Below are 57671 nucleotides of genomic sequence, written 5' to 3'. Positions count from 1 at the left end.
ACGTCCGGAGTCGTTGGACCAATGCGTATCGCCCGCCCAAGTGCACTCTCGGCCTCATCAAACCTGCCAGCTTCCCGGGCCTTCCAGGCCTGGTGCAGTAATGTGCCCAGTGCATCCTGACGCTGTTCATAGGGTGACGATGGTACTCCGTGCTGCTCTTCCTGTATCAATACCGGTGTAGAGCAACCCGTCAGAACCACGGCTAACAGCAGCGCAACGAAACGTCCGGGTGGAAAAGATACCACTTTGCCACACCACTCACAGAGGGTGTCATACTTCATTCAAACCACTCTTTGATTTTGTCAAACAGAGCATCCTTCACATCAGCTTTACAACCGGCATAGGCCTTTGGCTCCGAACCCTTGATATAGGGCAATGGTATAGCGCCCTGACAATAGCGATGACTGCGTCCGTTTGCTGATGGATTTACCCAGACGCTGGTCACATTGCTGGCTCCCAGAGATTTTACCGACTGCACCGGCACATTCGACATAAAGTTACCCCAGATCTTCAAAGCACCACTACTGCCAGTGAGTTTTGTCGGGCTGTTGTCGTCGTGGCCAATCCAGGTCACTGCCACCAGATCACCGGAGTAACCGGCAAACCAGCTATCCCGGAGATCATTGGTGGTGCCTGTTTTACCGCCCAGGGCAATACCCGGCTCAACATACTGATATACGCCGCGTCCCGTACCGTCTGCCATTACCATACCCAACGCGGTACGCAGCAGTTCCATTGGCCCCGGCTGAAAAGCCCGCTCGACAGAAATACTGTACCGGCTGAGTGGCTTGCCCTGGCTGTCTACCACTGCATCGATCGCCCGCAACGGCATACGAAAGCCACCACTGGCAATGGTTTGGTACATTTTGGCAACCTCAATCGGAGCCATGGATGCAGAGCCAAGCAAGACTGAAGGATAAGGCGGTAACTCCTGCCCGATACCCAGCCTCTTAAGTGTATCCAGGACCGATGACAAACCAACCGCCATCCCGGTATTGGCTGCCGCCTGATTATAGGATTTCGCCAGCGCCAGATAGAGTGGCACCTGACCATGGGATTCACGGCTGTAATTCTGAGGTTCCCAGTAACCTCCACGACCATCACTGATTTTCACCGGCGTATCATGGACAGGCGTCGTTAATGTGTACTGACCGGGCCGTTCAAGCGCGGTTAGATAGATTGCCGGCTTCAACAGGGAACCAACCGGTCTGCGTGCCTCAAGGGCACGGTTAAATCCGGCATACCCGGGGTTTCGATCGCCCACAACGGCAAGCAGATCCCCGGTCTGGGCAGAGCTAACCACCATGGCACCCTGAAGCTGATTGTCCTTACCCAGAGTCGTTAACGTTCTGGTAACACTGTTCTGGGCCTCCCGCTGAATCACCGGGTCCAGGTTGGTGAAAATTCTCAGCCCCTCAGAGGTCAGGTCCTTTTCATCATAATCCTTGCGCAGCTGCTCTTTCACCATATCGATATAGGCAGGAAAATCGTTGGTACTGATCAGTTCCCGACTGACAACGCCCAATGGCAACTTTTTAGAGCGTTCAACTTCGGCAACAGGCACAATGGATCGCTCAGCCAGGACATCCAGCACCAGGTTTCGTCTCGCCAGGGCGCGTTCAGGGTATCGCCTCGGGTCGTACCAGGAGGGCCCTTTGACCATAGCCACCAGCAAGGCCGTGCGCGCCAGATTCAACTCCTTGAGAGGCTGGGCAAAGTAAAACTGGCTGGCCAGGCCAAAACCATGGATGGCCCGACGCCCGTGCTGCCCCAGATAAACCTCATTTAAATAGGTTTCAAGAATCTCCTCTTTGCCATAATGCAGCTCAAGCAGCAGTGCCATAATGGCCTCTTTACCTTTACGAACCAGAGTGCGCTCATTGGTCAGGAAGAAGTTTTTCACCAACTGCTGGGTAATGGTACTCCCTCCCTGAACAACCCCTCCGGCTTTCAGGTTGGCCACCATGGCCCGGGCAATGGAGGTGGGAGAGATCCCGACATGGTCGTAATAGTCCCGGTCTTCAATGGCCAGCAGGGCAGGAATCAGATACCGGGGAGCCTGGGCGGTCCGAATCAGCAGGCGGTCTTCATAACTGGCCGGATAAATACCCCCAATGGGCTGTGGATCAAGCCTTAACAGTGGCAGGTTTTGACCATCCCGGTCGGCGAGGCGACTCACCTCATTGCCTTGAAAGTCAACCTGCGCATAGCGCGGTGGCTCAGCTCCATCGGGAAAGTGAAACCCCCGGCTATAAATAATGAACTGACTGCCATTGCGGGCAAACGTACCTGGTCGTGCCACATAACGCACCGCCTGATAACCCTGACGCCTGAGCTGGGACTGGAGGTCACCGGGGGTTATCAGCTTGCCTTTATACAATTCAACAGGACGGGCAAATACCTTGGCCGGTATCGCCCACTTTTTCCCTTCAAACTGTTTAGTGACTACGGCATCCAGATAGACAGCGTAAGCACTGACCAGAACCACCAGCGTCAAGCCCAGCTTGAGCAGGATAGATTTCCACGGTACCGGATTGCCCTGCTTTTGCTTGGAAGATGACCGGGTCTTTTTGGCAGGCCTGCCTTTTTTAGTCGTCGATTTCTTTACCATGATGGCGATTATACGCTGGAGCCTGTGGTTGATCTTGTTCGGAAAACGAAAGTGATCGGGAAATGTCTATATTGTTTCCCTTCAGGAAGTATTTTGGTATCGAAAATAACGATTGATTGGCAAAGGCGCGACCCATGTCGCTTACCGTGGCTAAAAAATGGCTTTATCAGCCATCTGGTTGCCAGTACATGGTTTCAATGTGATTGATGGGTTCCTTCTATCAATGACTCGAAAGCTCCGTTCGTCCTGAGCGGAGATTGTACACATCACACTCATCGAAATGATGTACCGGAAAGTCCCAACAAGGCGTCAAAATACCATTGCGTCAGTAATAACTGATAACTCTATGGGAGGACTTCAAAAGTCTGGTCTATTCTTAAGGGAAAATGACTCCTGAGTTTTTAATAATCATGCTGTCTCTGGTACGGACGCTAGAGTTGAGTTAGGGATCCAGTACATGGCAACTGATCTGATCGAATTAAAAAACCTTGGCAAAACATCCGTACAATGGTTAAACGCTGTAGGCATCAGAACGCTCGAACAACTCCATGACGTAGGCTCTGTTGCAGCCTACTGCAAGGTTCGTGACCGTGGCTTTAAAGTTTCCAAGGTATTGCTTTACGCCCTTGAAGGAGCCCTTATTGGTGCGCACTGGAATGACCTGGACCCGGATTACAAGGCCCGTCTGTTAGAGGCAGTAGAAGACAGTCCTCCACCACCCTGACACCTCCCTCACAAAAGTTCTATTTACCCCCGGCTGCAGACAGGACACTCCGGATCTGCCTGCAGCCGCACGGTCTGCCATTCCATGGCCATCGCGTCAAAAATCATCAAACGACCGTTCAATGTTTTGCCAAATCCGGCAATCAGTTTGATGGCTTCCAATGCCTGCATTGTGCCTATCATTCCGACCACTGGCCCCAGAATTCCCGATTCAGAACAGCTGAGGTTTTCATTGCTCTGCTCATCGTATAGACACCGATAACAGGGTGCACCTGGCTGACGACGATCATAAACTGTCAGCTGGCCATTAAGCCTGATAGCGGCACCACTGACCAGGGGAACAGAGGCCCTGACACAGGCAGCATTGATGGCAAACCGACTGGTAAAGTTATCGGTACAATCCAGAACCACAGTCGCTTTTCTCACCTGCTCTGACAGGCCTTCACCTGCCAGACATCCATGGATGGTCTCAATCTGAATACTGTCATTGACTGCCAACAGCCGGGCCTGTGCAGCGGAGACTTTTGCAGCCCCCAGGTCATCGGCACAATAAAGGGACTGCCGCTGAAGGTTGCTGGTATCCACCGTATCCGGGTCAACCAGCACCATATGTCCCACGCCTGCTGCGGCCAGATACTGAGCTGCCGGACAGCCCAGCCCACCCAGGCCAAGAATTAAAACGCTTGATGACAGCAACCGTTCCTGCCCTTCGATATCAACCTGAGGAAGCATAATTTGTCGGCTATAGCGGAGTAACTGCTCATCATTCATGGATGGTTGCTGTCCTGATAAAAAATAGCTTGAAAGATAGGCTGCCTGTAACCATCAGGAAATCCGGCACTTAAGTGAAGTATAAGGAGAGCGTCAATCCGATAACACACCCACTGCTGTCTCTTGGCAGCAGGTGGTTGGTAACAGGTAATGACTTCAGATGCGGGGATCAGCTTGCCCGAAAGCAATCAGGACTCTGACTCAATAAACTCACCATAGGCTTCTGCATCCATCAGATCACCGAGTTCACCATCATCATCAAGTTTCATTTTGAAGAACCAGCCATCATTATAAGGATCACTGTTGACGGTTTCCGGAGCGTCTTCAAGAATGCCATTAACGTCAATCACTTCACCCGTCAATGGCACATAGATCTCTGAGGCAGCTTTTACAGACTCTACAGCACCGGCCTCATCACCTGCAGCGAGTAACGCACCCTGCTCAGGCAGTTCAACAAAAACCACGTCCCCCAGGGCTTCCTGGGCATGATCTGTAATACCAATAGTGACGGTACCGTCTTCCTCCAACCTGACCCATTCATGGGAACGCAGATACCGTAACTCAGAAGGTATATTGCTCATCTATTTTTCCTCGGTTGACTCTCAGTAAAGCTAGGGCCTCACCCTGTTATCCCCCTCCGGGAAGACAACGCGGTGAAATCAAACGCTGTTTATTGGCTCATGACTGTCAAAGAGCTCAGGGCTGTCGAAGAGCTCAGGACTGTCAAAGAGCTCATCGCTGACTGGCACGAGCATTCTAACTAGTTTAGTGGGAAGTTTACATAGCACCATCCCGGTTAACGACCTGAATGGAATATACCTTTGAATTTTTTCAGCTGACTACCCTGTATACAAAACTCGATAGCCTGTGCAACACTGAAAAGGTGTAAATAGTCAAGACAGAGCTAAGAAGCCCGAAGTGTGCCGTGGGCCTGATGTTGCGCCAACATGGCACGGATTAATGGTAAATCAGGTGATAAGGTTCAGGGTCCAATGTCACTATCCAATGCCTGCCGATGTAATGAACAGTTGCTGTCTGATTTGATTCAGGTTATTGAAAGACTTCCTGCCAATACTTGTCAGAAAGCTGTCGCTCCTGACAGTGCTCAAACCATAGGCGCTCATGTACGTCATATCATTGAGTTTTATCAGTGTTTTTTATCCGGTCTCGATAGTAGATGCATTAACTACGACAACAGGGACAGAGACCCGGAATGTGAGAGGAATGTTGCTTCAGCAGTAGGCGCTTTGCTGAGTATCAAGGAGCGGCTGGTGAGACTGACAGGAAATGCATCGGGTGAGATCCATCTCACACTCAATGCCTGCATTGATACCAATGGAACTGTCGTTAAGACGGAGACATCCATCGTCCGTGAGCTGTTATTTTTGCAATGTCATACCACGCACCATTTGGCCATCATCAACTTACTGCTGCAACAGTCAGGCCACAACCCCCCAAAAAACTTCGGCGTTGCCACCTCAACACTGATTTATCAAAAACAGCAGGAAACATCCTCTGAAAACTAAACTGCCGCTCTACGATACTTCAGACAATCGCGGCAACACTCAGTTCATTTCTGGCCAATTCTTATCCGCAGCTTTAATAAAGCCCGGAATATCCACCAGCCATTTTTCCTGCACACTGTTGTCGTAATTCAAATACAGTTTGTCATCGACAATTTTCCAGTACTTCGGGTCTCCCGGTGCCTTTTGTTTTGTTGCAGCAACAGCCCACGCACAGTAGCCGCCGTATTGAGGCATATATTGCTCAGGATGCTTCTTGAACAGGCTGAGATGTTTTTCTGAAGAGAAGTACCACTCCACGCCCAAGTGCTCAAATTTATACCTGGCACTCCCTTTTATGGGCTTTCCCTCGGTAAAGTAAGCAACGGCATCATAACCGTTGATGGCTTTACTGCTGAACCAGCCAGTATAAATATGTTGGTCAGCAAAGGCGTTGACGCTCAATGCCATCAACAGGACCGTAGCTATCCTTAACAAGGTATTCATAAAACATCACCCTCTTCAGTTGTTGACTTTATTTTGTCCAGGGGCTGACCAGGTTTCCCCTATTTCCATGCCCCAATAAATTCTACAGTAAAGGACCCCAAAAAAGCGCCAGAAAAGCCAGCAATGTTGCAATAAAACCATCAATACTGATCAGTGCTGTCGAAATAATGGCAGCGTTTTCCAGAAGACAAATCGACAGTAACATCACACCTGCCAATACCATTAGGTGATTTGTGACGTCCAATATCTGATCAGCCGTCAACCAGCCAAAATACTTTGAAGCCTCTATTTCCATCCACCATACTTTTTTCTTAAGTGGATTCCAAATTCCTACAAGTAACCAAATAGAATTGAATATTGCATTTGGTGAACTCTTTACCCCTGAGGTAAGCATCAATGAACTCACTGCTGACAAGGATTGTTTTAGCAGCAACACTGTTAACACCAACATTTATTTCACAGGCGGAAGTAGATAATTACCGACTTTTATTACAACGCACAGATAGAGTCATTGTTCACTTTAAAGAAAAGCCTACCGAAGCCAGAGCACTGGCTTTTATTAAACAGGGCGTAACCCATGGTGGTTATGGGGTTGCGGCCGGAAAAAGGCAGGAAGTCCTGTCAATAGGGGCCACCGTTAATCTTGACGATGCAAAGACGCTAGCAGCCGGATTAGAAGACGATCCCCAGGTAAAGTTTGCTGAGCCAGACCTGGTAATGCAGGCCATGAGAGTCCCCAACGACCCCCTTTATAATCAGCAATGGCACTATTTTGAAACCGGAGCGGGTATTAATCTCCCTGCTGCCTGGGAAATATCCATTGGCAGTTCTGACAATGTGATCGGTGTTATTGATACCGGAATTACTGACCACCAGGAGATTAATGACAGGCTGGTAGCAGGTTATGATTTTGTTTCTGATCCCTGGATGGCGAATGATGGCGATGGCTGGGATAGTAACCCCCGGGATCCGGGAGACGCTCTGCAGCCGGGAGCCTGCGGCTCCTCATTCGGTGACCCGGTTCCGGCTAATGCCCGAAAGAGCAGCTGGCACGGTACTCATGTTACGGGCACGATTGCGGCGAAAACCGATGATAGCGTCGGTGTTTCAGGAGTTACCTGGCTCTCCAGGGTGCAAACGCTCAGGGCACTTGGGCGATGTGGTGGTTATACCTCCGATATCGTATCAGCCATGCGTTGGGGAGCAGGCCTGAAAGTCTATGGACTCCCGATCAACCCCAATCCGGTCAACGTACTGAATCTAAGCCTTGGTGGTGAAGCGCTCTGGTGTCCGCAAACCTATCAAGACGCCATTGATGAAGTGGTTGCTGCGGGTGTCACGGTGGTGGTTGCAGCAGGCAATGAGCAACAAAATGTGGCCATGAGCACGCCGGCAAACTGCAAAAATGTCATTGTTGTTGGTGCGATCAATCGCACAGGAAACCTCAGCTGGTACTCAAATTATGGTACCGATATCGACATTATGGCTCCCGGTGGTGAAACACTGTTCCAGGGCAATGGCATCCTGTCATTGTACAATTCCGGGCTGAACGGTCCGACAAGTGGCTCCTACGCTGAGCTGCAGGGCACCAGCATGGCAGCACCACATATCGCTGGTTTGATTGACCTTAGCTATGCTGTCAATCCCACGCTGTCACCTTCTGAGCGCGAGCGCCTGTTGAAAGAAACAGCCAGACCCTTTGCCTCAGATAGCGATTGCTCAACCTTCAGGTGCGGTTCCGGGATTGCTGATGCAGCGGCCTTTCTGAGAGCAATCCAGAACGCTAAGTGAGAAATAGTCAGACGAGCCCTGAAATCAGGGCTAAGTTTTTAATAAGAGCTAATAAGAGCTAATAAGATCAACAGGTATTACAAGGCTTCAAAGATCAAGCAATGAAGCAGTCATACCCGGGATGAACAGAGAACGATTCAGCAGCACTTCTCTCTTCAATAAATCCAATGGAGTGGAACCTTGAAACCATCAAATCATGCGCTGCTGCTAGCTGGAATTTTTTCTTCTCTCATCGCTCCCATGAGTCTTCAGGCTGATTCTGATCCGGAAATAACCGATGATGGGCTTCTGGATCTCAGCCTGGAAGAGCTGATCGCACTGGATGTCCCCGACGTCACATCGGTCTCCAAAAGAAAACAGCGCCTGATGGACTCCCCTGCAGCTGTGTTTGTTATCACCAATGAGGATATTCAGCGTTCAGGAGTGACATCCATTCCAGAGGCACTGAGAATGGTGCCAGGCATGCAGGTAGCCCGGTTGAATAGCAATACCTGGTCCATCAGTACCCGGGGCTTTAATTACATTTTCGCCAATAAACTGCTGGTACTGATCGATGGGCGCACCGTTTACTCGCCTCTGTTCTCCGGTGTTAACTGGGATGTTCAGGACACCATGCTGGAAGATATTGCCCGTATTGAGGTGATTCGCGGCCCGGGGGCGGCGCTGTGGGGTGCCAATGCCGTGAATGGTGTGATCAATATTATTACCAAACATGCGGCAGATACCCAGGGTGGTCTGCTGTCTACCGGGTTTGGTTCGGAAGAGAAAGCCTTTGGGGCCTATCGCTACGGTGGGGAATTAGGGGATTCTGGCTACTACCGGGCGTTTTTCAAAACCTTCAACCGCGATGGATTAGCGAACAAAGACGGTACCGATGCCAATGATGACTGGGCATTAAAACGAGCAGGATTTAAAGCGAATTGGCGAACATCAAACGGGGCTGAAGCGTCACTTCAGAGTGAACTTTATGACGGCACAACCCGCCCCGACTTAAAAATCTTCAATGAAACCACACTGAGCCCAGACCGCATTGTCAATCAAAGCAGAGATCAAAAGGGTGGACACCTGATCGGCAGCTATAAAAAGTACCAGGCTGACGGCAGCCACTTTGCCCTCAAAGGCTACTATGACCGCTATGAAAATTATGATTACCGGTTCACGGAAAAGCGAGATACTGCCGACCTTGAGTTTCAGCACCAGATACTACCCGGCAACGATCATGACATCATCTGGGGTCTGGGTTATCGACTGACCCAATATAACCTCAACAGCGCCACGAACAACATCACCATGGCACCTGCCAGGCGAACGGACCGGCTATACAGCGCATTTGTTCAGGATCATATTACCCTTTCACCGCAATGGGCTCTGACGCTCAGCTCCCGCTTTGAGCATAACGACTTTACCGGTTATGAGATTCAGCCCAATGCCAGCCTGACCTGGAAGATATCGGACCAGCAAACCCTGTGGATGAAAGCGGCCAGTGCGTTAAAGACACCATCAATCAGTGAAACATCGGTAACCTCCCGTGGAATTGCATTCCTGCGAGAAGAGGACGCTCCTGTACCGGGAACCGCTACTCCAGACTTATTAGCGATCAGTGGCAATGATCAACTGGATTCGGAAAAATTATTTGCTTTGGAGGTGGGCTATAGAGAGCAATTTAATAACCAACTGCTGTTTGATATCACTGCCTTTTTCAATCAGTACAGAGATCTTTTGGCCTACGTTGATCAACCCGGTTGCCTGGATAGAACCACTTTTGCCAGTTCAGTCATGCTTTGCTCCTATGGCGACAATGGAAGCAAACCCGCCGTAGAATATTCAACCACATTTGCCAACGGGCTAACGGCTAACACTTATGGTCTGGAGGTAACAACAGACTGGCAGGCAACCCCCTGGTGGAAACTGCAATTTAACTACAGTTTTCTGGGTGTTGATGCATTCAGCAAGGATTCCGGTTCAGCGATAACCAACAGCTACCTTAGGGGAAATGAACACTTACTGGAAACCCTCAGTGCCAACAATACCGCTAATATCCGTTCTTATATGAACTTACCCCACCAGTGGTATCTGGATTTCTGGGTACGCTATATGGATAACCTCAGAGATGCAGAAGTTAGTGCCTACACGGCCCTGGACTTCAGGGTAGCCAAAAAATTCGGCAAAGACCTTGAACTGTCCCTGACCGGCAAGAACCTGTTCGACCAACAACGGCTGGAATTCGATGAAATATTCAGCGGGCTCGGCGAAACTGAGGTACAGGAATCCTGGTACCTGCAGTTACGCTGGCAACATTAATCGGATGGGGGAGATCACTTCATGCCGATCATAACCAACAAAATCTACGCAATCATTGCAATAGCTCTTCTCTGTTGCCTAAACGTAACTCAATCAGGAGCCAGTGAAGTTACCAAAGCGGACAAGGTTAAGGCCGCCATTGTCTATAAACTGTCCAAGTTTGTTGCCTGGCCCGGAAAAAAGCAGACCCTGGCACTGTGCATTATTGGCAGCGGAGCTATCAACAGTGAACTACAAAAAATCAATCATAAATTCAGCAGGGGGCGGCGTATATCAGTCACTCATAAAATACACAGCGCCCCATTGAAAAAGCTGTGCGACATTGTCTACATTCATAACTCAACGCCACATGTCGTATCCGGAATCTTACAGAAATTAAAAAATGAATCAGTACTGACCATCAGTGATAGCGAGAACTTCGCTTATCAAGGTGGCGTGATAGGACTGATCCGTACCGGTAGCCGGATTCAATTTGCCATCAGTCAAAGTGCCACCAGAAATGCGAGCCTGTCAATTAACGCCCAATTAATGGGGTTAGCCAAGGTTGTTAAATAGTCATTATGATCACATTTAAGAACCTGCCCATAAAAAAGAAGTTACGATACGCCATGCTGATAACGGCGTATTCCGTTCTGCTGGTGACCCTGAGTGTGCAAACCGTCAGTGAATATATGCACTCACGGTCTTTGCTGGTCAGTAAACTGGAAACCCTGGTTGAAGTGATTGGCGCCAATGCTCAGGCAGCTTTGATGTTTGAGGATACGGTAGCGGCTGAACAACTATTGAACGGTTTCTCCAGCACCAATGAAATAGAAGCGGCCTACTTATTAAATCCGGCCGGTGAGCGCGTTGCCGACTATCATCGGGAAAAGAAGCAACCCTGGGCCTTTACCCTGCAGGAACTCAACCAGCCCGTTACCTTATTCAGCAAAGCCAAGCTGCATTTATATCGTCCTATCAATTTGGATGGTCAGTTTATTGGTGCCATTTATATCCAGTCAAACCTGAGTGAACTCTACCTGCACCTCACTCATATCTTGTTTTTGGTCATGATTGCGGCATTAATTTCTATCGTACTGGCGGCAATGCTGAGTGCCAGGCTGCAAAAACTACTGGCACGACCCATTACAGAGCTGGCTGATACCATCAGCGAAATCACTAAATACCAGCAGTATGACCGCCAGGTGCAAAAATACGACAACGATGAGATTGGGCAACTGTATGACTGCTTCAATAACATGCTCATGCAGATCAAAGAACGAGATGACCGGCTGCAGCAACATCGTGAAAACCTGGAAGCCACCGTTACCAGTAGAACCAATGAACTGAAAATGGCCAATCGGGGGCTGAAAGAAAACCTGACGGAGCTTAATGAAGCCAAAGAAGCCGCATTGGATGCGGTCAAAGCCAAAAGTTCTTTCCTGGCCAATATGAGCCATGAAATCCGTACGCCGATGAATGGTGTTCTTGGCATGCTGGACCTGATGAAAGACACCCCGCTCACAAAAACACAAAATGATTTTTTGAATACCGCTTATTCCTCTGCTGATTCGCTACTTTCCATCATTAACGACATTCTCGACTTTTCAAAAATTGAAGCGGGCAAAATGACCATTGAGGCAGTGGATATTTCAGTCCGGGATGTTGTTGAAGATGTCTGCACATTACTGGCAGGCACCGCCCGAGAGAAGGGCCTGGAGCTTAGTTGCTATACCGATGTTGATCTGCCAGCCACACTGAAAGGTGACTCGGTAAGACTGAGGCAGGTGCTAACCAACCTGATTGGTAATGCCATAAAGTTCACCATCAAGGGAGAGGTCAGCGTTAAAGTAAACCTGATCAAACGATCACAGACGTCGGCGCAAATTGAATTTTCTGTGGAGGATACCGGCATTGGTATTGCTGAACATATCCTGCCAACCCTGTTCAATGAGTTTACCCAGGCCGACGGCAGTACTACCCGGAAGTTTGGGGGCACCGGTCTGGGTTTGACGATCTCCCGACAGTTGGTTGAGCTAATGGGAGGCAACATCCGTGTTATCAGTGCCGAAGGTCTCGGCTCCACATTCACCTTCACTCTGGAGATGGCGATATCCCAAAACCAATGCAGGCAAAAGTCTCAGACACTTCATGCACTGGACGGTATAAAAGCCCTGGTCGTTGATGATAACCACACCAACCGGGAGATACTGCGCCACTACCTAACAGCCTGGGGCCTGGATCACAACGAGGCATCAACCGCAAAAGACGCTCTGCTGCTATTGAGAAAAGCTCATAACAATAACCAGCCCTATGAGCTTGTCTTTCTGGATATGAATATGCCCGACATGGATGGGCTGGAATTGTCTAAGGTGATTGAAGACGATCCGGACTTGCAATCCATTCGCAGAATCATGCTCAGCTCCACCGGTTTTATCCCTCAGGAACAACAGCAAGCGACCGGGCTATCCGCTTGCCTGAGCAAACCATTCCGACAGTCCAGATTGCTGGATACCACCATGCAGGTGATGCATTGCCATCACGCCAGCCAACAACCGGATGCTCTGACAGACCAACATGAACCAGAAACGGCAGTATTCTCCGAAAGCATCCAGATACTTCTGGTAGAAGACAATATGGTCAACCAGAAAGTCGCTACCAGCATGCTGAAAAAAATTGGCTTGAGCCATATTCATATAGCAGAAGATGGTCGTGAAGCCCTCAACATGAGCCGACACCAAACCTACGACCTGGTGCTGATGGACTGCCAAATGCCGGAGATGAGCGGATATGAAGCCACAGGTCTGATCAGACAGAGAGAGCGTGAGCAGCAGTTACCCAGAATACCGATCATCGCGATGACTGCCAATGCAATGGCTGAAGACCGGGAAAAGTGCCTGGCCGCCGGCATGGATGACTATCTGAGCAAACCGGTCAAAATTGACCACCTCAGGGAGAGGCTGGCGCACTGGCTGATTCACGACACACCGCCACAAACAGCAACACCGAAAGCTGCAGAAACAACCCGGGCGATTGCCAGCAAACCGGATCAATCAAAACAGCATCCATTGATTGATCAGTCCGTATTCAGTGCACTTCAAGAACTGATGGAAGAAGAGTTCCCGGTACTGATTAACAGCTTTCTGGAAGACGCACCTAAATTAATGGCCGATATCAAGTTCTCTTCCAAAGATGCAGACCGAGAGGTGCTGGTAAGAGCAGCCCATACCCTGAAATCAAGCAGTAACAATCTTGGTGCCACACAGCTGGCAATGATTGCAGCCGACATCGAGAAGGAAGGGAAAGCCAGCCAACTGGCAGAAGCATCAGCGTTAATCGCTTCACTGGAATCAACACTTGATGAAACCCTTCAATCGCTAATAATAAAAACAAAACAATCAAAAAATTGACTGATCAAAATGCCCCATGATTCATCTGAATACGCATCTGTCTTTTTAAATATGTTGACTGATTATATCCCACATCAAACAACTACAATTACTGAATAAGTTCATGAACCGCATGTAAGCCGGACAACACCTTAGCGGAAGAGGTAAACTGATGAATTCTGACAACATCCCCGTCATAGGATATGTAACCGATGCCACTGCAGCCATTGAAGTCACTGACGCAAATGGAAACATTGTCACCAAAAAGGTCGGCGACCCCATTTTTCTTGATGAAGTCATTAATAATGAGTCCGGTTCAGAAGTTGTCGTCAAATTATTAAATGGTCAATCTCTAACGGTTCCGGTGGCGCAACAATTAGTGATGGGGGCAGAGATCGTTAATAGTCTTGATCCAACAGCTGCCGGCGAAGAAGGTGATCAAGATAAAGAAAGCGAAGAAAGTGATCAAACTGATGAAAGCGATGAAGCTGAGGAAAGTGATCAAGTTAAAGAAAGCGAACAGGTTAATGACTCACCAACAGAGCAATCAGATAATTCAGATTCAACACAAAGCACTTCAGATCAATCAGATACAGGCATTACCCAATCACGGTTACCTACTACGGTCGTCATTGAGCAGGAAAACAGTCAAAATACGGACCGCCAATCAACGGAAGAGCAATCAAAAGGTAACGAACTCAGTCAACTGGAGTTCAACTCAATTAGTCAGCTGAGTGACAATCAACCTTCTGCCCCTGAAAGCATTGCTCCAGTCATCAAAAGTCAAAACTTTAACGTTAATGAAAACGTCCCTGAAGACGGCTCTGCGGTCATAGGTCAAGTTATTGCCAGCCAATCTGACAATCTGACGTTTGCCATTATCGGAGGTAATGAAGACAACGCCTTTGTCATCAAGCCCACAACCGGTGAACTGCTCGTTACCGGCCCCCTGAATCATGAAATAAGAGATAGCTACAACTTAACCGTCGAAGTAACTAACCAGAGTGGTATCAGCAGAAATGCCTCCATAAGTATTTCAATTAATGATCTCAATGAAGCGCCTGAAGCTTATGACGATGTTGATGACAGCCATGAAAATCATGTACTGATCATCGATGTACTGGCAAATGATGTTGATGAGGATCTGGCTGATGGACCAGACAACTTCAACCTCCACAGCGCTGAGATTGTCGATAACCTGGGCAATGTTATGGCTGGTCAGGGCTCTGTCAGCATTGTCGATAACCGGCTGCAGTTTACTCCAGGGGCTGATTTTGATTATCTGGCAACCGGTGAGTCAGCTGTCATCACCATTCACTACATCATGAGTGACGATGGTGGTATGACCTCAAATGCCATCACCACCATTACCGTCACAGGAACCAACGACGCACCAGTAGCCACCGCCGATATCGACACAACCGGGGAAAACAACAGCGTTTTCGTCGATGTCATTGCCAACGACAGTGACCTGGATGGCAACAATATGCTCAGTGTCAGTGCTGCCAGCATTGCCACCATGACCAACAACAGCAACAGCCAGGCTATTGTGCCCGGCACCGCCAGTGTCAGCTTCAGTGGCAACAACGTCATCTTTTCCCCTGGCAACGACTTTGATTATCTGGCCACCGGTGAAACCGCTACCGTCGTGGTGAACTACACCGTTACCGATGATGATGGCACACCACTGACCGATAGCAGCACCCTCACCATCACGGTCACCGGCACCAACGATGCACCGGTGGCCACCGCAGATATCGGTAATACCGGGGAAAACAGCAGTGTTACTGTGGATGTGATCGCCAATGACAGTGATCTGGACACCAGCAATGGGCTCAGTGTCAATGCCGCCAGTATTGCCAGCATAACCAATGATGGCGACAACCAGACCATTCTCCACAATACCGCCAGTGTCACCTTCAGCGGCAATAATGTTACCTTCAATCCCGGCACCGACTTTGATTACCTGGCCAGTGGCGAAACCGCCACGGTGAAGGTGAACTACACAGTCACCGATGATGATGGAACACCACTGACGGATAACAGCATCCTGACCATCACGGTAACCGGCACTAATGATGTCCCGGTAGCCACCGCCGATACTGGCGCGACTCAGGAAAACAACAGTATCAGCGTGGATGTTATTGCCAATGACTCTGACCCGGATGCCAGCAACGGGCTCAGTCTCGGCGCAGCCAGTATTGCCACCATGACCAACAACAGTGACAGTCAGGCTATTGTTCTGAGCACCGCCAGTCTCAACGTCAGTGGCAATAACATCACCTTCAATCCCGGCAGTGACTTTGATTATCTGGCCACCGGCGAAACCGCTACCGTTCTGGTGAACTACACCGTTACCGATGATAACGGCACACCACAGACGGATAGCAGCACCCTGACCATCACCGTTACCGGCACCAACGATGCACCGGTGGCCACCGCAGATACCGATAACACCTGGGAAAACAGCGACGTCACCGTCAATGTAATCGCCAATGATAGTGACCCGGACACCAGCAATACGCTCAGTGTCAGTGCCGCCAGTATTGCCACCATGACCAATGATGGTGATCAACAGCCCGTCACTCACAACACGGCCAGTGTCATCTTCAACGGCAGCGATGTTACCTTCAATCCCGGTATCGATTTCGACTATCTGAACAAGGACGAAACGGCTACGGTGGTGCTCAACTACACAGTCACCGATGATGATGGTATGCCACTGACTGATAACAGCACACTGACCATCACCGTCACCGGCACCGACAACAAGCTTCCCACCGTTACGGCTGCGACAGATGTGACCGGAGCCATAACCGAAATTACCGATGGAGCCAATGGTGAAAGCATCAATACACTGTCTGACAACGGCAGCTTCACCATTGCTGATGCGGATCTGATCGATGTCCAGGCCGTCAGCGTCACTTCGGACACCACCGGATATCTCGGATCTTTCACACCCACGGTCAGCAATAACACCACCGGCGATGGCACCGGCCAGGTAGACTGGATCTTCAGCGTGCCCGATGCGGATATTGATTACCTGGCAGCAGGCCAGGTGCTGACCCAGTCTTACACCGTCACCGTGGACGATGGCCGGGGTGGTACCGTGGATCAGCAGGTGACCATCACGATAACCGGCACCAACGATGCGCCCGTGGCCGTCATTGATACCGGCACCACTCAGGAAAACAACAGTGTTACCGTCGATGTTCTTGCCAACGACATTAATACCGATAGCAGTGATGTGCTCAGTGTGAGCGCTGCCAGCATTGCTACCATAACCAACAACACTGACAGCCAGGCCATTGTACCCGGCACCGCCAGTGTCAGCTTCAGCGGCAATGACATCACCTTCAATCCCGGTACAGACTTTGATTATCTGGCCACCGGTGAAACCGCTACCGTCGTGGTGAACTACACCGTTACCGATGACAATGGTACGCCAATGACGGATAGCAGTACCCTGACCATTACCGTCACCGGCCACAACGACGGACCAGTACTGGACGCAGCGCTGGCAGACCAGAGTGCCGATCAGGACGACGCCTTCAGCTACCAGCTGCCAGTAAACAGCTTCAGCGACCTGGAGGGTGACACCCTGAGCTACAGCGCCACCCTGGCCGATGGCAGTGCCCTACCCGCCTGGCTCAGCTTTGATGCCGCCAGCACCACCTTCTCCGGCACACCTGCCAGTGGCGATATAGGCTCGCTGCTGGTAACGGTCACCGCCAGCGATGGCATGACCAGCACCTCGGATAACTTTACCCTGGAGATCACTGGCGATGCCCCAGCCGTGATTACGGGCGATGATAGTGCCACGGTGACCGAAGACAGCAGTGACGTTCTGAGCGCCAGCGGCACACTGACCATCAATGACAGCGATGATGGGGAAGCCCAGTTTATCGCCACCACCATCACCGGCAGCTACGGTGACCTGACCCTTAATGCCAATGGTCAGTGGAGCTACAGCGCCGATAACAGCCAGTCGGCCATTCAGCAGCTCGGGGATGGCGAAACCCTGACCGAGACACTGACCGTGACATCAGCGGATGGCACCACCCACACGCTGACCATCACCCTCAACGGCAGCAACGACGGACCAGTGCTGGGCGTTGCCCTGGCCGATCAGTACGCCGATCAGGACACCCCCTTCAGTTACCAGCTGCCAGCAAACAGCTTCAGTGACCTGGAGGGTGACGCCTTGAGCTACAGCGCCACTCTGGCCGATGGCAGTGCCCTACCCGCCTGGCTCAGCTTCGATGCCGCCAGCACTACCTTCTCCGGCACCCCTGGCAGTGGTGATGAGGGCTCGCTGTTGGTGACGGTCACCGCCAGCGATGGCATGGCCAGCACCTCGGATAACTTTACCCTTAACATCACAGGTGATGCCCCGGCCGTGATTGGCGGCGACGACAGCGCCACGGTGACCGAAGACAGCAGCGACGTCCTGAGCGCCAGCGGTACCCTGACCATCAGTGACAGTGATGCCGGTGAAGCCCGGTTTATCGCCACCACCATCACCGGCAGCTACGGTGAACTGACCCTGGATGCCAGTGGCCAGTGGACCTACAGCGCCGATAACAGCCAGTCGGCCATTCAGCAGCTCGGGGAGGGGGAAACCCTCACCGAGACCCTGACCGTGACCTCTGCGGATGGCACCAGCCACACCCTGACCATCACCCTCAACGGCAGCAACGACGGACCAGTGCTGGATGTCGCCCTGGTCGATCAGAGTGCCGATCAGGACACCCCTTTCAGCTACCAGCTGCCCGCAGACAGCTTCAGCGACCTGGAAGGTGATGCCCTGAGCTACAGCGCCACCCTGGCCGATGGCAGTGCTCTGCCCGCCTGGCTCAGCTTTGATGCCGCCAGCACCACCTTCTCCGGCACACCCGGCAGTGGTGATGTGGGATCGCTGTCGGTAACGGTCACGGCCAGCGACGGTATTGCCAGCGCCACAGACAACTTTACCCTGACCATCACCGGCGAACCGGCCCAGCATGACCCGGAGGTCTACCAGGATCTGCGACTGGACACCAACCTGGTGCGCAACGGCGATTTCACCACCGATGAACACTGGGCCCTGACCGGATCGGTGGAGTTCTATGGGAACCGTATGGCGTTTAATGGATTCGGCGCGGGTGGTGCGTCAGGCGGCTTCGTGGAACAGGTGATTCAGGGCCATCCGGACATTAATTACAGTCTGAGCCTGGATTACGGTGCCGCCTGGTCGGACGGACCTGTGTCCGGTCAGGTGGAGGTGGTTGATGAAGCGTCCGGTGAGGTGCTGGCTACACAGGCATTCAACAGCGACTCCATGATACTGCAGACCCTGAACCTGGCGTTCACCGCCTCGTCCGCGGGCAACCTGGTGTTGCGGATCTCGGACACCACCGTCGATGTCAATAATCGCGATATGGTAGTCGACAATGTCAGCCTGCAGGCCCGCAGCGTTGACAACCCCGACCGGGTAGCCAATAACCCGGCCGTGATCGCTGGCGATGACAGTGCGACAGTGACCGAAGACAGCAGCGACGTCCTGAGCGCCAGCGGTACCCTGACCATCAGTGACAGCGATGCCGGTGAAGCCCAGTTTATCGCCACCACCCTCACCGGCAGCTACGGTGAACTGACCCTGGATGCCAGTGGCCACTGGACCTACAGCGCCGATAACAGCCAGTCGGCCATTCAGCAGCTCGGGGAGGGTGAAACTCTCACCGAGACCCTGACCGTCACGTCAGCGGATGGCACCAGCCACACCCTGACCATCACCCTCAACGGCAGCAACGACGGGCCAGTACTGAATGTCGCCCTGGTCGATCAGAGTGCCGATCAGGACACCCCTTTCAGCTACCAGCTGCCCGCAGACAGCTTCAGCGACCTGGAAGGTGATGCCCTGAGCTACAGCGCCACCCTGGCCGATGGCAGTGCCCTGCCCGCCTGGCTCAGCTTTGATGCCGCCAGCACCACCTTCTCCGGCACACCCGGCAGTGGTGATGTGGGATCGCTGTCGGTAACGGTCACGGCCAGCGACGGTATTGCCAGCGCCACAGACAACTTTACCCTGACCATCACCGGCGAACCGGCCCAGCATGACCCGGAGGTCTACCAGGATCTGCGACTGGACACCAACCTGGTGCGCAACGGCGATTTCACCACCGATGAACACTGGGCCCTGACCGGATCGGTGGAGTTCTATGGGAACCGTATGGCGTTTAATGGATTCGGCGCGGGTGGTGCGTCAGGCGGCTTCGTGGAACAGGTGATTCAGGGCCATCCGGACATTAATTACAGTCTGAGCCTGGATTACGGTGCCGCCTGGTCGGACGGGCCGGTGTCCGGTCAGGTGGAGGTGGTTGATGAAGCGTCCGGTGAGGTGCTGGCCACACAGGCATTCAACAGCGACTCCATGACCCTGCAGACCCTGAACCTGGCGTTCACTGCCTCGTCCGCGGGCAACCTGGTGTTGCGGATCTCGGACACCACCGTCGATGTCAATAATCGCGATATGGTAGTCGACAATGTCAGCCTGCAGGCCCGCAGCGTTGACAACCCCGACCGGGTAGCCAATAACCCGGCCGTGATCGCTGGCGATGACAGTGCGACAGTGACCGAAGACAGCAGCGACGTCCTGAGCGCCAGCGGTACCCTGACCATCAGTGACAGCGATGCCGGTGAAGCCCAGTTTATCGCCACCACCCTCACCGGCAGCTACGGTGAACTGACCCTGGATGCCAGTGGCCACTGGACCTACAGCGCCGATAACAGCCAGTCGGCCATTCAGCAGCTCGGGGAGGGGGAAACCCTCACCGAGACCCTGACCGTGACCTCTGCGGATGGCACCAGCCACACCCTGACCATCACCCTCAACGGCAGCAACGACGGACCAGTGCTGGATGTCGCCCTGGTCGATCAGAGTGCCGATCAGGACACCCCTTTCAGCTACCAGCTGCCCGCAGACAGCTTCAGCGACCTGGAAGGTGATGCCCTGAGCTACAGCGCCACCCTGGCCGATGGCAGTGCCCTGCCCGCCTGGCTCAGCTTTGATGCCGCCAGCACCACCTTCTCCGGCACGCCCGGCAGTGGTGATGTGGGATCGCTGTCGGTAACGGTCACGGCCAGCGACGGTATTGCCAGCGCCACAGACAACTTTACCCTGACCATCACCGGCGAACCGGCCCAGCATGACCCGGAGGTCTACCAGGATCTGCGACTGGACACCAACCTGGTGCGCAACGGCGATTTCACCACCGATGAACACTGGGCCCTGACTGGATCGGTGGAGTTCTATGGGAACCGTATGGCGTTTAATGGATTCGGCGCGGGTGGTGCGTCAGGCGGCTTCGTGGAACAGGTGATTCAGGGCCATCCGGACATTAATTACAGTCTGAGCCTGGATTACGGTGCCGCCTGGTCGGACGGACCGGTGTCCGGTCAGGTGGAGGTGGTTGATGAAGCGTCCGGTGAGGTGCTGGCCACACAGGCATTCAACAGCGACTCCATGATCCTGCAGACCCTGAACCTGGCGTTCACCGCCTCGTCCGCGGGCAACCTGGTGTTGCGGATCTCTGACACTACCATCGATGTCAATAATCGCGACATGGTGGTTGATAACATCAACCTGCAGGCCCGCAGCGCCGACAACCCGGTTCTCTACCGAGACCTGCAGATGGACACTGAGCTGGTGAGCAACGGCGATTTCACCAGTGACGATGACTGGACCATGACCGGAACGGTGGAGTTGTACGATAATCGCCTGGCGTTCAATGGCGGTGGCGGTGCCACCGACGGCGTGGTGGAACAGGTGATTCAGGGCCACCCGAACATCAACTACAGCCTGAGTCTGGATTACGGTGCCGCCTGGTCCGCCGAGCAGGTATCCGGTCAGGTCGAGGTGATTGATCAGGCATCCGGTGAAGTGCTGGTTACACAGGCATTCGACAGCGACTCCCTGACCCTGCAGACCCTGAACCTGACGTTCACGGCACAGTCAACGGGCAACCTGGTGCTGCGAATCTCGGACACCTCCGCAAATGGCGATCTGCGGGACCTGGTGGTCGACAACGTCAGCCTGCAAGCCCGCAGCGCCGACAACCCGGACCAGCAGGCCAATGCCCCGGCAGTGATCGCTGGCGACGACAGCGCCACGGTGACCGAAGACAGCAGCGACGTCCTGAGCGCCAGCGGTACCCTGACCATCAGTGACAGCGATGCCGGTGAAGCCCAGTTTATCGCCACCACCCTCACCGGCAGCTACGGTGAACTGACCCTGGATGCCAGTGGCCACTGGACCTACAGCGCCGATAACAGCCAGTCGGCCATTCAGCAGCTCGGGGAGGGGGAAACCCTCACCGAGACCCTGACCGTGACCTCTGCGGATGGCACCAGCCACACCCTGACCATCACCCTCAACGGCAGCAACGACGGACCAGTGCTGGATGTCGCCCTGGTCGATCAGAGTGCCGATCAGGACACCCCTTTCAGCTACCAGCTGCCCGCAGACAGCTTCAGCGACCTGGAAGGTGATGCCCTGAGCTACAGCGCCACCCTGGCCGATGGCAGTGCCCTGCCCGCCTGGCTCAGCTTTGATGCCGCCAGCACCACCTTCTCCGGCACGCCCGGCAGTGGTGACGTCGGCTCGCTGTCCGTTACGGTCACTGCCAGTGATGGCCTGGCCAGTGCCTCGGACACCTTCACCCTGGCGGTAGCGGCCGACCCCGCAAACCCACCGGCGGACAATCAGGCACCCGAGTTGCAGGCCTTCCCCGGTGCCGATGCCCTGGCAGCCTTTGCCCTGGCAGGCAGCAGCGGTGATGTGGCTGCCGACCTGACCGACCACGGCCACCAACTGACCTTCAACAGCGGCGTCACCCACAGTGACTCAGGCGTGCAACTGAACAACGCCGGTGGTTCCATCGGGGCAATCACCCTTGACGGGACGATGACCATTGCCACCACCTTTACCTACCACAGCCACACTGCCTGGGCACGGATGGTTGACCTGGGCAATGGCGCTGGTACCGATAATATTCTGATCGCCAGCCCATCGGAAGGACGAATAGAGGCCCAGATTTTCCACGGTGACAGCATTGTCGGCTCGGTGGCGTTTGATAACTTCTTCTCTCTGGATGAAACCTTCCACCTGGCCCTGACAGTGGATGCTGATGGCCATTTGCACCTGTACAAGAACGGTGTTGAAGTGGCGGACAATCCCGGCCGGGGACCCGCCGGTGTCGAGTTGACCAGCAACCTGGTCGGTGCCAGTAACTGGTCGTTCGATGCCGCCACCGATGGCACCATCAAGGATCTGATGATCCTCGACAGTACCCTCTCAGCCAGCGACGTCAGTGAGCTTTACCAGCTCGCCCAGAGCGATGACCTGCAGTCCTTCGTGACTCCGCTGGGCATCAGTGAGAGCGCCCAGCCGGGCACGGTGGTGGGGCAGGTGTCGGCCAGGGACGCCGATGGTGATAGCCTGACCTTCAGCCTCACCGACGATGCCGGTGGCCTGTTTGCCATTGATGCCAATACCGGCGCAATCAGCGTCGCCGGTGTCCTGGATCATGACAGTGCCGACCGCCATCAGCTGACCGTGCGGGTGACCGATGCATTCGGTGCCTTCAGCGAACAGCCCTACACCGTGTCGGTGGCGCAGGATCTCTACCAGGATTTGCAGCTGGACACCAACCTGGTGCGCAACGGCGATTTCACCACCGATGAACACTGGGCCCTGACCGGATCGGTGGAGTTCTATGGGAACCGTATGGCGTTTAATGGATTCGGCGCGGGTGGTGCGTCAGGCGGCTTCGTGGAACAGGTGATTCAGGGCCATCCGGACATTAATTACAGTCTGAGCCTGGATTACGGTGCCGCCTGGTCGGACGGACCGGTGTCCGGTCAGGTGGAGGTGGTTGATGAAGCGTCCGGTGAGGTGCTGGCTACACAGGCATTCAACAGCGACTCCATGATCCTGCAGACCCTGAACCTGGCGTTCACCGCCTCGTCCGCGGGCAACCTGGTGTTGCGGATCTCGGACACCACCGTCGATGTCAATAATCGCGATATGGTAGTCGACAATGTCAGCCTGCAGGCCCGCAGCGTTGACAACCCCGACCGGGTAGCCAATAACCCGGCCGTGATCGCTGGCGATGACAGTGCGACAGTGACCGAAGACAGCAGCGACGTCCTGAGCGCCAGCGGTACCCTGACCATCAGTGACAGCGATGCCGGTGAAGCCCAGTTTATCGCCACCACCCTCACCGGCAGCTACGGTGAACTGACCCTGGATGCCAGTGGCCACTGGACCTACAGCGCCGATAACAGCCAGTCGGCCATTCAGCAGCTCGGGGAGGGGGGAGCCCTCACCGAGACCCTGACCGTGACCTCTGCGGATGGCACCAGCCACACCCTGACCATCACCCTCAACGGCAGCAACGACGGACCAGTGCTGGATGTCGCCCTGGTCGATCAGAGTGCCGATCAGGACACCCCTTTCAGCTACCAGCTGCCCGCAGACAGCTTCAGCGACCTGGAAGGTGATGCCCTGAGCTACAGCGCCACCCTGGCCGATGGCAGTGCCCTGCCCGCCTGGCTCAGCTTTGATGCCGCCAGCACCACCTTCTCCGGCACGCCCGGCAGTGGTGACGTCGGCTCGCTGTCCGTTACGGTCACTGCCAGTGATGGCCTGGCCAGTGCCTCGGACACCTTCACCCTGGCGGTAGCGGCCGACCCCGCAAACCCACCGGCGGACAATCAGGCACCCGAGTTGCAGGCCTTCCCCGGTGCCGATGCCCTGGCAGCCTTTGCCCTGGCAGGCAGCAGCGGTGATGTGGCTGCCGACCTGACCGACCACGGCCACCAACTGACCTTCAACAGCGGCGTCACCCACAGTGACTCAGGCGTGCAACTGAACAACGCCGGTGGTTCCATCGGGGCAATCACCCTTGACGGGACGATGACCATTGCCACCACCTTTACCTACCACAGCCACACTGCCTGGGCACGGATGGTTGACCTGGGCAATGGCGCTGGTACCGATAATATTCTGATCGCCAGCCCATCGGAAGGACGAATAGAGGCCCAGATTTTCCACGGTGACAGCATTGTCGGCTCGGTGGCGTTTGATAACTTCTTCTCTCTGGATGAAACCTTCCACCTGGCCCTGACAGTGGATGCTGATGGCCATTTGCACCTGTACAAGAACGGTGTTGAAGTGGCGGACAATCCCGGCCGGGGACCCGCCGGTGTCGAGTTGACCAGCAACCTGGTCGGTGCCAGTAACTGGTCGTTCGATGCCGCCACCGATGGCACCATCAAGGATCTGATGATCCTCGACAGTACCCTCTCAGCCAGCGACGTCAGTGAGCTTTACCAGCTCGCCCAGAGCGATGACCTGCAGTCCTTCGTGACTCCGCTGGGCATCAGTGAGAGCGCCCAGCCGGGCACGGTGGTGGGGCAGGTGTCGGCCAGGGACGCCGATGGTGATAGCCTGACCTTCAGCCTCACCGACGATGCCGGTGGCCTGTTTGCCATTGATGCCAATACCGGCGCAATCAGCGTCGCCGGTGTCCTGGATCATGACAGTGCCGACCGCCATCAGCTGACCGTGCGGGTGACCGATGCATTCGGTGCCTTCAGCGAACAGCCCTACACCGTGTCGGTGGCGCAGGATCTCTACCAGGATTTGCAGCTGGACACCAACCTGGTGCGCAACGGCGATTTCACCACCGATGAACACTGGGCCCTGACCGGATCGGTGGAGTTCTATGGGAACCGTATGGCGTTTAATGGATTCGGCGCGGGTGGTGCGTCAGGCGGCTTCGTGGAACAGGTGATTCAGGGCCATCCGGACATTAATTACAGTCTGAGCCTGGATTACGGTGCCGCCTGGTCGGACGGACCGGTGTCCGGTCAGGTGGAGGTGGTTGATGAAGCGTCCGGTGAGGTGCTGGCTACACAGGCATTCAACAGCGACTCCATGATCCTGCAGACCCTGAACCTGGCGTTCACCGCCTCGTCCGCGGGCAACCTGGTGTTGCGGATCTCGGACACCACCGTCGATGTCAATAATCGCGATATGGTAGTCGACAATGTCAGCCTGCAGGCCCGCAGCGTTGACAACCCCGACCGGGTAGCCAATAACCCGGCCGTGATCGCTGGCGATGACAGTGCGACAGTGACCGAAGACAGCAGCGACGTCCTGAGCGCCAGCGGTACCCTGACCATCAGTGACAGCGATGCCGGTGAAGCCCAGTTTATCGCCACCACCCTCACCGGCAGCTACGGTGAACTGACCCTGGATGCCAGTGGCCAGTGGACCTACAGCGCCGATAACAGCCAGTCGGCCATTCAGCAGCTCGGGGAGGGGGAAGCCCTCACCGAGACCCTGACCGTGACCTCTGCGGATGGCACCAGCCACACCCTGACCATCACCCTCAACGGCAGCAACGACGGACCAGTGCTGGATGTCGCCCTGGTCGATCAGAGTGCCGATCAGGACACCCCTTTCAGCTACCAGCTGCCCGCAGACAGCTTCAGCGACCTGGAAGGTGATGCCCTGAGCTACAGCGCCACCCTGGCCGATGGCAGTGCCCTGCCCGCCTGGCTCAGCTTTGATGCCGCCAGCACCACCTTCTCCGGCACGCCCGGCAGTGGTGACGTCGGCTCGCTGTCCGTTACGGTCACTGCCAGTGATGGCCTGGCCAGTGCCTCGGACACCTTCACCCTGGCGGTAGCGGCCGACCCCGCAAACCCACCGGCGGACAATCAGGCACCCGAGTTGCAGGCCTTCCCCGGTGCCGATGCCCTGGCAGCCTTTGCCCTGGCAGGCAGCAGCGGTGATGTGGCTGCCGACCTGACCGACCACGGCCACCAACTGACCTTCAACAGCGGCGTCACCCACAGTGACTCAGGCGTGCAACTGAACAACGCCGGTGGTTCCATCGGGGCAATCACCCTTGACGGGACGATGACCATTGCCACCACCTTTACCTACCACAGCCACACTGCCTGGGCACGGATGGTTGACTTGGGCAATGGCGCTGGTACCGATAATATTCTGATCGCCAGCCCATCGGAAGGACGAATAGAGGCCCAGATTTTCCACGGTGACAGCATTGTCGGCTCGGTGGCGTTTGATAACTTCTTCTCTCTGGATGAAACCTTCCACCTGGCCCTGACAGTGGATGCTGATGGCCATTTGCACCTGTACAAGAACGGTGTTGAAGTGGCGGACAATCCCGGCCGGGGACCCGCCGGTGTCGAGTTGACCAGCAACCTGGTCGGTGCCAGTAACTGGTCGTTCGATGCCGCCACCGATGGCACCATCAAGGATCTGATGATCCTCGACAGTACCCTCTCAGCCAGCGACGTCAGTGAGCTTTACCAGCTCGCCCAGAGCGATGACCTGCAGTCCTTCGTGACTCCGCTGGGCATCAGTGAGAGCGCCCAGCCGGGCACGGTGGTGGGGCAGGTGTCGGCCAGGGACGCCGATGGTGATAGCCTGACCTTCAGCCTCACCGACGATGCCGGTGGCCTGTTTGCCATTGATGCCAATACCGGCGCAATCAGCGTCGCCGGTGTCCTGGATCATGACAGTGCCGACCGCCATCAGCTGACCGTGCGGGTGACCGATGCATTCGGTGCCTTCAGCGAACAGCCCTACACCGTGTCGGTGGCGCAGGATCTCTACCAGGATTTGCAGCTGGACACCAACCTGGTGCGCAACGGCGATTTCACCACCGATGAACACTGGGCCCTGACCGGATCGGTGGAGTTCTATGGGAACCGTATGGCGTTTAATGGATTCGGCGCGGGTGGTGCGTCAGGCGGCTTCGTGGAACAGGTGATTCAGGGCCATCCGGACATTAATTACAGTCTGAGCCTGGATTACGGTGCCGCCTGGTCGGACGGACCGGTGTCCGGTCAGGTGGAGGTGGTTGATGAAGCGTCCGGTGAGGTGCTGGCTACACAGGCATTCAACAGCGACTCCATGATCCTGCAGACCCTGAACCTGGCGTTCACCGCCTCGTCCGCGGGCAACCTGGTGTTGCGGATCTCGGACACCACCGTCGATGTCAATAATCGCGATATGGTAGTCGACAATGTCAGCCTGCAGGCCCGCAGCGTTGACAACCCCGACCGGGTAGCCAATAACCCGGCCGTGATCGCTGGCGATGACAGTGCGACAGTGACCGAAGACAGCAGCGACGTCCTGAGCGCCAGCGGTACCCTGACCATCAGTGACAGCGATGCCGGTGAAGCCCAGTTTATCGCCACCACCCTCACCGGCAGCTACGGTGAACTGACCCTGGATGCCAGTGGCCAGTGGACCTACAGCGCCGATAACAGCCAGTCGGCCATTCAGCAGCTCGGGGAGGGGGAGACCCTCACCGAGACCCTGACCGTGACCTCTGCGGATGGCACCAGCCACACCCTGACCATCACCCTCAACGGCAGCAACGACGGACCAGTGCTGGATGTCGCCCTGGTCGATCAGAGTGCCGATCAGGACACCCCTTTCAGCTACCAGCTGCCCGCAGACAGCTTCAGCGACCTGGAAGGTGATGCCCTGAGCTACAGCGCCACCCTGGCCGATGGCAGTGCCCTGCCCGCCTGGCTCAGCTTTGATGCCGCCAGCACCACCTTCTCCGGCACGCCCGGCAGTGGTGACGTCGGCTCGCTGTCCGTTACGGTCACTGCCAGTGATGGCCTGGCCAGTGCCTCGGACACCTTCACCCTGGCGGTAGCGGCCGACCCCGCAAACCCACCGGCGGACAATCAGGCACCCGAGTTGCAGGCCTTCCCCGGTGCCGATGCCCTGGCAGCCTTTGCCCTGGCAGGCAGCAGCGGTGATGTGGCTGCCGACCTGACCGACCACGGCCACCAACTGACCTTCAACAGCGGCGTCACCCACAGTGACTCAGGCGTGCAACTGAACAACGCCGGTGGTTCCATCGGGGCAATCACCCTTGACGGGACGATGACCATTGCCACCACCTTTACCTACCACAGCCACACTGCCTGGGCACGGATGGTTGACTTGGGCAATGGCGCTGGTACCGATAATATTCTGATCGCCAGCCCATCGGAAGGACGAATAGAGGCCCAGATTTTCCACGGTGACAGCATTGTCGGCTCGGTGGCGTTTGATAACTTCTTCTCTCTGGATGAAACCTTCCACCTGGCCCTGACAGTGGATGCTGATGGCCATTTGCACCTGTACAAGAACGGTGTTGAAGTGGCGGACAATCCCGGCCGGGGACCCGCCGGTGTCGAGTTGACCAGCAACCTGGTCGGTGCCAGTAACTGGTCGTTCGATGCCGCCACCGATGGCACCATCAAGGATCTGATGATCCTCGACAGTACCCTCTCAGCCAGCGACGTCAGTGAGCTTTACCAGCTCGCCCAGAGCGATGACCTGCAGTCCTTCGTGACTCCGCTGGGCATCAGTGAGAGCGCCCAGCCGGGCACGGTGGTGGGGCAGGTGTCGGCCAGGGACGCCGATGGTGATAGCCTGACCTTCAGCCTCACCGACGATGCCGGTGGCCTGTTTGCCATTGATGCCAATACCGGCGCAATCAGCGTCGCCGGTGTCCTGGATCATGACAGTGCCGACCGCCATCAGCTGACCGTGCGGGTGACCGATGCATTCGGTGCCTTCAGCGAACAGCCCTACACCGTGTCGGTGGCGCAGGATCTCTACCAGGATTTGCAGCTGGACACCAACCTGGTGCGCAACGGCGATTTCACCACCGATGAACACTGGGCCCTGACCGGATCGGTGGAGTTCTATGGGAACCGTATGGCGTTTAATGGATTCGGCGCGGGTGGTGCGTCAGGCGGCTTCGTGGAACAGGTGATTCAGGGCCATCCGGACATTAATTACAGTCTGAGCCTGGATTACGGTGCCGCCTGGTCGGACGGACCGGTGTCCGGTCAGGTGGAGGTGGTTGATGAAGCGTCCGGTGAGGTGCTGGCTACACAGGCATTCAACAGCGACTCCATGATCCTGCAGACCCTGAACCTGGCGTTCACCGCCTCGTCCGCGGGCAACCTGGTGTTGCGGATCTCGGACACCACCGTCGATGTCAATAATCGCGATATGGTAGTCGACAATGTCAGCCTGCAGGCCCGCAGCGTTGACAACCCCGACCGGGTAGCCAATAACCCGGCCGTGATCGCTGGCGATGACAGTGCGACAGTGACCGAAGACAGCAGCGACGTCCTGAGCGCCAGCGGTACCCTGACCATCAGTGACAGCGATGCCGGTGAAGCCCAGTTTATCGCCACCACCCTCACCGGCAGCTACGGTGAACTGACCCTGGATGCCAGTGGCCACTGGACCTACAGCGCCGATAACAGCCAGTCGGCCATTCAGCAGCTCGGGGAGGGGGAAACCCTCACCGAGACCCTGACCGTGACCTCTGCGGATGGCACCAGCCACACCCTGACCATCACCCTCAACGGCAGCAACGACGGACCAGTGCTGGATGTCGCCCTGGTCGATCAGAGTGCCGATCAGGACACCCCTTTCAGCTACCAGCTGCCCGCAGACAGCTTCAGCGACCTGGAAGGTGATGCCCTGAGCTACAGCGCCACCCTGGCCGATGGCAGTGCCCTGCCCGCCTGGCTCAGCTTTGATGCCGCCAGCACCACCTTCTCCGGCACGCCCGGCAGTGGTGACGTCGGCTCGCTGTCCGTTACGGTCACTGCCAGTGATGGCCTGGCCAGTGCCTCGGACACCTTCACCCTGGCGGTAGCGGCCGACCCCGCAAACCCACCGGCGGACAATCAGGCACCCGAGTTGCAGGCCTTCCCCGGTGCCGATGCCCTGGCAGCCTTTGCCCTGGCAGGCAGCAGCGGTGATGTGGCTGCCGACCTGACCGACCACGGCCACCAACTGACCTTCAACAGCGGCGTCACCCACAGTGACTCAGGCGTGCAACTGAACAACGCCGGTGGTTCCATCGGGGCAATCACCCTTGACGGGACGATGACCATTGCCACCACCTTTACCTACCACAGCCACACTGCCTGGGCACGGATGGTTGACCTGGGCAATGGCGCTGGTACCGATAATATTCTGATCGCCAGCCCATCGGAAGGACGAATAGAGGCCCAGATTTTCCACGGTGACAGCATTGTCGGCTCGGTGGCGTTTGATAACTTCTTCTCTCTGGATGAAACCTTCCACCTGGCCCTGACAGTGGATGCTGATGGCCATTTGCACCTGTACAAGAACGGTGTTGAAGTGGCGGACAATCCCGGCCGGGGACCCGCCGGTGTCGAGTTGACCAGCAACCTGGTCGGTGCCAGTAACTGGTCGTTCGATGCCGCCACCGATGGCACCATCAAGGATCTGATGATCCTCGACAGTACCCTCTCAGCCAGCGACGTCAGTGAGCTTTACCAGCTCGCCCAGAGCGATGACCTGCAGTCCTTCGTGACTCCGCTGGGCATCAGTGAGAGCGCCCAGCCGGGCACGGTGGTGGGGCAGGTGTCGGCCAGGGACGCCGATGGTGATAGCCTGACCTTCAGCCTCACCGACGATGCCGGTGGCCTGTTTGCCATTGATGCCAATACCGGCGCAATCAGCGTCGCCGGTGTCCTGGATCATGACAGTGCCGACCGCCATCAGCTGACCGTGCGGGTGACCGATGCATTCGGTGCCTTCAGCGAACAGCCCTACACCGTGTCGGTGGCGCAGGATCTCTACCAGGATTTGCAGCTGGACACCAACCTGGTGCGCAACGGCGATTTCACCACCGATGAACACTGGGCCCTGACCGGATCGGTGGAGTTCTATGGGAACCGTATGGCGTTTAATGGATTCGGCGCGGGTGGTGCGTCAGGCGGCTTCGTGGAACAGGTGATTCAGGGCCATCCGGACATTAATTACAGTCTGAGCCTGGATTACGGTGCCGCCTGGTCGGACGGACCGGTGTCCGGTCAGGTGGAGGTGGTTGATGAAGCGTCCGGTGAGGTGCTGGCTACACAGGCATTCAACAGCGACTCCATGATCCTGCAGACCCTGAACCTGGCGTTCACCGCCTCGTCCGCGGGCAACCTGGTGTTGCGGATCTCGGACACCACCGTCGATGTCAATAATCGCGATATGGTAGTCGACAATGTCAGCCTGCAGGCCCGCAGCGTTGACAACCCCGACCGGGTAGCCAATAACCCGGCCGTGATCGCTGGCGATGACAGTGCGACAGTGACCGAAGACAGCAGCGACGTCCTGAGCGCCAGCGGTACCCTGACCATCAGTGACAGCGATGCCGGTGAAGCCCAGTTTATCGCCACCACCCTCACCGGCAGCTACGGTGAACTGACCCTGGATGCCAGTGGCCACTGGACCTACAGCGCCGATAACAGCCAGTCGGCCATTCAGCAGCTCGGGGAGGGGGAAACCCTCACCGAGACCCTGACCGTGACCTCTGCGGATGGCACCAGCCACACCCTGACCATCACCCTCAACGGCAGCAACGACGGACCAGTGCTGGATGTCGCCCTGGTCGATCAGAGTGCCGATCAGGACACCCCTTTCAGCTACCAGCTGCCCGCAGACAGCTTCAGCGACCTGGAAGGTGATGCCCTGAGCTACAGCGCCACCCTGGCCGATGGCAGTGCCCTGCCCGCCTGGCTCAGCTTTGATGCCGCCAGCACCACCTTCTCCGGCACGCCCGGCAGTGGTGACGTCGGCTCGCTGTCCGTTACGGTCACTGCCAGTGATGGCCTGGCCAGTGCCTCGGACACCTTCACCCTGGCGGTAGCGGCCGACCCCGCAAACCCACCGGCGGACAATCAGGCACCCGAGTTGCAGGCCTTCCCCGGTGCCGATGCCCTGGCAGCCTTTGCCCTGGCAGGCAGCAGCGGTGATGTGGCTGCCGACCTGACCGACCACGGCCACCAACTGACCTTCAACAGCGGCGTCACCCACAGTGACTCAGGCGTGCAACTGAACAACGCCGGTGGTTCCATCGGGGCAATCACCCTTGACGGGACGATGACCATTGCCACCACCTTTACCTACCACAGCCACACTGCCTGGGCACGGATGGTTGACCTGGGCAATGGCGCTGGTACCGATAATATTCTGATCGCCAGCCCATCGGAAGGACGAATAGAGGCCCAGATTTTCCACGGTGACAGCATTGTCGGCTCGGTGGCGTTTGATAACTTCTTCTCTCTGGATGAAACCTTCCACCTGGCCCTGACAGTGGATGCTGATGGCCATTTGCACCTGTACAAGAACGGTGTTGAAGTGGCGGACAATCCCGGCCGGGGACCCGCCGGTGTCGAGTTGACCAGCAACCTGGTCGGTGCCAGTAACTGGTCGTTCGATGCCGCCACCGATGGCACCATCAAGGATCTGATGATCCTCGACAGTACCCTCTCAGCCAGCGACGTCAGTGAGCTTTACCAGCTCGCCCAGAGCGATGACCTGCAGTCCTTCGTGACTCCGCTGGGCATCAGTGAGAGCGCCCAGCCGGGCACGGTGGTGGGGCAGGTGTCGGCCAGGGACGCCGATGGTGATAGCCTGACCTTCAGCCTCACCGACGATGCCGGTGGCCTGTTTGCCATTGATGCCAATACCGGCGCAATCAGCGTCGCCGGTGTCCTGGATCATGACAGTGCCGACCGCCATCAGCTGACCGTGCGGGTGACCGATGCATTCGGTGCCTTCAGCGAACAGCCCTACACCGTGTCGGTGGCGCAGGATCTCTACCAGGATTTGCAGCTGGACACCAACCTGGTGCGCAACGGCGATTTCACCACCGATGAACACTGGGCCCTGACCGGATCGGTGGAGTTCTATGGGAACCGTATGGCGTTTAATGGATTCGGCGCGGGTGGTGCGTCAGGCGGCTTCGTGGAACAGGTGATTCAGGGCCATCCGGACATTAATTACAGTCTGAGCCTGGATTACGGTGCCGCCTGGTCGGACGGACCGGTGTCCGGTCAGGTGGAGGTGGTTGATGAAGCGTCCGGTGAGGTGCTGGCTACACAGGCATTCAACAGCGACTCCATGATCCTGCAGACCCTGAACCTGGCGTTCACCGCCTCGTCCGCGGGCAACCTGGTGTTGCGGATCTCGGACACCACCGTCGATGTCAATAATCGCGATATGGTAGTCGACAATGTCAGCCTGCAGGCCCGCAGCGTTGACAACCCCGACCGGGTAGCCAATAACCCGGCCGTGATCGCTGGCGATGACAGTGCGACAGTGACCGAAGACAGCAGCGACGTCCTGAGCGCCAGCGGTACCCTGACCATCAGTGACAGCGATGCCGGTGAAGCCCAGTTTATCGCCACCACCCTCACCGGCAGCTACGGTGAACTGACCCTGGATGCCAGTGGCCACTGGACCTACAGCGCCGATAACAGCCAGTCGGCCATTCAGCAGCTCGGGGAGGGGGAAACCCTCACCGAGACCCTGACCGTGACCTCTGCGGATGGCACCAGCCACACCCTGACCATCACCCTCAACGGCAGCAACGACGGACCAGTGCTGGATGTCGCCCTGGTCGATCAGAGTGCCGATCAGGACACCCCTTTCAGCTACCAGCTGCCCGCAGACAGCTTCAGCGACCTGGAAGGTGATGCCCTGAGCTACAGCGCCACCCTGGCCGATGGCAGTGCCCTGCCCGCCTGGCTCAGCTTTGATGCCGCCAGCACCACCTTCTCCGGCACGCCCGGCAGTGGTGACGTCGGCTCGCTGTCCGTTACGGTCACTGCCAGTGATGGCCTGGCCAGTGCCTCGGACACCTTCACCCTGGCGGTAGCGGCCGACCCCGCAAACCCACCGGCGGACAATCAGGCACCCGAGTTGCAGGCCTTCCCCGGTGCCGATGCCCTGGCAGCCTTTGCCCTGGCAGGCAGCAGCGGTGATGTGGCTGCCGACCTGACCGACCACGGCCACCAACTGACCTTCAACAGCGGCGTCACCCACAGTGACTCAGGCGTGCAACTGAACAACGCCGGTGGTTCCATCGGGGCAATCACCCTTGACGGGACGATGACCATTGCCACCACCTTTACCTACCACAGCCACACTGCCTGGGCACGGATGGTTGACCTGGGCAATGGCGCTGGTACCGATAATATTCTGATCGCCAGCCCATCGGAAGGACGAATAGAGGCCCAGATTTTCCACGGTGACAGCATTGTCGGCTCGGTGGCGTTTGATAACTTCTTCTCTCTGGATGAAACCTTCCACCTGGCCCTGACAGTGGATGCTGATGGCCATTTGCACCTGTACAAGAACGGTGTTGAAGTGGCGGACAATCCCGGCCGGGGACCCGCCGGTGTCGAGTTGACCAGCAACCTGGTCGGTGCCAGTAACTGGTCGTTCGATGCCGCCACCGATGGCACCATCAAGGATCTGATGATCCTCGACAGTACCCTCTCAGCCAGCGACGTCAGTGAGCTTTACCAGCTCGCCCAGAGCGATGACCTGCAGTCCTTCGTGACTCCGCTGGGCATCAGTGAGAGCGCCCAGCCGGGCACGGTGGTGGGGCAGGTGTCGGCCAGGGACGCCGATGGTGATAGCCTGACCTTCAGCCTCACCGACGATGCCGGTGGCCTGTTTGCCATTGATGCCAATACCGGCGCAATCAGCGTCGCCGGTGTCCTGGATCATGACAGTGCCGACCGCCATCAGCTGACCGTGCGGGTGACCGATGCATTCGGTGCCTTCAGCGAACAGCCCTACACCGTGTCGGTGGCGCAGGATCTCTACCAGGATTTGCAGCTGGACACCAACCTGGTGCGCAACGGCGATTTCACCACCGATGAACACTGGGCCCTGACCGGATCGGTGGAGTTCTATGGGAACCGTATGGCGTTTAATGGATTCGGCGCGGGTGGTGCGTCAGGCGGCTTCGTGGAACAGGTGATTCAGGGCCATCCGGACATTAATTACAGTCTGAGCCTGGATTACGGTGCCGCCTGGTCGGACGGACCGGTGTCCGGTCAGGTGGAGGTGGTTGATGAAGCGTCCGGTGAGGTGCTGGCTACACAGGCATTCAACAGCGACTCCATGATCCTGCAGACCCTGAACCTGGCGTTCACCGCCTCGTCCGCGGGCAACCTGGTGTTGCGGATCTCGGACACCACCGTCGATGTCAATAATCGCGATATGGTAGTCGACAATGTCAGCCTGCAGGCCCGCAGCGTTGACAACCCCGACCGGGTAGCCAATAACCCGGCCGTGATCGCTGGCGATGACAGTGCGACAGTGACCGAAGACAGCAGCGACGTCCTGAGCGCCAGCGGTACCCTGACCATCAGTGACAGCGATGCCGGTGAAGCCCAGTTTATCGCCACCACCCTCACCGGCAGCTACGGTGAACTGACCCTGGATGCCAGTGGCCACTGGACCTACAGCGCCGATAACAGCCAGTCGGCCATTCAGCAGCTCGGGGAGGGGGAAACCCTCACCGAGACCCTGACCGTGACCTCTGCGGATGGCACCAGCCACACCCTGACCATCACCCTCAACGGCAGCAACGACGGACCAGTGCTGGATGTCGCCCTGGTCGATCAGAGTGCCGATCAGGACACCCCTTTCAGCTACCAGCTGCCCGCAGACAGCTTCAGCGACCTGGAAGGTGATGCCCTGAGCTACAGCGCCACCCTGGCCGATGGCAGTGCCCTGCCCGCCTGGCTCAGCTTTGATGCCGCCAGCACCACCTTCTCCGGCACGCCCGGCAGTGGTGACGTCGGCTCGCTGTCCGTTACGGTCACTGCCAGTGATGGCCTGGCCAGTACCTCGGACACCTTCACCCTGGCGGTAGCGGCCGACCCCGCAAACCCACCGGCGGACAATCAGGCACCCGAGTTGCAGGCCTTCCCCGGTGCCGATGCCCTGGCAGCCTTTGCCCTGGCAGGCAGCAGCGGTGATGTGGCTGCCGACCTGACCGACCACGGCCACCAACTGACCTTCAACAGCGGCGTCACCCACAGTGACTCAGGCGTGCAACTGAACAACGCCGGTGGTTCCATCGGGGCAATCACCCTTGACGGGACGATGACCATTGCCACCACCTTTACCTACCACAGCCACACTGCCTGGGCACGGATGGTTGACCTGGGCAATGGCGCTGGTACCGATAATATTCTGATCGCCAGCCCATCGGAAGGACGAATAGAGGCCCAGATTTTCCACGGTGACAGCATTGTCGGCTCGGTGGCGTTTGATAACTTCTTCTCTCTGGATGAAACCTTCCACCTGGCCCTGACAGTGGATGCTGATGGCCATTTGCACCTGTACAAGAACGGTGTTGAAGTGGCGGACAATCCCGGCCGGGGACCCGCCGGTGTCGAGTTGACCAGCAACCTGGTCGGTGCCAGTAACTGGTCGTTCGATGCCGCCACCGATGGCACCATCAAGGATCTGATGATCCTCGACAGTACCCTCTCAGCCAGCGACGTCAGTGAGCTTTACCAGCTCGCCCAGAGCGATGACCTGCAGTCCTTCGTGACTCCGCTGGGCATCAGTGAGAGCGCCCAGCCGGGCACGGTGGTGGGGCAGGTGTCGGCCAGGGACGCCGATGGTGATAGCCTGACCTTCAGCCTCACCGACGATGCCGGTGGCCTGTTTGCCATTGATGCCAATACCGGCGCAATCAGCGTCGCCGGTGTCCTGGATCATGACAGTGCCGACCGCCATCAGCTGACCGTGCGGGTGACCGATGCATTCGGTGCCTTCAGCGAACAGCCCTACACCGTGTCGGTGGCGCAGGATCTCTACCAGGATTTGCAGCTGGACACCAACCTGGTGCGCAACGGCGATTTCACCACCGATGAACACTGGGCCCTGACCGGATCGGTGGAGTTCTATGGGAACCGTATGGCGTTTAATGGATTCGGCGCGGGTGGTGCGTCAGGCGGCTTCGTGGAACAGGTGATTCAGGGCCATCCGGACATTAATTACAGTCTGAGCCTGGATTACGGTGCCGCCTGGTCGGACGGACCGGTGTCCGGTCAGGTGGAGGTGGTTGATGAAGCGTCCGGTGAGGTGCTGGCTACACAGGCATTCAACAGCGACTCCATGATCCTGCAGACCCTGAACCTGGCGTTCACCGCCTCGTCCGCGGGCAACCTGGTGTTGCGGATCTCGGACACCACCGTCGATGTCAATAATCGCGATATGGTAGTCGACAATGTCAGCCTGCAGGCCCGCAGCGTTGACAACCCCGACCGGGTAGCCAATAACCCGGCCGTGATCGCTGGCGATGACAGTGCGACAGTGACCGAAGACAGCAGCGACGTCCTGAGCGCCAGCGGTACCCTGACCATCAGTGACAGCGATGCCGGTGAAGCCCAGTTTATCGCCACCACCCTCACCGGCAGCTACGGTGAACTGACCCTGGATGCCAGTGGCCACTGGACCTACAGCGCCGATAACAGCCAGTCGGCCATTCAGCAGCTCGGGGAGGGGGAAACCCTCACCGAGACCCTGACCGTGACCTCTGCGGATGGCACCAGCCACACCCTGACCATCACCCTCAACGGCAGCAACGACGGACCAGTGCTGGATGTCGCCCTGGTCGATCAGAGTGCCGATCAGGACACCCCTTTCAGCTACCAGCTGCCCGCAGACAGCTTCAGCGACCTGGAAGGTGATGCCCTGAGCTACAGCGCCACCCTGGCCGATGGCAGTGCCCTGCCCGCCTGGCTCAGCTTTGATGCTGCCAGCACCACCTTCTCCGGCACGCCCGGCAGTGGTGATGTGGGATCGCTGTCGGTAACGGTCACGGCCAGCGACGGTATTGCCAGCGCCACAGACAACTTTACCCTGACCATCACCGGCGAACCGGCCCAGCATGACCCGGAGGTCTACCAGGATCTGCGACTGGACACCAACCTGGTGCGCAACGGCGATTTCACCACCGATGAACACTGGGCCCTGACCGGATCGGTGGAGTTCTATGGGAACCGTATGGCGTTTAATGGATTCGGCGCGGGTGGTGCGTCAGGCGGCTTCGTGGAACAGGTGATTCAGGGCCATCCGGACATTAATTACAGTCTGAGCCTGGATTACGGTGCCGCCTGGTCGGACGGACCGGTGTCCGGTCAGGTGGAGGTGGTTGATGAAGCGTCCGGTGAGGTGCTGGCCACACAGGCATTCAACAGCGACTCCATGACCCTGCAGACCCTGAACCTGACGTTCACCACCCCGTCAGCGGGCAACCTGGTGTTGCGGATCTCTGACACTACCATCGATGTCAATAATCGCGACATGGTGGTTGATAACATCAACCTGCAGGCCCGCAGCGCCGACAACCCGGTTCTCTACCGAGACCTGCAGATGGACACTGAGCTGGTGAGCAACGGCGCTTTCACCAGTGACGATGACTGGACCATGACCGGAACGGTGGAGTTGTACGATAATCGCCTGGCGTTCAATGGCGGTGGCGGTGCCACCGACGGCGTGGTGGAACAGGTGATTCAGGGCCACCCGAACATCAACTACAGCCTGAGTCTGGATTACGGTGCCGCCTGGTCCGCCGAGCAGGTATCCGGTCAGGTCGAGGTGATTGATCAGGCATCCGGTGAAGTGCTGGTTACACAGGCATTCGACAGCGACTCCCTGACCCTGCAGACCCTGAACCTGACGTTCACGGCACAGTCAACGGGCAACCTGGTGCTGCGAATCTCGGACACCTCCGCAAATGGCGATCTTCGGGACCTGGTGGTCGACAACGTCAGCCTGCAAGCCCGCAGCGCCGCCAACCCTGATCATGTGATCAATACCCCGGCAGTCGACTCTCTTGCACCTGAATTTATTCTCAATCTTGATACCTACAACGACCTGCAACTGGACAACAATCTGGTCAGCAACAGTGATTTCACCACCACCGATGACTGGACGCTGAACGGAACGGTAGAGTTCTATGATAATCGCCTGGCGTTTAATGGTGGCGGCGGTGCGGCAGACGGTGTCGTGGAGCAGGTGATTCAGGGCCATCCAAACATCAACTACAACCTTAGCCTGGATTACGGTGTCGCCTGGTCGGCTCAGCCGGTGTCCGGTCAGGTCGAGGTGATTGATGAAACGTCCGGTGCCGTACTGGCCATGCAAGCGTTCGATAGCGACTCCCTGACCCTGCAAACCCTGGACCTGGCGTTCACCGCCCGGTCAGCAGGCAACCTGGTGCTCCGGATCTCCGACACCACCGCCGATGGGAATGGCCGCGACCTGGTGGTCGACAACGTCACTCTGCAGGCCACCAGCGGTAATAACCCGGAGTTGGCTGCCGGTAACGTCGAACTCCTCCTGACCATCCTGAATGTCATGGAGGATGCCCAGACCGGTACCATCGTTGGTCAGGTACAGGCCAGCGATCCCGATGGCGATACATTGACCTTCAGTCTAACCGAAGACGCCGACGGTATGTTTGCCATTGATGCAGCTACTGGCGAGATCAGCGTTCTGGGTGAACTGGACTACAACACGGCCAATAGCTACCCGTTGACCGTGCACGTAGCCGATTCATACGGGGCATTCAGTGAACAGCAATACACAGTGAATGTTGCCAATGTGAATGAGCCACCGGAGTTGTCACAGCAGCCTGACCCCCGGGCACTGGCAATGTTTGACCTGACCCAGGGAGCAGGGGAGGTCGCTGAGAGTTTGGGTAGCCATAATCAGGACCTGAGCTTCAATAACGGAATTAACCGAACCAACAACGGTGTTGAGCTTAATGGTGCCGGTGGTTCACTGGGTGATATGACCATGGGTGGGGATATCACTATTGCCTCGACCTTTACTTACCACAGCCACAGTAACTGGGCGCGGATTGTTGATCTGGGTAATGGTGCAGGCGAGGATAATATCTTGATCGCCAGCCCATCAGAAGGACGGATAGAGGCTCAGATTTACCACGGCAACAATGTTGTTGGAGTCGTAGCTCTTGATGACTTCTATACGCTCGGTGAGACATTCCATTTAGCCCTGACGGTTGATAACGATGGCTATCTGCATCTGTACAAAAATGGCGTGCAAGTCGCGGCCAACCCCGATGGTCAGACGCCTGTTGAGATGGTACGTACCAGCAACCTGGTGGGCCAAAGTAACTTTGCCCAGGATGCTGCTACGAATGGTACGATCAAAGATCTGGTGATTCTTGAAAGATCAATGGATCCCCAGGGCATCAGTGATCTTTATGATCTCACACAGTCAGGCGCAATGACTGAGTTCCTGACGCTATGGAGCGTCAATGAAAAGGCTCAGGCCGGCACAGTGGTAGGGCATGTGCAGGCCAGTGATGTCGATGGCGATACACTGACCTTCAGTCTGACCGACGACGCCAACGGCCTGTTTGCCATTAATGCCAGTACCGGGGAGATCAGTGTTGCAGGTACTCTCGATTACGACACAGCCAGCAGCCATCAGTTGACTGTACGAGCCACTGATCCGGTGGGGGCATACAGTGAGCAGCAGTATACGGTTTCCGTTAACGGAGCTGCAGAACTGGTACCGCAACTTGCCTCAGAAACAGTGGCAGCTTTTGATTTCGTTGATGTTGCCGGTGATATTGTCAGAGACCTTGGCTACCATGGCCACGCCATGACCTTAAACGATGGGGCAACCCGGGTCGACAATGGCGTCAACCTCAACCAGGTGGGTACCTCCATTGAAGCAATGACGCTGGGTGGGGACATCACCATCGCCAGCACGTTTATCTACCACAGCCACGATTCCTGGGCCCGGGTGGTGGACCTGGGCAACGGTGCCGGTGCCGATAATATTTTGATCGCCAGTCCGTCCGAAGGACGCATTGAGGCCCATATTCTCCACGGTGGCACTAATGTTGGCACAGTGGCCTTTGATAATTTCTATACCTTGGGCGAAGAGTTCCATGTGGCATTGACTGTGGATGACAATGGCCATATGCGCCTGTACAAAAATGGTGTGGAAGTGGCCAATAATCCTGATGGACAGGCACCAACGGAGATGTCCCGCAGCAGTAATCTGGTAGGCTTGAGTAACTTTTCTCAGGATGCCGCCACGGATGGTACGGTGAAGGATCTGGTGATTCTTGATACCTCGCTGTCACCAGACGATATCGGTGATCTTTATCAATCGAGTCAGGCCGATGGTGGGCTGGAAACCTATCTGACTGCACTGAGTGTTGGTGATAACGCCAGCCCCGGGGATGTGGTTGGCCAGGTGCAGACCCATGACCCAGAGGGCAACGGGTTGACCTTCAGCCTGACCGATGATGCCGGCGGCCTGTTCACCATTGACGCCATCACTGGCGAAATCCAGGTGGCTGGCGTTCTGGATCACGGTGTTGCCAACAGCCATTCACTGACCGTCAGGGTCCAGGATTCACAGCACGGCTACAGCGAACAGCAGTATGTTGTTTCCGTCACCAACGCTCCGGAAATGGGTTCAGGAAGGGTTTCTTCGCAGTCTGTGGCGGCCTTTGAGTTTAATAGTGTCGATGGCGTTTATAACGATCTTACGGAACACAACCATCAAGTATCTTTTGTCAGTGGTGGTGCTGTCAGTGAGAGTCAGTCCGTCAGGCTCAGGGGCTTTGGCGGCTCGCTGGGGGCGATGACTCTGGGGGGAGATATCACCATTGCATCGACCTTTAGCTATGGCATAACCGAGAACTGGGCTCGGGTTATTGACCTCGGCAATGGCCCCGGTGCAGATAATATTCTGATTGCCAGTCCCTCGCCAAACCGTATTGAGGCTCAAGTTTACCGTGGCGGTAACCTGGTAGGCTCCGTTGGATTCGATAACTTCTTCACTATGCACGAAGTTTTCCATGTTGCCCTGACAATTGACGACAATGGCCATATGCGCCTCTATAAAAATGGTGTTGAAGTGGCTGATAACCCTCATGGCCAGACGCCGAATGAGGTATTACGCACCAGCAACAAGATTGGCTTGAGTAACTGGGCCAATGATCCGACAACGGATGGTCATATCTACGATCTGGTGGTACTCAATGAATCACTGACCGCGGATGGTATCGGTGAACTCTATCACCAGACTCAGGCAGGCCAGTTATCAGAGTTTATCGACAATAATCAGGTGCTGGATCCCGCGATGGAACATGAGCAGGCTCTCGCGGCGGGCCAATATGAACAGACCCAGGTAGATATTGCGGCCCATCCGGATGGAGGCTATATCACCACGTGGACGACAGGCCAAAGTGCCGTTAATAACGTAATGGCCCAGCGGTTTGACACAGCAGGCAATCCTGTGGGTGATGCCCATCAAGTGAATAACTGGGTGTGGTACGCTAGCTATCAGTATGAAAATCCTTCTGTTTCCGTACTTCCTTCAGGAGCCTATGCCGTATCTTTCTTTTATGAAGATTCAGGGCAAACCAAGAGTGCAACGCACTTTTTCAATGCGGACGGAAGCTGGATCAACAAACATGAGGTCAATTATCACGATGCAATGGAAGTTACGGCGCTGTCTGACAACCGTTATGCCGTTTCTACTGTGGATAGTGACTACCGGCTTAAAGTTTTCATCTATGACGAGAATGCCCATCATACAGGTGACATTTTTATTGCCAATGTGAATTCAGACCATTCCCATCCCAGTGTGGCCGCTCTGGACAATGGCAGATTCGCCGTTAACTGGCGCACATCCAATGGCTCGGATGACGCCATACACCTGCAAATTTTCAATGGCGACGGTAGCAGTGCCCATGGCCCGGTTGCTTTTGGCGGTCCCCCGGCTTCCTGGAGTAACGATACTCAAGTCATAGCACTGGACAATGGCAGCCTGGCCACCACTTACCAGAGTGGCGGCACCTGGTATATCCAGATGTGGCGCTCCAATGCTACAGCCGTGGGTTCCCCAGTTGCGGTCAGTGATTCTGGCGTGCTTGCCCTGAACAATATGCAGCTGACTGCCGTTGGCAATGATATCCTGGCTACTTTCCTGGCGGATGATGCGGATGGTTACGGTGTTTACAGCAGACTGTTCAGCAGCAATGGTGTGCCATTAACAGACCCCATTGCAATTAACGATACCAAAACGGGCAATCAGTATGAACCATCGGTAACCACCCTGGCAGATGGTACAGTGCAAATTGCCTGGATGAGCAACCAGAATGGTGATGCGGATATCTACACCAAGAATCTGTCGCTGGGCCAGCAGGTTGACGAAAATGCCCAGCCCGGCACAGTTGTCGGCCAGGTGCAGGCCAGTGACCCCGACGGTGATGCGTTCTTTTACAGCCTGACCGACAGTGCCGATGGCCGGTTTGCTATTGATGCCAATACCGGGGTCATCAGCATCGCCAGAGCCCTCGATTATGAGACCGCAGCCAGCCATCAGTTGACGGTACGGGTGACTGACCAGACCGGTGGGTTTGATGAGCAGTTGTTTGTGGTTTCGCTGGTGAATGACCAGAATATTGCACCATCATTACTGCAGGATACGGACTACACGGCAGTGGCTGCCTTTGATTTTGCCGATGGTTCAGGTTTGGTATCGGAAGACCTGACCGAGCATAATCTGGACCTGACCTTTAACAATGGCATTACCCGGACAGATGACGGCGTTAACCTTAACAGCGTCGGCGGTTCCATCGGGGCGATGACTCTGGGTGGCGACATGACTATCGCTACCACCTTTACCTTCCATAGCCATGGCAACTGGGCCAGGGTCGTCGACCTGGGTAACGGTGCCAGCGCTGATAACATCATCATCGCCAGCCCATCGGAAGGCCGCATTGAAGCCAACATTTACCACGGTGCCAATGTAGTTGGCTCGGTGGGTTTTGATAATTTTTACACACTGGGCGAAACCTTCCATGTTGCCCTGGCCATTGATGACGGTGGCCATATGCATCTTTACAAGAACGGTGCTGAAGTGGCTGACAGTTCCGACGCCGCAGCGCCCACTGTGATGTCACGTACCAGCAACCTTGTTGGCCTGAGTAACTTTTCTCAGGATGCCGCCACAGACGGTAGCGTCAAGGATCTGATCATTGTTGATCACTTTCTGGATGCCGACCACATCAGCGATCTTTACTCGCTGACAAACTCAGGGCAAGTAGAAGTATTTTTAAATCCTCTACACATTACTGAGGACGCTGCGATCGGTACTGAAGTAGGTCAGGTGCAGGCCGAAGATCCGGAAGGTAATACGCTGAGCTTCAGCCTGACCGATGATGCCGGAGGTCTGTTTGCCATTGATGCTGGTACCGGGGTTATTCGTCTGGCCGGTGACCTGAATCACAACTTAGCCAGCAGCCACCAGGTAACCGTTCGGGTTACCGATCACCCCGATGGCGCATTCCATGAGAAGCAGTATGAGATCTCAGTGGCAAACAGCAATTTTGCGCCGCAATTTGTGCCGGAGGGGGGCTCAGGTGCAATGGTTGCCTACGATTTTGCCCAGGGCTCTGGAGAGGTGGCTGAAGACCTCACTCCCCATAACCAGGATCTGACCTTTAACAGTGGCATCAGCCGCTCTGATGATGGTGTCGCGCTCAACAGCGTTGGCGGCTCCCTGGGGGCAATGACCTTGCGGGGCGATATCACTATTGCCTCCACCTTCACCTACCACAGCCACAGCAACTGGGCACGGCTGGTTGATTTCGGTAATGGTGCCGGTACCGACAATATTCTGATCGCCAGCCCGTCAGAAGGGCAAATACAGGCTCAGATCTTCCACGGCAACCAGATTGTTGGTTCCGTAGCTTTTGATAATTTCTACACGCTGGGGGAAGCTTTCCATCTGGCCCTGACAGTTGACGACGATGGCCATATACACCTCTATAAAAACGGTGTCCAGGTAGCGGATAACCCCAATGGCCAAGGGCCATCCGGAGTAGAACTGACCAGTAACCTGGTAGGTCAAAGTAACTGGTCCCAGGATGCCGCTACGGATGGCACGGTGAAGGATCTGGTTGTGTTCGACCGATCACTGGGCCCAGACAGTATCAGCGACTTATACCAGCAAACGCAGATCGGTGAAGTAGCAGCATTCCTGAACGTTCCCCTCGAATACCATTGCCGAAAATGCCCTGCCCGGCACGGTGGTCGGTCGGGCACTGGCCAGTGATGTGGACGGTGACAACCTGACCTTCAGCCTGACTGATGATGCCGGTGGTTTGTTTGCCATTGATGCCGCTACCGGAGAGATCACCGTGGCCAATACCCTGGACTACGATTCGGCCTCCAGCCATCAGTTGACCGTACGGGTTGCTGATCCATCCGGTGCCTTCAGCGAGCAGACCTATGTGGTCGCCTTGGCTGAGGTTGCTACACCGGAGCTGTTGCCGGAGCGGGGTTCTGATGCCCTGGTCGCTTTTGACTTTGCCAACGGTTCCGGCGAAGTTGCCGAAGACCTGACCAACCATAATCAGGATCTCACCTTCAACAGTGGCATTACCCGCTCTGACGATGGCGTCAGACTCAACAGTGTCGGTGGCTCATTGGGAGACATAACGCTCAGCGGTGATATGACCATTGCGTCCACCTTTACTTACCACAGCCACTCTCCCTGGGCACGGTTGGTTGATCTGGGTAATGGCGCTGGCAGCGATAACATTTTGATCGCCAGCCCATCGGAAGGACGAATAGAGGTTCAGATTTTTCACGGTAACAACATTGTCGGCTCAGTGGCTTATGATAATTTCTACACCCTGGATGAAACTTTCCATCTGGCCTTGACGGTGGATGCTGATGGCCATATGCATCTGTACAAGAATGGCGTTGAAGTGGCTGACAATCCCAATGGTCAGGGGCCTGCGGGAGTGACACTGAGCAGCAACCTGGTGGGTCAAAGCAACTGGCCTCAGGACACGGCTACCGACGGTACCGTGAAAGATCTGATTATCCTGGACCGGTCACTGGACCCGGGCAGCATCAGTGATCTCTTCGGTCAGACGCAATCCGGCCATATTGAAGCATTTCTGGCCTCTGCAGATATTGTTGAAAGTGCCCTGCCAGGAGACGTCGTTGGCCAGATGCAGGCCAGCGACCCAGCCGGTGAGGAGCTTACCTTCAGCCTGACCAATAATGCCGGTGGCCTATTCACCATTGATGCCGCTACCGGGGAGATCAGTCTCGCTGGAACTCTCGATTATGAGACGGCCACCAGTCACCGGTTGACCGTCAGGGCTACAAATTCATCCGGCGGATTCAGTGAACAGCCTTATGTTGTGTCCGTGACAGATGTAGCAGAATTACTACCGGTGCATGAAGCAAATGATGCATTGGCCGCCATTGACTTTACCACCGGTTCCGGTGACAAGGCGGAAAGCCTTACCAGCAATGGTCAGGTTGTGACCTTCTACAGTGCCATTACTCATTTCAACCATGATGGCGTCAGCTTCAACGGTGCCGGTGGCTACCTGGGAGCCATGACACTGTCCGATGATATAACCATTGCTTCGACCTTTACCTATGACAGTCACACTAACTGGGCCAGGATCATTGATTTTGGTAATGGCCCCGGCACCGATAATATCCTGATTGCCAGCCCTACAGAAGGTCGCATCGAGGCGCAAATTTTCCACGGCAACACCATAGTCGGGTCTGTGGCGTTTGATAACTTCTATACCCTTGGAGAAACTTTCCACATGGCCCTGACGGTTGATGCCGATGGCCACATGCACCTGTATAAAAATGGCGTTGAAGTGGCGGACAATCCAAATGGCCAGGGGCCTTCCGGGGTGTCTCTGACCAGTAACCTGGTGGGACAGAGTAACTGGGGGGCCGTGGATGCTAACACCGATGGTACAATGAAAGACTTGGTGGTTCTGGACAGGTCTCTGGACCCCAACAGTATCAGTGACCTCTACGGTCAGGCCCAGTCCGGCGATATTGAGTCATTTTTAACCTCCCTGGAGATGATCGGTACCGATAGTGCGGATATCATCAAAGCGGACAGTGACAGCAACACTCTGCTGGGTGAAGCGGGTGACGACATTCTCTTTGGTGGAGCCGGTAATGACACGCTAACCGGGGGTACGGGTTCTGATACCTTTACCTGGGAAGCACATGACCTTGGTACAGCTGCGGCACCCGCAGAAGATGTCATCACTGACTTCCATCTGGGGCAGGGAGGTGATGTTATTCACCTGGACGATATCCTGCCCAGTGATCACGGGGATCTGGATCAGTATCTGGCCCTGAATTTTGACAACGGCGATACCACGCTTGAAATAACACCACAGGTGGGCGGAGATATCACTCAGAAGATCAGGCTGGAAGGGGTTGACATGTCCGCGCTGGGCAACACCGATGCCGAGATTATCAACAATCTGATTAATAACGGTAATCTCAGCCTGGATTGAGTTTTGTCCTTTTGCTGATAGAAATATATTCAAAGGTCTCTGGCGTTTGCACAATCCCGGCTCAAGGAGGCTGACCGAGAATAGACTGCCCTACTGCGGTTACGATAAATTGGTCTAAAAATTCCTGCTTCTTCGTCAAATAGCCCCGCTATTCTCCTCAGAAGCAGAAATTTTTATCCTCAATTTCTCGCAATCCTCGCTACGGGCGCTATTCTCGGTCAGCCTCCCAGCCGGGTTCAAATCCACATACGCCAAGCAGGTCAGTAAAGCAGCTTCGTTTATTCTTGCCACTGGCTTAATTTGCTTATTAACCGCTGGATGCTGCCATCGGTACTAAAATATTTTAATCTTCAGGGGCTGTCAAAGCACTTTCAACATTACTAATAGCGATAACAAATAATGAGGCATGGTTAAAATAATTATTGAACAGAGTATTTATGGGTGAAACTTATATGATCAGAAAAAGTCTTAAGCTGGAATTCAATAGTTTAATAATTCAATGGAACGCTCTGTTAAATCAACTCAATTCAATGTTGCTTTTGCCGGGTTTTATTCAAGCTCACAAGAACAAAAGCACCAAACTATGAGAAATGAACAGCAGCCGACGTACCAAGGCATATCTGTTCAGGCACTGGACGATCCTTTTCATGTTTACCATAGTCAATCAGACAGACACAACAACAGCCCTGGTCCTTTTAGTTCATTGTATGAATACAATATTGCATCTCTGACCAGTAGCGATCAAGGAGCCCCTGATGAAATTAATATCTCTGGGATACTACTGCCAAGGCTGGATGAATATTCATCTTATTATTCTGACACTACCCTCTTGGATGATTCACTGTCATCAATACCAGACATACACTTTCTTCAGAATGAATGCTTAGTGGAGAACGAGCCTGAGGTCAACGAGCCAATACCAGAGTGGGACCCGGATGGTCTGTTGCCTAATCTTCATGCAATACTCTCTAATCAACAACATTCAATGCCAGTTAGGGTAGCTAGCTGGCAAAACCACAACCAAACGACAAGTGATCATCAAACGTGGCAGGCAGAAGAAGTACTTAATGGCAACACTTCAGCAGTTGAGTACCAAAATTGCTATCAGAATCATTCCGATCACCTAGAGCACCAAAGGATATACCAAAGGAAGCGTTACCGGAATGACCCCGATTACGCAGAGCGCCACAGGACATACCAAAGGAAGCGATACCAGAATGGTCCTGATTTGGCAAAGAAACGAAGGGAGCGCTATAAGAATGATCCCGCTTTCGCAGAGCGCGAGAGGGAGCGGCAAAGGGAGCGTCTCAAAGATCCTGCCAAGCGGGAGAGCAGAAAGATACGCCAAAGGGAACTTCGCAAAAATCCTGCTTACGTAGAGCGTGAAACACAGCGCCGACATGAGTTGCACAAAGATCCCGCACACGCTGAACGTAGAAGAAAGCGGCTCATCGAGCGCCGCAAAGATCCCGCTTACGTTCAGCGCCAGAGAGAGTACCATAGGGAATACCAGAAGAAGCGCCGTTTGAGAATTTTGCAAAGACAATTTCTCGGGCAAAAACTATGAGCATCGCAGGCAGTGGGTGGTTGATCGGTTGAAAGCGCTTTCTGGTATTTTTGTCCTGGAAGTCTGTGCTCATGTGGTTATGTCTAATCATTATCATGTGGTGCTTCATATCAATAATCAGCAAGCAAAAAAATGGGACACCAAAGAAGTCTTACAACGCTGAAAACCTCAGAACATACCTCTATTAAAGAGCGCATTGGGACATACGACAGCGCAAACGAAAAAAAAAGGCGCACTTGAAACCGTTAAAAGCTCAGGGTCAAAACCCCGAACAGGCGATTCCATACCCACTCAGCAGCTACTTTGAACTGGTTGACTGGTCTGGCCGAATTATCCGCAAAGACAAACGTGGTCGTATAACTGACGAAGCACCCCCCATCTTGGAGCGCTTGGGTATTGACCCAGATGAATGGCTGCAGACAATGCACTGGCATAATCGTTTTCACCGCGCAGTCGGCAAGCTGACTTCACTGAGGGCTTATGCAGAAAGCACCGGAAAATACTGGGTTCATGGGATGTCTGTGAGTGGTAATCTCTATCCTGCCTGATCAACACATTTTCATTTACTTTAATGTGGCCAGAATTTTCTGATTGCTCTTTCTTATATTTTCTCGATAGTGTCTTCTGTCTGCCGTTGCTGAGTACTTTTTATACTCTTCTTGCTTGGTATTAATGAGAATTTAATCATTTAAAAAATAAATAAATGATGTACTCTCTTCACTTTTTAAAAAGTGGGTGTCCTTTTTCTTTTATCTTTTTTTCTTTAAGTCTGTGCAGGACCCAAGATGATTCTGGATCTTGGGGTGACGGAAAAAGCCATTATACCCTGGCTACCTAAAAAGCTGCACGAAGCTACTGAAGGGCGTTCACTGGCAACCAATATTGAGTTATTGAAAAGCAATGTCCAGCTGGCGAGTCAAATTGCCTGTGATTATTGTTTATTAGAAAAAGAGTAGGTCTGTTGCCTACCCTTTTTCTTGATTACCAGATTTCAGGCTTATTCATCGCCTCAACACATTGTGGTTTACCATTCATTGGCTCAATCGTCTTGCTGATCAGCGCCTGGCCTAGCCAACCTTCCGGATGGGACAGTGGCAGTGGTGCCCTGATCACGGCTTCACTGACCGGCGCAAACCCTGTTCGCGAATAGTAGTTGGGGTCACCATAGGTGAATACCAATTGAGTACCATTGTCTTTTAGTATGCTCAGGCCAAAGTTAATCAGTGCCTGACCGGTACCTTTACCCTGGTAATCACTGCTGACAGCAACGGGAGACAGCAGAAAAGCATCGATACCGCTGTCAAAAGTTAACCGGGAAAAAATAATGCAGCCGGCAATCTGCGCGCCATGGTGTTGATGATGATCCCGGGCAACAAAAACAAAGAGATCATTGTTGTCCGTTGTATTCATTAACTCATAGGCCAGGTTGCCGACCATTGTTCCTTCCGCCTCACTTTCTGAGTCTGTAAATGTTCTGATAAAAAGATCTCTGATCTCGTCAATTTCGCCTGGATCGTAAACTGAAAACTCCACGTTTCCATAGCCTCCAAATCAATTACAATTTTTCTGAGCGTTGTAGCACAAACACCTGATAGCCAAACTGCCCAAGGTAGTTGTGGTAAATTTCCAGCTCGGCCTGTATATCTCTCAATGCGGCAGAGTCCGCCATTTCTGCTTTTAAATCATTTACCCGTATCTCAAGAGGTTCATAGTAGGCTTTCCAGGCCTGCTTGCTTAAAGCAAAGCTGTCAATTACCCGATATCCTGCGGCTTCTGCCTGTTGAAGACGTTCCTCTGTTGTTACCAGGCCGGGGTATTCTTTATCCCAGAAACTCCGGACCTCTTTGTCTGGCGTATGGGTTTTCCAGACCAGGTCACTGATGACCAGAACTCCATTTTTTCTCAGCAGGTTTTGCCACTGTTGCATCGCATGGGGGACGCCCATGATATAGGCGCTGGCTTCAGCCCAGATCAGGTCAAAGCTTTCCGGTTCAAAGGGCAGATCTGTCATACTGCCGCAATGAGTCGTGATGCGTTCTTCCACACCGGCTTCTCTGGCTCGCTCCATCAGGCGAATTAATGCCGGTTCATCATTATCAACGGCAGTGATCTGCGCACTACTGTTTTGCGCCAGTACTGCGGTGGCGATACCTTTTCCGCAGCCTAGCTCAAGAATGGTTTGCACAGATATGGGTACTTGAGCCAGGGCTTTCAGGGTTTCTTCTTCCGAGCCGGGCCCCCATCTGTCCAATATGTCAAAAACACGCGTGAAATCTGCCATATACTTCTGATGACTGTTCATATCTTTTGATAACCATTTTAATCGCAGGGCATTTTTCTCATCAAAACCCTGCTTTATTAACCAGTCCAAATGGACATCTGGTGCAATTTTATCCACTTGTTCATGCCATGCAGTGAGTTCACCTTCACCCAGCATGGCAGCCAGTAACTGACGCGACTTCTGCTTCCTGGCAATCTCTTCATCAAGCCGGTGGAGACGATTGGAAAGCAATTGTCGTTCAATTTTGGCATTCAGGCAGGCCTGGCACTCTTTCAGCGTCAATCCGCCAGCCTGTAAAAGTTGAATCATATGAAGTTGCTGGACATCCCGATCACTGTACCTGCGATAGCCATTAGCCTGTCGCTTGCCTTTGATCAGGCCGATCTTCTCGTAGTAGATGAGTGCGGCCCGAGACAGGCCAACCTGTGCTGCCAGTTCGGATATGCGATACATTAAAGATTTTTTATTAAACCAGTGAAGGTACTTTGACAGGCTTGCAAAGGTGTCTCTACGTCGGCCACCCTCACTTTGGTGCCACCACTGATTTTACGCCGTTTGACGTGTTCTCTTATCTGGCTTTCACTGAGGTTGTTATGAAGAGGCAGTACCGGGTTATCAAGAACCATCAACCTGCCTTTCACCATCCCGATTGATATTTTCCTGAATATCAATCGGGATGGTGAAAGGCAGTTATTACTCTCCTACAACATTTGTAGGAGAGTAATAAAGTATCACACTGAACGCCCCTGAAAGCCGCATTCTACGGTTTCAAAATCCGAAGTTTCAAAAATAAATTTTCATACTAGAATCAGGCAGCATGGCTAATTCTAGATAATTCCAAGTAATAAAGTTTCATACTGAGAAAAATTTTGTCCGCCTGTTTTGAGCAGAAGAAGCACATCTCAAACATAAAGCCGACTGGGTAGAACGATTTCTAACCAGTCTTAAGTTTATCCAGAATATAGATCAAAAACGCCCATGAATTACAAGTTCCAATGGCTAACACTAATATCGGCTAAAAGTAATCTCTCCGTATAACTATATAGATTATGGAGCTTTGACTTTATCCTTATGCTTCTGATCAAAGGCAATACGCGTTGCAATATCAAGGACTTTTCCACCTGGAAGCCTACTGATAGATGCATTTCTATGAGCAATTATCACAGGTACCAAGGAACCTTCATATAAATCAGACTCAAATATTTTAACCATCTTAAATACTCGGCCTAGATCTGGATAGAAATTTATATTCGCTTTATCCTGTTTAAAAGATGTGGCTCCAGGGCTGTCCGCGACAGATAACCATCATGCATGAACAGTGCCCTTGCCAGTTCAAACTGCGGCAGATATACCGTGAGCCCATTCTCAGTCTGGAAAACAAAGCACAATTGTTCTTGCTCTATAGGTTGCAGGTTCTCCAGAACAGGGCAGTTCTTTAAGGCCTCGACCCTCCAGCAGCTGGTATCCGTGATGGCAAACACTTGCCGATAACCAGCCTGCTTATAAGGATTGGTTGGGTTAAACACACGTCTTCTTGCCAAGATAGGCGCATGGGAAACAGTCAGGGATTTTTTGGGCTGAAAAGGGTAAAAGCCAAGATTAATCCCCCACTGGGAGCCAGTGGTTTTTCGGAACAGTGAGCCAATGGCCCTGACCTGAGTATCATCCGCAAGATGTTCAAATCGTATTCCCTGCATGATATTTCAGTACTTCCTGTAAAAAACGGTTTGTGATTGGAGTTATGCGTTCGTCACTCAATCCTGACATACGAAGCAGCTGCCAACGCTCTGGCCTGTCAGCCGGATACTGGCAGGACAGTAGGGAGCGGGTAATACGCCGTATTTGATAGTCTGTCGTCTGCTCGCAGTAGCGATGTAAGAATTGATGTACGAGTGGGTACTTGTCTGGATTTTTCTCAATGCTTGCAGCTGATTTTTGAAGCTTCGATAGATACCAGCTTTTTGACCATCTGGGGGAATCCAAAAGCAGTTCGTACTTATCACGGATTATGATCAGTTCCCTTACGGTGCTTTTGTCCCTTCTATGCCAGTCAATCTTCTGTGGAGCCGGAGGCCGTTTTTGCCTGTACTGATGATTTATATCGAGAAGCCAGATCTGATCATGTCGATACAACCAGGCATATAAAGCACCATTACCGTTCCTTGCTACTTTTAGCCCATGTTTATCCACCAAAGCATGCCATTCCCTGCGTTTAGGTTGTATCGCTTCTGCTTGCCCCTCAGGAGGCAACTGCTCACATTGCCCCATTGGTGGCTGAATCGCTTTGACTTGAGTGATAGCGTCGGTGATTCGCCAGTCATCAGGCAGGAAAGGTGCCAGGGCAACAATGTGCTCCAGGTAACTGAACGATTTTCGGTGTTTGCGAAAAATTCCTCTTAACCAGCATGACTGATCATCAGAAACGTGAAGCCCTTGTGCATTCAGCCACCCCATCGTCCAGTATTGACACACTCTCTCCCTGATGGATTCATACCGGATTTGCTGCCCTCGATTGCAACCTGCTTGCAAAGCCAGCCTTTTATAAAAGTGGCTCCACTGTTCAAAGCTTGCGGACTCAGCAGGCAGCGACGAGAGCAAAAGACCAGTTTGAATAGCGACTTTCCTATCCTGCTCTTTTCCCTTTTGCTTTTTCACTGCTGGACAAAGTTCTGGTGAAGCGGGGAAAAATTGGTGCCTGTGGTATTCATGCCGTAACGATTTGGCTGCATGAAGTTTCCCATGCTTGATACAGCAGTTCGCACCGGCCAGTTGCCATTGTCTGGCCCAATAATATTCCCCATAGGTTTTCTTCTGCTCATCAAGACATTCAGGACAATAACACATGCAGCGTTCTTGCTTGATTCTTGAGGCAGCAACACCCAACGCTAAATGAATGGCTCCCTGCGAGCTGGATGCCATCCAGTTCAGGCAATTCAGCCTTCGATTTTCCGTGGTAAAAGGGGCATAAACGGGAAACAGAGTGTGCTGGTAAGCTAATGACTCAGTGCTATAGCCCAGCGTTTCCGGGTATTGTCTGGCAATATTGGCCAAATGATTTGGGAGATCAACCGTAGCAATGATTTTCCGGTCATCAAAAACCTCATCTAACAGCATCTTTGGGCTGGTGATTCCATGGTGTATCCCCGCTCTGGCAATAACGCTGTAGATCAGCTCATCTGGATAGGGTCGAGGGAAATTCAGCATCAGCCAGCTTCCTTGAGCCAGGCTTCTGTGTTGAAGATCATGCCAGACTGCTTCAATCCATCGTACAGGGATGCATCATCATCCACCTGAGTGAATTTAAATCTCAGATCACTGGTTTCAAGCGTATGCCAGTCTTTACGGCTTATGCTCTTATTCTTTGTTTTTGTTGAGTTACCATCTGGCTTTTTCCCTGGTCGATCATACCAATCCAGGACGACCGGGATCAGTTCACGCACTGATAAACCGGGCTTTTGCTTGAAGGCTTTCTTGATCAGGGGAACCAGCAAATCTGACTTACAATCCATGGCAATCAACAGGTTATGGAGCCTCTCTGCCTGCTCATTACCACCATATTGTTCCAATTCTTCCTGATCTGAAGCGATTGACTCCTCAATCTTTGCACTCAGCTCCAGCAACTTCTCATCAATCTCCGGAAATGTCAGGTCAGAGTATTTGGCAATACGCTCTTCATCGCCTGAGCGAAGGGCGTCCAGCATAGGGTGAACAGGCTTAAACTCGTCCGTATAGACTTGCCTCATTAACTTCGAGGTCAGACGTTCCGTGCGAGTGGCTATTGCCCTGAGCTGAGCCAGCACAAACAGCTTGACCACAATATCCAGAACGCCTTGGGAAAGCTCATACCAGCAGTCCCGAATGTCATCGCTCAACAGCTCGTCACGCTTCTGCAACCACTGATATTTCCAAAGCTTGTCTGTGAAGGCGGTCCATTCACTTTTTTGTATCTGCCCGGTTTTCGGATTTTGGGTCGAAGGCTGTTGTTTCACGGGGTGCCATATCAAGGCACCAAACCCGGCACCACGGCGGCCTGACCGGAGATCTGTTTCAAAGATAGGTCTGGCTTTGGGTGTACCGACCATAACTACAGGCAGGCCAATGACGTTGACCAGAGTGACGAAGAAATTCAACATTTGTTCTACGCCACCTGAGCGCTGGCGACTAAGGTGCTGGATTTCATCAATCACCAGAACGCCAATAGCGTGCAGGTTGGCAATCTGGCTCATCAGCGCCAGCAGGGTATCAATGCTGTGCCGCTTCAGTGCGTATTTTTGCTCGTAATCCGTATGAATCAGATTATCGATGGCTCGAAAGAAGTGGATACACAGATTCTTTAGCGAACCATCATGGGGGCAATCAACCTTCAGATAAGTGATCTGGGTAAAATTATACACTTCGTGGTAAATCGCTTGAGGGTAAGTTGCCAGGATTCGGTTAAGTGTTGTGCTTTTGCCGCTACCAGAGCATCCGATTAGTGCCAGACTACGAGCTGTAGACTTGGCTTGCTCAAAGCGAAAAACGCCCAGTTCCCCTTTCATTAGCCGTTCGTAGCCATTTTGCATATGTGCATTCAGGGAGCCATCAGCCAGATTTCTACCGACATAGCCCCTGCGGATCATGATCGAAAGCTTTGTTTCCAGTTGAATATGATTGGCCAGGGGCTGAAAAAAATCATCAAGCAACCGGGCGATGATATGAACCCGTTTACTACCATCAACAAAGGCCTCCCGAGGGTCATAAGTGACATCTCCAATAAGCCCTTTTCTAATATCCTGCGTTGTTAGAATAGGCGGCAAGGCTTCAATCAACGGGTTGCCCCGGTATTGCGCCACTCCCGGATCGAGGTAAACGGCCTTGGTGATGTTGGTTGGTAATGCCATTCAGTCATCCTCATCAAAAAGCTCGTCTATATGATCAGGAAAGCTATAGTCTTCAGCTGATTCAGTCATCGGAATGACTTGAGCGGATTCCTTCTTTTTCGTTTCTGGTAAGTAACCTGTCCGTTGACGTTCAGCCTCTTTTTCTCTTCGGTGGTTTTCGCCTATAGCACTCAACTTTTCGGCGTTAGACCGGTGATCAGAGCCTGGAGCGAGGGAGATCGCTGACTTGATTTTCTTCTCAATCAGGTCCTCCAGCTCCCGCTTTTTCTTGTCAGCCTCAAGCTTGCTGTGAGCGAGCGTTTTTTTCTGCTGTTCTGTGACTTGCCATACATCCCAAAACGAACAACCGGCAAACTGCCGTGATCGCTGGGTTAAGTTGCAGATCCAGTACTTTGTCGTGTTTTGCTTTGGGAACAGGTAAATACAATCTGCAATCCTGGGGTCATAGGCAGCATCCATTGTTTCTGGACGGACAACCTCTGATGATCTGTGTAACCAGCCCTCTTTTAAAATTTCCCCGGATGTGTAGTAGACACCGAAAACACAGACTCCCAGTTCAGAAAAAGTGGCTTTGGTACGTGGCAGCAAGCTGACTCTTAAGGCATCTTCCGGGACCACTCTTAACCGACCAGTTCGATGTTGCACACCCCATTGCCATAATGACAACGGTGTCATTGGTAAGTCTGAAGGTATATCACTATCCCGATCATATTTTTCAAGGGCATGAAATTGGTTGTGGTAGAGAATTGAAGCAAGAATAATTTCTGTGAATTCCGTTATCGTTATTTTTCCGTCCAGACGGTAATTCTTTCCTCCACGCTTTTTGACCGTAGTACCTTGAACGACGCCGGGAGCATAGGGTTTGAAGTCGGCCTGTAAAGACCTGAAACTTCTCTCGACGATGCCCTTGGCGTCACCACGATAAGGAGGCGTATTCTCAATCCTGACAGAAAAGTTACGCTCCAGTGATTCGATCTGGTACCCTAAAAGTTCTCCCCGGTCAGCTAATATCGCATCAGGTACTCCAACCACTGGCCAGTCATCTGTCGTAATTTCAAAACCGAATTGCCT

Annotated in this window: 23 protein-coding genes (2 of these 23 only partly in view); 11 read left to right on the top strand and 12 right to left on the bottom strand. The window is 54.3% G+C overall.

The window, feature by feature from the left end; all coding sequences use genetic code 11:
- Both O3276_RS16300 and mrcB read right to left on the bottom strand, forming a co-directional pair.
- On the bottom strand, positions 1 to 281 hold the 5' portion of the coding sequence (locus O3276_RS16300; RefSeq protein WP_269672275.1) for a tetratricopeptide repeat protein. Its footprint begins 142 nt before the window's first position; only the first 281 of its 423 coding nucleotides appear in the window; its start codon is at positions 279 to 281; its stop codon lies off the left edge, out of view.
- Positions 278 to 2611, bottom strand: coding sequence for a penicillin-binding protein 1B (mrcB, locus tag O3276_RS16295; RefSeq protein ID WP_269672274.1), 2334 nt, complete (start codon positions 2609 to 2611; stop codon positions 278 to 280). Before mrcB ends, O3276_RS16300 begins: the two co-directional genes overlap by 4 nt.
- Before the next feature lie 457 nt (positions 2612 to 3068).
- Between mrcB and O3276_RS16290 the strand changes: the two genes are divergently transcribed.
- Positions 3069 to 3335 (top strand): TfoX/Sxy family protein, encoded by a 267-nt coding sequence (locus O3276_RS16290; RefSeq protein ID WP_066014644.1) that lies wholly within the window; start codon positions 3069 to 3071, stop codon positions 3333 to 3335.
- Positions 3336 to 3358: 23 nt separating this feature from the next.
- Here the strand turns inward: O3276_RS16290 and O3276_RS16285 are convergent, their stop codons facing one another.
- Entirely contained in the window at positions 3359 to 4105 is a 747-nt protein-coding gene (locus tag O3276_RS16285) for a HesA/MoeB/ThiF family protein (protein WP_269672273.1), read from the bottom strand.
- A 188-nt stretch (positions 4106 to 4293) separates the two neighbouring features.
- Complete coding sequence (gene gcvH, locus O3276_RS16280; protein ID WP_101748033.1) at positions 4294 to 4686, bottom strand: glycine cleavage system protein GcvH; 393 nt, start codon at positions 4684 to 4686, stop codon at positions 4294 to 4296.
- 411 nt (positions 4687 to 5097) lie between these two features.
- Here gcvH and O3276_RS16275 point away from each other — a divergent pair, with 411 nt between their 5' ends.
- Positions 5098 to 5631, top strand: coding sequence for a DinB family protein (locus O3276_RS16275; RefSeq protein WP_269672272.1), 534 nt, complete (start codon positions 5098 to 5100; stop codon positions 5629 to 5631).
- Between the two features lie 39 nt (positions 5632 to 5670).
- Here the strand turns inward: O3276_RS16275 and O3276_RS16270 are convergent, their stop codons facing one another.
- Both O3276_RS16270 and O3276_RS16265 read right to left on the bottom strand, forming a co-directional pair.
- Positions 5671 to 6114, bottom strand: coding sequence for a YHS domain-containing (seleno)protein (locus O3276_RS16270; protein WP_269672271.1), 444 nt, complete (start codon positions 6112 to 6114; stop codon positions 5671 to 5673).
- Between the two features lie 82 nt (positions 6115 to 6196).
- On the bottom strand, positions 6197 to 6508 hold the full coding sequence (locus tag O3276_RS16265; RefSeq protein WP_269672270.1) for a hypothetical protein: 312 nt from the start codon (positions 6506 to 6508) through the stop codon (positions 6197 to 6199).
- A gap of 2 nt (positions 6509 to 6510) precedes the next feature.
- Between O3276_RS16265 and O3276_RS16260 the strand changes: the two genes are divergently transcribed.
- The 9 genes from O3276_RS16260 (at position 6511) to O3276_RS16220 (ending at position 50395) form a co-directional block, all read left to right on the top strand.
- Positions 6511 to 7905: a S8 family peptidase gene (locus tag O3276_RS16260; RefSeq protein ID WP_269672269.1), complete on the top strand. Its 1395-nt coding sequence runs from the start codon at positions 6511 to 6513 to the stop codon at positions 7903 to 7905.
- Between the two features lie 180 nt (positions 7906 to 8085).
- Positions 8086 to 10206, top strand: a complete 2121-nt coding sequence (locus tag O3276_RS16255) for a TonB-dependent receptor plug domain-containing protein (RefSeq protein WP_269672268.1) — start codon at positions 8086 to 8088, stop codon at positions 10204 to 10206.
- Positions 10207 to 10227: 21 nt separating this feature from the next.
- On the top strand, positions 10228 to 10761 hold the full coding sequence (locus tag O3276_RS16250) for a YfiR family protein (RefSeq protein WP_269672267.1): 534 nt from the start codon (positions 10228 to 10230) through the stop codon (positions 10759 to 10761).
- Positions 10762 to 10766: 5 nt separating this feature from the next.
- Positions 10767 to 13595, top strand: a complete 2829-nt coding sequence (locus O3276_RS16245) for a response regulator (RefSeq protein WP_269672266.1) — start codon at positions 10767 to 10769, stop codon at positions 13593 to 13595.
- Between the two features lie 151 nt (positions 13596 to 13746).
- Positions 13747 to 45633, top strand: a complete 31887-nt coding sequence (locus O3276_RS16240; protein WP_269672265.1) for a VCBS domain-containing protein — start codon at positions 13747 to 13749, stop codon at positions 45631 to 45633.
- Positions 45608 to 47872, top strand: coding sequence for a LamG-like jellyroll fold domain-containing protein (locus tag O3276_RS16235; RefSeq protein WP_269672264.1), 2265 nt, complete (start codon positions 45608 to 45610; stop codon positions 47870 to 47872). The genes O3276_RS16240 and O3276_RS16235 overlap by 26 nt, the downstream gene beginning before the upstream one ends.
- A gap of 499 nt (positions 47873 to 48371) precedes the next feature.
- Entirely contained in the window at positions 48372 to 49439 is a 1068-nt protein-coding gene (locus tag O3276_RS16230; protein WP_269672263.1) for a hypothetical protein, read from the top strand.
- A gap of 236 nt (positions 49440 to 49675) precedes the next feature.
- Entirely contained in the window at positions 49676 to 49987 is a 312-nt protein-coding gene (locus O3276_RS16225) for a hypothetical protein (RefSeq protein WP_269672262.1), read from the top strand.
- A gap of 237 nt (positions 49988 to 50224) precedes the next feature.
- The gene (locus O3276_RS16220; RefSeq protein WP_269672261.1) at positions 50225 to 50395 is read left to right on the top strand and encodes a pseudouridine-5'-phosphate glycosidase; all 171 of its coding nucleotides are present in this window, start codon (positions 50225 to 50227) and stop codon (positions 50393 to 50395) included.
- A 25-nt stretch (positions 50396 to 50420) separates the two neighbouring features.
- Here the strand turns inward: O3276_RS16220 and O3276_RS16215 are convergent, their stop codons facing one another.
- The 6 genes from O3276_RS16215 to O3276_RS16190 form a co-directional block, all read right to left on the bottom strand.
- The gene (locus O3276_RS16215) at positions 50421 to 50972 is read right to left on the bottom strand and encodes a GNAT family N-acetyltransferase (RefSeq protein ID WP_269672260.1); all 552 of its coding nucleotides are present in this window, start codon (positions 50970 to 50972) and stop codon (positions 50421 to 50423) included.
- Between the two features lie 22 nt (positions 50973 to 50994).
- A complete protein-coding gene (locus O3276_RS16210) occupies positions 50995 to 52173 on the bottom strand; it encodes a MerR family transcriptional regulator (RefSeq protein ID WP_269672259.1) in 1179 nt (392 codons plus the stop codon).
- A 791-nt stretch (positions 52174 to 52964) separates the two neighbouring features.
- Positions 52965 to 53417, bottom strand: coding sequence for a hypothetical protein (locus O3276_RS16205; protein ID WP_269672258.1), 453 nt, complete (start codon positions 53415 to 53417; stop codon positions 52965 to 52967).
- Positions 53398 to 54924 (bottom strand): TnsD family Tn7-like transposition protein, encoded by a 1527-nt coding sequence (locus tag O3276_RS16200; RefSeq protein ID WP_269672257.1) that lies wholly within the window; start codon positions 54922 to 54924, stop codon positions 53398 to 53400. The genes O3276_RS16205 and O3276_RS16200 overlap by 20 nt, the downstream gene beginning before the upstream one ends.
- Positions 54924 to 56600 (bottom strand): AAA family ATPase, encoded by a 1677-nt coding sequence (locus tag O3276_RS16195; RefSeq protein ID WP_269672256.1) that lies wholly within the window; start codon positions 56598 to 56600, stop codon positions 54924 to 54926. Before O3276_RS16195 ends, O3276_RS16200 begins: the two co-directional genes overlap by 1 nt.
- Positions 56601 to 57671 carry the 3' portion of a TnsB C-terminal domain-containing protein gene (locus tag O3276_RS16190; RefSeq protein ID WP_269672255.1) on the bottom strand. The gene runs 1014 nt beyond the window's last position, so the window shows 1071 of its 2085 coding nt (coding positions 1015–2085); the start codon falls outside the window, past its right edge; its stop codon occupies positions 56601 to 56603.

Source organism: Endozoicomonas sp. GU-1, from assembly GCF_027366395.1.
Taxonomy (GTDB): domain Bacteria; phylum Pseudomonadota; class Gammaproteobacteria; order Pseudomonadales; family Endozoicomonadaceae; genus Endozoicomonas.
The sequence above is the reverse complement of the archived record's forward strand: the minus strand, read 5'-3'. Positions and strand labels throughout refer to the sequence as shown.

What these genes read in the sequence shown, in the direction of transcription:
- mrcB (WP_269672274.1), bottom strand. Translation starts at nt 2,611, where the DNA reads ATGGTAAAGAAATCGACGACTAAAAAAGGCAGGCCTGCCAAAAAGACC.
- O3276_RS16290 (WP_066014644.1), top strand. Translation starts at nt 3,069, where the DNA reads ATGGCAACTGATCTGATCGAATTAAAAAACCTTGGCAAAACATCCGTA.
- O3276_RS16285 (WP_269672273.1), bottom strand. Translation starts at nt 4,105, where the DNA reads ATGAATGATGAGCAGTTACTCCGCTATAGCCGACAAATTATGCTTCCT.
- gcvH (WP_101748033.1), bottom strand. Translation starts at nt 4,686, where the DNA reads ATGAGCAATATACCTTCTGAGTTACGGTATCTGCGTTCCCATGAATGG.
- O3276_RS16275 (WP_269672272.1), top strand. Translation starts at nt 5,098, where the DNA reads ATGTCACTATCCAATGCCTGCCGATGTAATGAACAGTTGCTGTCTGAT.
- O3276_RS16270 (WP_269672271.1), bottom strand. Translation starts at nt 6,114, where the DNA reads ATGAATACCTTGTTAAGGATAGCTACGGTCCTGTTGATGGCATTGAGC.
- O3276_RS16265 (WP_269672270.1), bottom strand. Translation starts at nt 6,508, where the DNA reads ATGCTTACCTCAGGGGTAAAGAGTTCACCAAATGCAATATTCAATTCT.
- O3276_RS16260 (WP_269672269.1), top strand. Translation starts at nt 6,511, where the DNA reads ATGAACTCACTGCTGACAAGGATTGTTTTAGCAGCAACACTGTTAACA.
- O3276_RS16250 (WP_269672267.1), top strand. Translation starts at nt 10,228, where the DNA reads ATGCCGATCATAACCAACAAAATCTACGCAATCATTGCAATAGCTCTT.
- O3276_RS16245 (WP_269672266.1), top strand. Translation starts at nt 10,767, where the DNA reads ATGATCACATTTAAGAACCTGCCCATAAAAAAGAAGTTACGATACGCC.
- O3276_RS16240 (WP_269672265.1), top strand. Translation starts at nt 13,747, where the DNA reads ATGAATTCTGACAACATCCCCGTCATAGGATATGTAACCGATGCCACT.
- O3276_RS16230 (WP_269672263.1), top strand. Translation starts at nt 48,372, where the DNA reads ATGGAACGCTCTGTTAAATCAACTCAATTCAATGTTGCTTTTGCCGGG.
- O3276_RS16220 (WP_269672261.1), top strand. Translation starts at nt 50,225, where the DNA reads ATGATTCTGGATCTTGGGGTGACGGAAAAAGCCATTATACCCTGGCTA.
- O3276_RS16210 (WP_269672259.1), bottom strand. Translation starts at nt 52,173, where the DNA reads ATGTATCGCATATCCGAACTGGCAGCACAGGTTGGCCTGTCTCGGGCC.
- O3276_RS16205 (WP_269672258.1), bottom strand. Translation starts at nt 53,417, where the DNA reads ATGCAGGGAATACGATTTGAACATCTTGCGGATGATACTCAGGTCAGG.
- O3276_RS16200 (WP_269672257.1), bottom strand. Translation starts at nt 54,924, where the DNA reads ATGCTGAATTTCCCTCGACCCTATCCAGATGAGCTGATCTACAGCGTT.
- O3276_RS16195 (WP_269672256.1), bottom strand. Translation starts at nt 56,600, where the DNA reads ATGGCATTACCAACCAACATCACCAAGGCCGTTTACCTCGATCCGGGA.